We start from the raw sequence: 57,671 nt of genomic DNA on the forward strand, positions 1-57,671 counted from the left end.
AGCGCCGCGGGTTGTCCCGATTGAGGTCGACCAGGACGACGCTTTGCCAGGTGCCCAGCTGCGGCTCGCCGGCCGCGACCGGCAGCGTCACCGACGGCGAGACGATCGCCGGCAACACGTGGTCGGCGCCGTGCCCGGCCGAGCCGTGCGCGTGCCGGTAGCGGTCGTCGCGCGGCAACAGCCGTTCCAGCGTCTCCACCAGGTCGTCGTCGGAACCGGCACCGGTCTCGATGATCGCGACCCCGGCCGTCGCATGCGGGACGAACACGTTGCACAGGCCATCCCCACATGAGAAGCAAAACCTGCGCACCGCGTCGGTCAGATCCACGATGCGACGACTGGTGGTGTCGACATCGAACACATCGGTATGCATCCGATCAAGCGTACGGCGCGACCGCGCTGACCAGCCAATCGTCTGTGAGCGCGGCCACACGGCGCGGACACGCCACCACCACGCCGCAAAGCCATTGCCAGGAGGTAAGCGCTAGGAGGAAGGTATTTGGTGGGACCGGTGGCGCTACCGGGGGCGCTGCCCCGAACTAGTTAGGGAGCCATCGTGTACGCACGCTCTTTCACCATCGAGGGGCAACCCTTGTCCGTCGACATCGGAATCGCCCACGTTCGCGATGTCGTGATGTCAGAAATGCAGGAGATCGACGGCTATGTCGGTCTGTCGCTGCTGGTCGATCGGCAGTCAGGCCGCTGTATCGCCACCAGCTCCTGGGAATCCATTGCGGCGATGCGCGCCAGCGCCGAGCGGGTGGCGATCATCCGCGACCACGTCGCGTTGATGTTCGACGGCAGCGCCAGCGTCGAGGAGTGGCACATCGCGTCCCTGCACCGCCGCCACCGCTCGCCCGAGGGTGCGTTCGTGCGCGCCACCTGGCTCAAGGTGGTGCCCGATCAGCTCGAGCGGTCCATGGACTTCTACCGCATGGCGGTGCTTCCGGAGATGGAGAGTCTCGAGGGGTTCACCAGCGCCAGCCTGATGATCGACCATCCCGCCGGCCGGCGCGCGGTGTCGTGCTCGACGTTCGACAGCCAGGAGGCGATGGCCCGAAACAGCGACGAGGCCAGCGAATTGCGCAGCAGGCGGGCGCGTGACCTGGGCGCCGAGATCGTCGACGTCGCCGAGTTCGAGCTGGCGATCGCGCGGCTGCGGGTGCCCGAGCTGGTCTGAACTAGCCGCGTCTGCGGCGGATGATCGCGCGCAGTCGCTCGAGCCGTGTGGTGATCTCGCGCTCGACACCGCGCCCGGTCGGCCGATAGTAGTCGACGTCCGTCAGCTCGTCCGGCGGATATTGTTGCGCGACAACACCATCCGGGTGGTCGTGGGCGTACTTGTAGCCCTGCGCGTTGCCCAGGGCGGCCGCTCCCGAGTAGTGGCCGTCGCGCAGATGCGCCGGCACCAGACCCGCCTTGCCCGCCTTGATGTCGTTCATCGCCGCGGCCAGTGCGGTGGTCACCGCGTTCGACTTCGGCGCGGTGGCCAGGTGAATCGTGGCGTGCGCCAACGTCAATTGCGCCTCGGGCATGCCGATCAGCGCCACCGTCTGCGCCGCGGCGACCGCGATCTGCAGCGCCGTCGGGTCGGCCATGCCGATGTCCTCGCTGGCCAGGATCATCAGCCGGCGGGCGATGAATCGCGGATCCTCCCCCGCGATGAGCATGCGGGCCAGATAGTGCAGCGCCGCGTCGACGTCGGAGCCGCGCATCGATTTGATGAACGCGCTGATGACGTCGTAGTGCTGATCGCCGTCGCGGTCGTAGCGCACGGCGGCCTTGTCCAGCGACTGCTCGACGGCCGCCACGGTCAGCTCGCCGCCGGCCGCAACGGTTTCGGCGGCGACCTCGAGCGCGGTCAGCGCACGGCGGGCATCGCCGGCGGCCAATTGCACCAGCAGGTCGACGGCCTCGGACTGCACGCCGATCTGACCGCCCAGGCCCCGCGGATCGTCGATCGCGCGCCGCACCACGGTGCGGATGTCGTCGGCCGTCAGCGGGCGCAGCTGCAGGATCAGCGACCGCGAGAGCAGCGGCGCCACCACCGAGAACGAGGGATTCTCGGTCGTCGCCGCCACCAGCAACACCACCCGGTTCTCCACGGCGGACAGCAACGCGTCCTGCTGGGTTTTGGAGAACCGGTGCACCTCGTCGATGAACAGCACCGTCTGCTCGCCGGAGAGCAGCGCCCGGCGCGCGTTGTCGATGACCGCCCGGACGTCTTTCACCCCTGCCGACAACGCCGACAGGGCCTCGAACCGGCGGCCGGTCGCCTGCGAGACCAGCGCGGCCAACGTCGTCTTGCCGCTGCCCGGCGGGCCGTACAGGATGGCCGAGGCCACCCCCGAGCCCTCGACCAGTCGGCGCAGCGGCGATCCGGGCGCCAGCAAGTGGTCCTGACCGACGACTTCGTCGAGCGACGCCGGGCGCATCCGCACCGCCAGCGGTGCGCCGGCCGAAACGCCCAGGGCGTCATTGGCCGTCCGCGATTCGCCGGGCAGGTCGAACAGACCGTCGGACACGGCTTCAGGCATACCACGCAGATCGGACAGGTACGCCCACCGGCGCCTGCGATGCCGTGCAGACCCCGAAACAGGTCCGAAACAAGCAAAGGTCAACCCTCGCTCCCCCGGCGCATATTTGCTAAGTTCCGGGTTGCCAAGTTCCGCGCGGGTGTCCCGCAAGCTATTCCGACAGCAAAGTAGGACGGCAAGTGAGCCAGCCCCCCGAACATCCAGGTGAACCGGCCGAGCCCTTCGACGGCGACCAGAACCCTCCGGGCTACTCGCCACCGCCCCGTCACGGCGCGCCGGGTGATGCCACACCGCCTCCGGGCTACGGAACACCGCCGCCCCCGCCACCCGGCTACGGCCCCCCGCCCGGACCTCCCCCCGGCAGCGCACCGCCACCCGGATATGGCGCGCCGCCTCCCGGCTACGCAGCGGCACCGCCACCCGGATATGGCGCGCCGCCTCCCGGCTACGCAGCGCCGCCGCCTCCCGGCTACGCAGCGCCGCCGCCCCCGGGCTACGGCGCGCCGCCGGCGGGTTACCCGCCGCCGGCCGGTTTCGGCCCCTACGCTCAGCCGGCCGCCCCGAAGTTCGACGCCACCGAGGCACTGAAGTGGTCGTGGGGCAAGTTCCAGCAGAACGCCGCGACACTGGTCGTTCCGGTCTTGGCCTACGTCGTGGTGATCACCGTCTTCGCCCTGATCGCCGCGCTTTTGCCGATGGCCTTCGGTGAGAGCACCAGCACCACGTACACCAACAGCTACGGCGAGACCACCAGTGGCGTCGACATCGCGTACGGCCCGGCGTCGATCGCGGTCATGATCGTCGGCTACATCCTGGTCTTCGTCGCCGCGATATTCATGCACGCCGGGTTGACGACCGGCGCCCTGGACATCGCCGACGGCAAGCCGGTGAGCATCGGAACGTTCTTCAAGCCCCGCAATCTCGGCCCGGTGTTCGTCGTCGCGCTGCTGATTGCGGCCGGCGTCGTGGTCGGATCGATCCTGTGCATCATCCCGGGCCTCATCTTCGCGTTCGTCACGTTGTTCGCCATCCCGTTCGTCGTCGACCGGTCGCTGTCACCGGTGGAGGCCATCAAGGCCAGCATCGCGATGACGCGGGCCAACATCGGCCCCGCGCTGCTGTCGTGGCTCGTGCAGTACGCGGTGGTGCTGGTCGGCGAATTGTTGTGCGGGGTGGGCATGATCGTCGCCATCCCGGTCGCGGCGCTGATCCAGATCTACACCTACCGCAAGCTTTCCGGCGGCCAGGTCGTTCCGCTGCAGCAGCCCGGTTACCAGCCGGGACCGCCCGCCGGGCCCCCGCCCGGGCAGCAGTTCGCCTAGCCGAGCCGATCGCCCGGCGCGAGAAATTCGGCGTGGTTCAATCCTCGCCACCCGACCATGCGTTTGTTAAGTTCCGGATTGCCAAGTTCGGCGCGTGCACGTTAGGACGGCAAAATGAGCCAGCCCCCGCAACATCCAGGTGAACCGGCCGAACCCTTCGGAGGCACCCCGAATCCGCCGGGGTATCCGCCGCCGCCCCCCGGTTACGGCGCGCCGCCCCCGCCGCCCCCGGGCTACGGCCCACCTCCGGGGAGCGCACCGCCACCCGGTTACGGGGCACCCCCTCCCGGCTACGGCCCGCCCCCCGGCTATGGCGCCCCACCCCCGGGCTATCCACCGCAGCCGGGTTTCAGCGGCCCGCCCAAACCGCAATTCAGCGTGGGCGACGCGTTCAGCTGGGCGTGGAACACCTTCACCAGGAACGCCGCCGCGCTGATCGTTCCCACGCTGGTCTACGGCCTGCTGTTCGCCGCGTCGTCCACCCTGAACTTCGTCGGCCAGAACATGACCGCGAACGTGACGCCCTACGACTCCTCCGACTACGACTTCGCCTTCTCGTCGAATCTCAGTCCCACCGGGATGGCGATCGTGGGCCTCGGCTATGTCGTCTCCTTGATCGTGACCGCATTCGCCCAAGCCGGGTTCCTGTCCGGATGCCTGGATCTCGCGGACGGCCGGCCGGTGAGCATCGGGTCCTTCTTCAAGCCACGCAACCTCGGCATGGCGTTTCTCGCCGCGATTCTGGTCAGCTTCGTCACCTCGGTCGGCTATGCCGCGTGCTTCGTTCCCGGCGTAGTCGTGGGGATCTTCACCCAGTTCGTCATCCTGTTCGTGGTCGACCGCTCGGAGAACGCCCTCAAGGGGTTCGCGTCGAGTTTCTCGCTGGTGGGCTCGAATTTCGCCAGCGCCCTGCTGGTCTGGCTGGTCACCATGGCGACGATCGTGGTCGGCGCGCTGGCCTGCGGCGTCGGCCTGCTGGTGGCGGCCCCCGTCGTGGCGCTGATCCTGACCTACGCCTACCGCAAGCTTTCGGGTGGTGAGGTCGCGGCGCCGCAACAGGCCGATTACCAGCCGGGACCGCCGGCCGGCCCGGCCCCGGGACCCCTTCCCACGTAACCAGTCCGGCTCCGCCGACCCGCGGCGCGCTGCGGCGCTGCGGCCCTTGTGATGAGATCAGCGGTTATGAGCATCAAAGTTGCGCTGGAGCATCGCACCAGCTACACCTTTGACCGGGGGGTCCAGGTTTTCCCGCACGTCGTGCGGTTGCGTCCGGCACCTCACTCGCGCACACCCATCGAGGCCTACTCGCTGCGCATCGAGCCCGCCGACCACTTCATCAACTGGCAGCAGGACGCGGTCGGCAATTTCCTTGCCCGGCTTGTGTTTCCGAACCCCATGCAGCAGCTGACCATCACCGTCGGCCTCATCGCCGACCTCAAGGTGATCAACCCGTTCGACTTCTTCATCGAGGACTGGGCCGAAACATGGCCCCCCGCTTCGGGGTTGATCTACCCCAAGGCGCTCGCCGAGGATCTCAAGCCCTATCTGCGGCCGGTCGACGAAGGCGCCGAGGGTTCGGGTCCCGGTGAGCTCGCACGGGCATGGGTGGAGAACTTCTCGGTGCCCGACGGCACCCGCACCATCGACTTCCTGGTCGCGCTCAACCACGCCGTCAATGCCGACGTGGCGTACAGCCTGCGCATGGAACCAGGGGTCCAGACACCGGATTTCACGTTGCGCACCGGCGTCGGATCGTGCCGGGATTCGGCCTGGCTGCTGGTATCGATCCTGCGCCAGCTCGGGCTGGCCGCCCGGTTCGTCTCCGGCTACCTGGTGCAGCTGGCCTCAGACGTCGAAGCGCTGGACGGCCCGTCCGGGCCGGCGGCGGATTTCACCGACCTGCACGCGTGGACCGAGGTGTACATCCCCGGCGCGGGCTGGATCGGGCTCGACCCCACGTCGGGGCTGTTCGCCGGGGAAGGCCACATCCCGCTGGCGGCCACGCCGCACCCCTCGGGCGCGGCACCGATCAGCGGCAGCACCGGCCCGTGTGAGACCACCCTGGAGTTCTCCAATACCGTCACCCGCATCCACGAGGATCCACGCGTGACGCTGCCCTACACCGACGCGGCGTGGGAGACCATCTGCGCGGTCGGGGCCGGGGTCGACGAACGGCTCGCCGCCGGTGATGTCCGGCTGACGGTCGGTGGCGAACCCACCTTCGTGTCGGTGGACAACCAGGTCGACGACGAGTGGAGGACCGCCGCCGACGGCCCGCATAAACGACAGCGCGCATCCGAGCTGGCCGCCCGGCTGAAGCGGGTGTGGGCCCCGCAGGGACTGATCCATCGCGGTCAGGGCCGGTGGTATCCGGGAGAGCCGTTGCCGCGCTGGCAAATTGGGCTCTACTGGCGCACCGACGGGCTGCCGCTGTGGACCGACGAATCGCTTTTGGCCGATCCCTGGGCAACAGAGGCGGTGGGGTCGAAAGCGGACAACGAGAACGCCTACAAGGTGCTCGCCGGAGTTGCCGAGAGCCTGGGATTGCCACTGTCCCAGGTGCGGCCCGCCTTCGAGGACCCGTTGGCCCGGCTCGCCGCGAAAGTCCGCCTGCCCAGCGGCGACGCGGTCGAGTCCGGCGACGACCTCACCGACGACGACGCCGCCGCCCGCGCCGCACTGCTTGCTCACCTCGACGAAACCACCACGACCCCAGCGGCATTCGTGCTGCCGCTGCACCGACGCGACGACGACCTCGGCTGGGCCAGCGCGAACTGGCAACTGCGCCGCGGCCGCGTCGTGCTGCTCGAGGGAGATTCACCCGCGGGGCTGCGGCTGCCGCTGGATTCGATCAGCTGGAAGCCGCCGCGGCCGACGTTCGTCGTCGATCCCCAGACCGTCGGCCCCGCGCTGTCGACGGAGTCGACCAGCGCGGAGGCTGTCGACTCCGATACGGCACCGCCCACCGCGATGGTCGCGCAGGCCCGCGACGGGCTGCTGTACCTGTTCCTCCCGCCCACCGAGGCACTCGAGCACTTCGTCGACCTGATCGCCCGCATCGAGGCCGCGGCGGCCACGAACCACAGCCCGGTCGTCATCGAGGGCTACGGCCCACCGCCGGACCCGCGGCTGCAGTCGACGACGATCACCCCCGACCCCGGCGTCATCGAAGTCAACATCGCGCCGACCGCCAGTTTCGACGAACAACGACAGCAGCTCGAAACCCTGTACGAGCAAGCCCGATTGGCCCGGTTGTCCACGGAGTCGTTCGACGTCGACGGCAGCCACGGCGGCACCGGCGGGGGCAACCACATCACGCTCGGCGGTGTCACGCCGGCCGACTCACCCCTGCTGCGCCGCCCGGATCTGCTGGTATCGCTGCTGACCTACTGGCAGCGGCACCCCTCGCTGTCGTATCTGTTCGCGGGCCGCTTCGTCGGCACCACCTCGCAGGCACCCCGGGTCGACGAGGGTCCCACCGAGGCGCTCTACGAGCTCGAGATCGCGTTCGCCGAGATCGCCCGGCTGTCGGCCGGCGGGGCCGCCAAGCCGTGGGTGACCGACCGCGCGCTGCGGCACCTGCTGACCGACATCACCGGCAACACCCATCGCGCCGAGTTCTGCATCGACAAGCTCTACAGCCCCGACAGCCCCCGCGGCCGGCTCGGGCTGCTGGAGCTGCGCGGGTTCGAGATGCCGCCGCACCTGCGGATGGCGATGGTGCAGTCGCTGCTGGTGCGCTCGCTGGTGGCCTGGTTCTGGGAAGAGCCGTTGCGCGCCCCGCTGATCCGCCACGGCACCAACCTGCACGGCCGATACCTGTTGCCGCACTTCCTGATTCATGACATCGCCGACGTCGCCGCGGACCTGCGCGCGCACGGCATCGGGTTCGAGACCAGCTGGCTGGATCCGTTCACCGAGTTCCGCTTCCCGCGCATCGGCACCGCCGTCTTCGACGGCGTCGAGATCGAGCTGCGCGGCGCGATCGAACCGTGGAACACCCTCGGCGAGGAGTCCACCGCCCAGGGCACCGCCCGCTACGTCGACTCGTCGGTCGAACGTCTGCAGATCCGCATCATCGGCGCCGACCGGCACCGCTACGTCGTGACGTGCAACGGCTACCCGGTGCCGCTGCTGGCCACCGACAACCCCGACATCCATGTGGGCGGGGTGCGGTACAAGGCGTGGCAGCCGCCCAGCGCGTTGCATCCGACGATCACCACCGACGTGCCGTTGCAGTTCGAGCTCGTCGATCTCACCTCGGGAACATCCCGCGGCGGCTGCACCTATCACGTCTCGCATCCGGGTGGCATGGCCTACGACGAGCCACCCGTCAACGCCGTTGCGGCCGAATCGCGCCGCGCCCGACGGTTCGAGGCGATCGGCTTCACCCCGGGCAAGCTGGACCTCTCCGACATCCGGGAGAAGCAGGCCAGGATATTCACCGATATCGGCGCGCCGGGCATTCTCGACCTGCGGCGCGTGCGTACCGTGCAGCAGTAATGGCGTCTTCGGAGAACTAGCATCACGATGGCACTCGACCCCTTGGCGGTTATCGGTACGCACGGCGACCACTACGACGCCGACCGGCTGCTGGCCGGCTATCGGACCGCGCGCACCCAGGAAGCGCTGTTCGAGCTGCGCCCCGCCGGCGCGCACGGGGCCGGCTACGACGAATTCCTGGACGAAAACGGCCGGGTGCGGCCGGCGTGGACCGAGCTGGCCGACACGGTCGCCGAGCGTGGCCGGACGGGGCTGAATCAGCTGCGCTCGGTGGTGCACAGCCTGATCGACAACGATGGGATCACCTACACCGAGGTCGATCCCAGCAGCGGCCATGCCCTCGAGCCGCGCCCGTGGAGCCTGGACATCCTGCCGATCGTTATATCCGCGGCCGATTGGGAGGTGCTGGAGGCCGGGCTGCTGCAGCGCTCGCGCCTGCTCGATGCCGTGCTCGCCGACCTGTACGGGCCACGCACCTTACTCACCGACGGCATGCTGCCACCGGAGCTGGTGTTCGCCCATCCCGGTTACGTGCGTGCGGCCAGCGGGATCGAGATTCCGGGCCACCACCAGCTGTTCATGCACGCCTGCGATCTGAGCCGGCTGCCGAGCGGCGCCTTCGAGGTCAACGCGGACTGGACCCAAGCGCCCTCGGGCGCCGGTTATGCGCTGGCCGATCGACGCGTTGTCGCGCACGCGATTCCCGATCTCTACGAGCGGATCGCGCCGCGGCCCAACACACCGTTCGCGCAGGCGCTGCGGCTGGCGCTGATCGATTCCGCACCCGACGACGCCCAAGACCCGGTGGTGGTGGTGCTCAGCCCGGGTATCTACTCGGAGACCGCGTTCGACCAGGCGTACCTCGCGACGCTGCTGGGCTTTCCGCTGGTCGAAAGCGCCGACTTGGTGGTCCGCGACGGCAAACTCTGGATGCGCTCGCTGGGCACCCTGAAACGGGTCGACGTCGTGCTGCGCCGCGTCGACGCGCTCTACACCGACCCGCTGGATCTCAAGGCCGATTCCCGGCTCGGGGTGGTCGGTTTGGTGGAGGCACAACGCCGCGGCACCGTGACCGTCGTCAACACCCTGGGCAGCGGGATCCTGGAAAGCCCTGGGCTGCTGCGCTTTCTGCCTGAGCTGGCCGAACGACTGCTCGGCGAAGCCCCGCTGCTGAACACCACACCGGTGTACTGGGGCGGTAACGCCAAGGAATGCTCGCACCTGCTGGCCAACCTTTCGTCGCTGTTGATCAAATCCACGGTCGGTGGGGAAACCCTTGTGGGACCGACACTTTCGTCGACTCAGCTGGCCGACGTGGCCGCACGGATCGAGCGCATGCCGTGGCAGTGGGCCGGTCAGGAGCTGCCCCAGTTCTCCTCCGCGCCGACCGACCATGCCGGTGTGTTGTCGTCGGCCGGTGTCGGCATGCGGTTGTTCTCGGTTGCCCAACGCAGCGGCTATGCCCCGATGATCGGTGGTGTCGGCTACGTCTTGGCGCCGGGGCCCGCTGCCTACACGCTGAATACCGTTGCAGCAAAGGATATTTGGGTACGCCCGACGGAACGCGCACGCGCGGAGACGATTACGCTGCCGACCGAGGTGCAGCCGGTGAAGACCGCCGCGGGCACCTGGGGGGTCAGCTCGCCTCGTGTGCTGTCCGACCTGTTCTGGATCGGCCGCTACGGCGAACGCGCCGAGAGCACCGCGCGGCTGCTGATGGCCGCCCGCGACCGCTTCCACGTCTACCGCCACCACCAGGAAACCGAGGAGAGCGCGGTGGTGCCGGTGCTCATGGGCGCCCTGGGCCGCATCACCGGCAGCGACACGGGCGCCGACAACGACCACGCCGAGATGATCGCGATCGTCCCGTCGACGCTGTGGGCGCTGACCTTCGACCCGGACCGGGCGGGCTCACTCGTCCAGTCGGTGGAGGGGCTGGCCCTGGCGGCCAGGGCGGTGCGCGACCAGATGTCCAACGACACCTGGGTGGTGCTGGCCACCCTGGAGCGCGGACTCGCGCACCGGGCCGAACCGCCGCAATCGCTGGGCGAGGCCGACACCGTGCTCGCATCGGCACACGGGCGCACCCTGGCCGGGATGCTGACCCTGTCGGGGGTGGCGAGCGAGTCGATGGTGCGCGACGTGGGCTGGTCGATGATGGACATCGGCAAACGGATCGAACGCGGCCTGTGGCTGACCGCGCTGCTGGGAGCCACACTCACCACGGCCCGCACCGCCGACGCCGAACAGACCGTCATCGAGTCGACGCTGGTGGCCTGTGAATCGTCGGTCATCTACCGGCGCCGCACCGTCGGCCAGGTCAGTGTCGCCGCGGTGACCGAGCTGATGCTGTTCGATGCGAACAACCCACGCTCGTTGCTCTATCAGCTGGAGCGGTTGCGGGCCAACCTCAAAGACCTGCCGAGCGCGTCGGGCTCGTCGCGTCCGGAGCGGATGGTGGAGGAGATCAGCACGCTGCTGCGCCGGTCGAGTCCCGCCGAGCTGGAAGCGGTGGACGGTGATGGGCACCGCGAAGAGCTGGCGGACCTGCTCGCCACGATCCACACGGAGCTGCGCGAACTGGCCGGGGTCATCACCAAGACGCAGCTGACGCTGCCCGGCGGCATGCAGCCGCTGTGGGGCCCCGACCAACGACGGGAGATGCCGGCCTAGCCCGCGACGGCGGCCGGCCCCTGCGCGGCCGTCACCACTTCGTCGATGACGTTGTGGATGAACTGCATCTTGTCCATCACCGCGGGAGGCAGCACGAACGGGTAAAGGTCGTCGTGACCCATCGACCGGTTCACCATGTTCAGCGACCACGACAACGGCAGCCACATCTCCATGATGTTGGGAAAAGCGCTGGGGCCCAACGGCGGCCGGTCGAAGGTCGCGGTTGCCGGTGCAAGACCGCACCATGCCGAGGTGTCCAGGGTGTCGCGGATGTGCAGGTAATGAGCGAAGGTCTCGGCCCAATCCTCGGCCGGGTGCATGGTCGCGTAGGACGACACGAAGTTCTCCTGCCAGCCCTCCGGCGCGCCCTCGTTGTAGTGGCGGTCCAGCGCCTCTTGATAGTCGGCGTCGGCATCGCCGAACAGCTCGTTGAAGCGAGCCAGGTAATGGTTGTTCGGGGTGATCAGGCGATAGTAGTAGTAGTGCCCGATCTCGTGGCGGAAGTGCCCGAGCAGGGTTCGGTAAGGCTCGTCCATTTCGACGCGCAGTTGCTCGCGGTGGACGTCGTCGCCCTCGGCCAAATCCATTGTGATGACCCCGTTTTCGTGACCGGTCAGCACCTGCTCGTGAGCGCTGGACAGCAACCGGAAGGCCAGTCCGTAATCGGGGTCCTGCTGGCGTCCGACGATCGGCAGCTTCAGCTCGTGCAGCTCGACGATCAGCCGCCGCTTGGCGGCCTCGGCCTGGGCGAACTCCGACAGGCCGACGGTGTCGGCGTCGTTGGGCCGTTCGGTCGTCAGCGCACACGACGTGCAGCGCAGCCGCGGGTTGTTGACGGGGACAAGCCAATTGCATTCGGCGACTTGAAGATTGGCGCACAGCTGGTACTCGTCGGCGCTCACGAAGCCGACGTGATCGCTGGCGCCGTCCTGGGAGATCACCAGCAGGGCCATCTGGTCGAGCGAAAACCCCAGCGCGCTACCGCAATTCAGGCAAGTGGAGTTCTCGAAAGCCAGCCGCTGGCCGCAGTTGGGACAATTGAAATCACGCATACAGTTCGTCGCCTTCGAAGGGCACCACGTCGACGGCAACGTCGATCACGCTGCGCTCCGAGTCCGTGTAGATGATCCCGCGCAGCGGCGGCACGTCCGCGTAGTCGCGGCCCCGCCCCACGATGATGTAGCGCTGGTCGACCATTTGGTCGTTGGTGGGATCCAGCCCCAGCCATTCGAACTGGCCGGGCTGCTGCGGGGTCCACACCGCGGCCCAGGCGTGGGTGGCGTCGATGCCGATCATCCGTTCCTTTCCGGGCGGCGGGTCGGTGGCCAGATAGCCGGACACGTAGCTGGCCGCCAAACCGTTGGCTCGCAGGCAGGCGATCGCCAGCCTCGCAAAGTCCTGACATACCCCTTCTCGGGCCGCCAGAACCTCATTGACCCCGGTGGAAATCGTTGTCGACCCCGATCGGTAGGTGAAGTCACGGAAGATCCGCGACGTGAGGTCGCGCAGCACCTCGATCAGCGGGCGTCCGGACTCGAAGCTGGGCGCCGCGTAGTCGCGGACTTCGTCGGTGATCTCCGGCGGATTCAGGTCCAGGGCGTACTCAGTCGCCAGCGCTCCCCTGCGCCCGGTCGGCCGGGCGGCCTCCCAGGGTTCGATCGCCGGTCCGCTGCTGTAGCGCTCGGGGGGTGCCGGATAGACGTCGACGATGGAGTCGCTGGTGACCGTCAGGGTGTGGTGCGGCTCCGTGACGTGGAAGTAGGAGCTGATGTTGCCGTAGCCGTCGACGCTGGTGGAGCTGTCGGCCGGGGCGGGGTCGATGGTCAGCCGGTGCGCGACGCAGAGCTGGCGCTGCGAGTCGCGCGGGGTGAGAAAACCACGCCCATACGAGCTGGTCACGACGTCCGAGTAGCGATACTCGGTGCGGTGGGTGATGCGATGGCGGCGGGTGTCCGGGACTTCTGCTGCAGAAGACAACGCGTTCCCTCCCGAGAGCTGCGGATACGTGGTGGGCGACCGATAGCCGATACGGCACCCAAGCGCACCATAGCGGGAGCACAATCGATACGTGGCCACCTGGGACGACGTCGCCCGGATCGTGGGTGAGCTGCCACTCACCTCCGAGCAGTCGCCGCATGACTGGAGGGTCGGCAAGAAGTTGCTGGCGTGGGAGCGGCCGCTGCGCGCTTCGGACCGCGAGGCGCTGTCGGCGAACGGGACGCCGCCGCCCGAGGGCGACATCCTCGGTGTCTGGGTGTCCGACGAGGGCGTCAAGTTCGCCCTGGTCGCCGACGAGCCGGCGATCTACTTCACCACCCCGCATTTCGACGGCTATCCCGCGGTGCTGGTCAAGCTGGCCGAGATCGACGTGCGGGGTCTCGAGGAGCTGATCACCGAGGCCTGGCTGACGCGGGCGCCCAAGAAGCTGGTCCAGGAGTTCCTGACCGGCTCGATCTGAGTCCCTACGACCGACCCAGGTCGATCACCCGCTGCAGATCGTCGACGCATGCCGCGGCGACGTCGGACAACACCACCTCGGACCTTTCCCGGGCGTCCGACAGCAGCGTCGACGCGTGCCGGCGGGCGGCTTCGACGTGGACGGTCGCGGTCGCCGGATCGGACTCGGCGAGTGCCATCGCCTTCGCGAGTTCGTCCAGCAGCGCCTCCGCGGGTTGCGGAAGCCGATGCCCGCCGCCGTCCGGAGCGGGAAGGGCGGCGGGCGCCACGACGCGGGCCAGCTGCAGCACGTTGCCGGCGAGCAGGGCCAGTTGCACGGCCTGGTCCTCGCTGGCCTGCACGGCGTCGCGAAGTCCCCAGCGCCGCGGCGCAACTCGCACCACCTGACGCGCCGTGGTCCGCGCCTGGATCAGCCCACTGAGCTGCTGGTGCACCGTGTCGACGGCCGGCCACGGCCAGTCCTGTGCGGGAGCGCCGCGGCCACGGGCGAGTTGACCGGTGCGATCCAGCACCGAGTGCAGGGTGCGCAGCACCTCGATGCGCGCGCTGCGCAGCACGGCGAGCGGGTTGGCCGGGAGCAGCACGATGGCGACGACGATCGCCAGACCCCCACCGATCAGTGCGTCGAAGATGCGTTCCCAACCGACTCCGCTGCGATAGAGGGCGAGCACCAGAATCGACGACACGACGGTCTGGTTGGCGAACATCATCCCCTGGCCGATATAGCCCTGGCCGATGAAGACCGCGGCCAACAACGCGACCAGCGCCGCGATTGTGATGGACACCGAACCGGGGCCGAACAGCGCCTGCACCAGGGCTCCCGTCCCGATGCCCAGGGTCACCCCGATGATCATCTGGATGGCGCGTTGCGCGCGCAGCACGTTGCTGGTCGACAAGGACACCGCCGCGGCGATCGGGGCGAAGAACGGCTGCGGGTGCTCCAGCACGTCGTGCGCGATGAACCACGCCAGACCCGCCGCGACCGAGGTCTGCACGAGGTAGAACCACACGCCGTGGACGCGCTTCAAACCCCCGACGACGGCTCCACCCGCGAACGGCCGCGTCAGCAGAGATGTGCTCATCCCGCTTGCTTACCGCAGCCCCGGCGCGCGCGGCAATGTGAGAAAGCGTCAGCCGCGCTGCAGTTCGAACAGCGGAATGACCCGGCTTGTCTTCGACTGGTATTCGGCGAAGCCCGGCGCCACGGCAACCACCTTGTCGAACAGCTGCTCGCGCTCGGCGAGCGGCAGTTCGTGCGCCGTCACGCCGTACGCTTGCACTCCCTCGGGGGCGCCGACCTCGATGTGCGCCTGCGGGTTGGCCCGCAGGTTGTGCACCCAGGCCGGATCCTTGGGCGCACCGGCGAACGAGCCGATGATGATCAGCTTGCCGTCGATGGTGAAGTACGCCAGCGGCGATACCCGCTGCTGCCCGGACTTGGCGCCCGTCGTGGTGAGCAGCAACAGGTCGGCGCCTTCGAACTGGCCGCCGACCTTGCCGCCATTGGCGCGGAATTCGTCGGCGATCGCGGTGTTGAACGACTTGACTGTTTCGGTGTCAGGGAACTGTTCGGTCATGCCTGGTCAACCTGTTTGGGTTTGGCATCTATTCCGGATTCCTTGCGCTGTTGGGCCGTGATCGGCGCGGGCGCATCGGTCAGTGGGTCGACGCCGCCGCCGGTCTTCGGGAAGGCGATCACCTCGCGGATGGAGTCCACCCCGGACAGCAGCGCGTTGATCCGGTCCCAGCCGAACGCGATGCCGCCGTGCGGCGGTGCGCCAAAGGTGAACGCCTCCAACAGGAATCCGAACTTCTCCTCGGCCTCGGCCTGGTCCAGGCCCATCACCGCGAACACCTTTTCCTGGACGTCGCGACGGTGGATACGGATCGAGCCCCCACCGATCTCGTTGCCGTTGCAGACGATGTCGTACGCGTCGGCCAGGACGTTGCCCGTGTCGGTCTCGATGGCGTCCTCCTGGCCCGCTTTGGGCGAGGTGAACGCGTGGTGCACCGCGGTCCAGGCGCCGGAACCGACGGCGACGTCACCGGCGGCGGTTGCGTCCTCGGCGGGCTCGAACAGCGGCGGGTCGACCACCCAGACGAACGCCCAGGCGCCGGCGTCGATCAGGTTGAGCCGGTTGGCGATTTCGCCGCGGGCCGCACCCAGCAGCGCGCGCGACGCCTTCGCCGGTCCGGCCGAGAAGAAGATGCAGTCGCCGGGGCCGGCCCCGACGTGGCCGGCCAGGCCGTCGCGTTCGGCGTCGGTCAGGTTCTTGGCCACCGGTCCGGAGAGCTCACCGTCGTCGCCGACCAGCACGTAGGCCAGGCCGCGGTGCCCGCGCTGTTTTGCCCACTCCTGCCAGCCGTCCAGGGTGCGGCGCGGCTGCGACGCCCCGCCGGGCATCACGACCGCACCGACATACGGCGCCTGAAAGACACGGAATGTGGTGTCGGAGAAGAACTCCGTGCATTCGACGAGCTCCAGGCCGAAGCGCATGTCCGGCTTGTCGGAGCCGAACCGTCGCATGGCATCGGCATAGCTGATCCGCGGGATCGGCGTCGGGATCTGGTAGCCGATCAGCGACCACAGCGCGCTCAGGATCTCCTCGGAAATCGCGATGATGTCCTCGACGGCGACGAAGCTCATCTCCATGTCGAGCTGGGTGAATTCCGGCTGCCGGTCGGCGCGGAAATCCTCGTCGCGGTAGCAGCGGGCGATCTGGTAGTAGCGCTCCATGCCGGCCACCATCAGCAACTGCTTGAACAGCTGCGGGCTTTGCGGCAGCGCGTAGAACGACCCGGGGTGCAGCCGGGCCGGCACCAGGAAGTCGCGCGCACCCTCCGGTGTCGAGCGCGTGATCGTCGGCGTCTCGATCTCGACGAAGTCGTGACGCGCCAGCACCGAACGGGCGGCGGCATTCACCTTGGAGCGCAACCGAATTGCCGCGGCCGGGCCGTCGCGACGCAGGTCGAGATAGCGGTACTTCAGCCGCAGCTCCTCCCCCGCCGGCTCGTCGAGTTGGAAAGGCAGCGGCGCACTTTCGCCGAGCACGGTCAGCGACGTGACGTTGAGTTCGACATCGCCGGTGGGAATCTCGGCGTTGGCGTTGCCTTCCGGGCGGATCTCGACCACGCCGGAGACCGCGACGCAGAATTCGGCACGCAACCGGTGCGCCTGCTCCAGCACGTCTGCCGCGCGGAAGACGACCTGCGCGATGCCGGACGCGTCCCGCAGGTCGATGAAGATGACGCCACCGTGATCGCGGCGGCGAGCCACCCACCCGACCAGCGTGACCTGTTGGCCGGCGTCGTGATCCCGTAGCGAACCAGCGGCGTGGCTGCGCAGCACGAATACTCCTCTTGACGTTGGACGACTGACCAGTCTAAGGGGCGGTGTAGCTTCGCTTTTATCGCCACAAACATCGCGCTCGTGGGTCCCGGTGCTGTCGGCACGACGGTCGCCGCGCTGTTGTACAAGGCCGGGCATTCGGTGCTGGTCTGCGGGCGCAGCGCCCGCGACAGCGTCGAACTGCGTCCCGACGGCCAGGACCCGATCGTGGTGCCCGGGCCGGTGCTCACCGATCCCGCCCTGATCTCCGACCCCGTCGACGTCGTGATCCTGGCGGTCAAGGCCACCCAGAACGACGCCGCGGCGGGCTGGCTGTCGCGCCTGTGCGACGAGCACACCATCGTCACCGTGCTGCAGAACGGCGTCGAGCAGGTCGAACAGGTCCAGCCGCTGTGCCCGTCGTCGGCCGTGGTCCCGGGAATCGTCTGGTATTCCGCCGAGACCCAGCCCGAGGGTTGGGTACGGCTGCGCACCGAAGCCGCCCTGGTGCTGCCCGGCGGGCCCTCGGCCGAGAGGGTTGCCGAGCTGTTGCGCGGTGCCGGCTGCCAGGTGGACTGCGACCCGGACCTCCTCACCGCGGGCTGGCGCAAGCTGCTCACCAATGCACTGGCCGGCTTCATGGCGCTGTCCGGGCGCCGCTCCGGGATGTTTCGCCGCGACGACGTCGCCGCGTTGTCGCGCCAGTACGTGGCCGAATGCCTGGCGGTCGCGCGGGCCGAGGGTGCCCGGCTGCCGGACAGCGTGGTCGACGAGCTGACCGACCTGTTCCGTCAGGCGCCGGAAGACATGGGCACCTCGATACTGGCCGACCGGGAGCAGCACCGGCCGATGGAATGGGACATCCGCAACGGGGTGATCATCCGCAAGGCACGCGCGCACAACCTGGCGACGCCGATCAGCGATGTGCTGGTACCGCTGCTCGCCGCCGCCAGCGACGGGCCCGGCTAAATTCAAGCCATGCATGCCTGCGAGCGCGTCGACCTCGACTTCATCGATAACGCGCCATTCGTATTCCGCAACAGCGTCGACCTGACCGTCACACCCGAGCAGCTGTTCGAAGTGCTGGCCGACGCCGCGGCGTGGCCGCGCTGGGCGTCGGTGATCACCATGGTGACCTGGACCAGTCCGGAGCCGCGCGGGGTCGGCACCACCCGTATCGTCGAGATGCGCGGCGACATCGTCGGCGACGAAGAGTTCATCGCCTGGGAACCGTTCACCCACATGGCATTCCGGTTCAACCAGTGCTCCACCAAAGCAGTGGCCGCCTTCGCCGAGGACTACCGCGTCGAGGCCATCCCCGGCGGCTGCCGGCTGACCTGGACCCTGGCCCAAAAACCCGCCGGGCCCGCGCGATTGGCGATGGTCTTCACCGGGCCGCTGTTGAACCTGGGGCTGCGCCGATTTCTCCGCAACCTGCGCCGCTACACCGACAGCCGATTTGCCGCTACGCAACAACGTTAGGTGTGTGCAAAGCTAAATCATGACCTTCAACGAGGGTATGCAGATCGACACCAGCACCGCGGAGTCATCCGGTGGTGGCGGCATGGGGATGGCCCTCGGGGGCGGCGGCGTCGGGCTGCTGATCCTGGTCGCGGCCCTGTTCTTCGGCATCGATCCGGGCAAGGTGATGCCCCCGCCGAGCGCGAACACCGGCGGCTACTCGGCTCCCGGGTTCGACTTGAGCCAGTGCAAGACCGGGGCCGACGCCAACAAGTACGTGCAGTGCCGCGTGGTCGCCACCGGCAACTCCGTGGACGCGGTCTGGCACCAGCTGATGCCGAACTACACCCGCCCGCATGTGCGTCTGTTCACCAGTTCGGTGAACACCGGCTGCGGACCGGCCACCACCGCGGTCGGGCCGTTCTACTGCCCGGTGGACCAGACCGCGTACTTCGACACCGACTTCTTCAAGGAGCTGGTCGACAAATTCGGTTCCAGCGGTGGGCCTTTCGCGCAGGAGTACGTGGTCGCCCACGAATACGGTCACCACGTCCAGCAATTGCAGGGCGTCCTGGGCCGCTCCCAGCAGGGCGCGCAGGGCGCCGGCGGGAACGGGGTTCGCACCGAGTTGCAGGCCGACTGCTACGCCGGCATCTGGGCGCACTACGCGTCGACGGTCAAGCAGGAGAGCACCGGCGTGCCGTACCTAGAGCCCTTGAGCGACAAGGATATTCAGGATGCTCTGTCGGCCGCCGCGTCGGTCGGCGATGACCGGATCCAAAAGGAGTCGACCGGGCGCGTCAACCCCGAGTCGTGGACACACGGATCGGCCGCGCAACGCCAGAAGTGGTTCACCATCGGTTATCAGACCGGCGACCCGCATCAGTGCGACACGTTCGCCTCGACGGATCTCGGCTAAACCCCGGCCAGTAGACCCTTCAGCTCGGCGCGGCCCTGCTCGTCGAGTGGCAGCAGCGGTGCTCGCGGGTCCCCGATCGGGAAACCGAGCAAGTCCAGACCGGCCTTCACTGTGGTGGGCAGACCGCCCGCCACGATGAACTCCAGCAGCGGCTTGAGGTCGTCGTAAAGCTTCTGGGCCTTCTCGAGGTCTCCCGCGCGCACCGCGTCGTACAGGTCGATGCACGGCTGCGGCCGCAGATTCGGTGCGGCCGTGCACCATCCGGAGGCGCCCGCCTTCAGCGCGTCGAGCACCAGCGGATTGCTGCCGTTGTAGAACGGCAGTCGGCCGCCGGACAATTCGGTGATGCGCTGCATGCGCGTCAGGTCACCGGTGGATTCCTTGACCATGGCGACGTTGTCGATGTTCTCGAACATCGAGACCAGCAGCTCGGGGCTCATGTCCACGCCGCTGGTGGCCGGGTTGTTGTAGGCCATGATCGGGATTGAGATGGCGTCGCCGATGCTGCGGTAGTGCTGGAACACCTCGCGCTCGGCGAGCTTCCAGTACGACACCGGCAGGACCATCACGGCGTCGGCACCGGCCTGTTGTGCGTACTTCGCACGCCGAATCGTCTTGGCAGTGGTCACATCTGACACGCCCACCACGACGGGCACCCGGCCGGCGACGGCGCCGATCGTGGTGTCCACCACCGCGTCGAACTCCGGCTCTTCGAGATAAGCCAACTCGCCGGTGCTGCCCAGCGGCGCGATCCCGTGCACCCCGGCGGACACCAGCCGGTCGACCAGCGCGGCCAGCCGGGCGGTGTCGATGCCGTCGTTGAAGGGGGTCACCGGGTAGGCGATGATGCCGTGGATCTTGGCGGACACAGGGCTCCTCAGCTCGTCAGGACATCGGGATGGCGGGCCAGCGCGCGGCGCGCGTAGTAGGCGAAGTTGGCCTGGCTGCGTTTGGGTGTCAGCGTCCAGTCGTGGGCCTCGCGGGCCAGCGGCTCGGGCAGCGGCTTGATCCGGCCGGCGGCCATGGCCGCCAGTTGCAGCTTCGCCGCCCGCTCGATCAGGATCCCAAGCGAGCAGGCCTCCTCGACGCTGGAGCCGGCGATCACCTGCCCGTGATGCGCGAGCAGCACCGCCTTCTTGTCGCCGAGCGCGGCGGCGATGATCTCGCCCTCCTCGTTGCCGACCGGCACCCCCGGCCACTCGGGCAGGAACGCGCAGTCGCCGTAGAGCGGCGTGGTGTCCATGTGGGAGATGACCAGCGGGACCTCCAGCATCGACAACGCCGCCACGTGAAAGGCGTGGGTGTGCACGATACATTGCACATCGGGCCGGGCGCGATAGATCCAGCTGTGAAAACGGTTGGCGGGGTTGGCCATTCCGTCCCCGTCGAGCACGTTGAGGTCCTCGTCGACCAGCAGCAGGTTGGCGTCGGTGATCTCGTCGAACCCGAGGCCCAGCCGTTGGGTGTAGTAGGTGCCGGCGGCTTCGGCGCGGGCGGTGATCTGTCCGGCCAGCCCGGAATCGTGACCCGCGTCGAACAGGGCCCGGCAGGTCAGCGCCAGCTTCTGGCGCGTGGTCAGCTGCGAATCGGCGATGTTGGCGGCCAGCTGCTGCTCGGCGCGACGCATCAGTTCGGGCTTCGAGTCGCCGAACGTGGTTGCCATGACACTAAGGTAACAACTAGGAAACTCTGTGTCATGAGGCGAGAGGCCACGAGATGACCGCACTGCTGCGCGCGGTGCGCCGCCAACGCGGCCTGACCCTCGAGCAACTGGCCGCGCAGACCGGGCTGACCAAGAGCTACCTGTCCAAGATCGAGCGCGGGCAGAGCACGCCGTCCATCGCGGTGGCCCTGAAGGTCGCGCGGGCGCTCGAGGTCGATGTCGGGCGGCTGTTCTCCGACGAGGCGGCCGCGGAAAAGATCACCGTCGACCGCGCCGCCGGGGCCGACGGCCGGCGCTACCGGGTGCTGGCGTCGGCGCTGCTCGGAAAATCCATGTCGCCGTTCGTCGTTCGGCCGACCGCGCGCGACGCCGGCGATACGCATGCCGAACACACCGGTCAGGAATTCGTCTTCGTCCACGCGGGACGAATCGAACTCGACTACGGCGACCAGACCATCGAGCTCGGCACCGGCGACAGCGCGTATTTCGACGCGTCGGTCAGCCACAAGATCCGCGCACTCGGCGGCGAGCCCGCCGAGGTCGTCGTCGTCGCGCAGACCGAACCGCGATGACCGAGCTGTTGTTCTCCTACGGCACCCTGCAACTGCCGGAGGTTCAGCGCGCGACCTTCGGGCGCGAGGTTCCCGGGCACTGCGACGCGATCGTCGGATACGACCTGGACTATGTGACGATCACCGACCCGCACGTGATCACGACCAGCGGCAGCGACCGCCATCCGATTTTGCGGCCCGCCGCGGGTGCCGGCGCGCACGTCGACGGGATGGTGTTCGAGATCAGCGCGACCGAGTTGGCCGCCGCCGACGAGTACGAGGTGCACGACTATCGCCGCATCGCGGTGCCGCTGCGCTCGGGCGTGACCGCGTGGGTGTACGTCTTCGCGGGCTGACTACCCGACCCGGCAGGTGACAGTGGTGGTGGCGTCGGCGTGGGCGACCACCTGGCCGTCCACCGCGATCTCGCAGTGGAACTGTGCCGGGCCGTTGCCGGAATCCGGCCAGTGCAGCATGCCGCTGGCGCTGATGGTCGCGTACTGGTTCGGGTTTGCCAGGGTCACGGTGTAGGTGACCGGCGTTCCCCCGCTGAGCGGTGCCTGCACGCTGGTCATGAACTTCGACGGGTCCGCGCTGTAGGCGGACTGGCTGGGCGGATCCGAACTCACGTAGTTGACGGTGGCGGTCAGATTGTTGGGACTGGTCACGGTGTAGGTCACCTGATGGCCATCCGCATGCGCTGTCGCCGGCCCGAGAATGACTCCCCCGACCAGTGCAAACGTTGCCGACGCGACCGCGCTGGCCCCTTTTCGCAGGTTCGTCATCACGTTCGTCATATCGAAAACGCTACCGGATTCGTTACTCATGGCACTTCCGGTCGAAATGCCTAGTATGCATCTGTGCCCACAGCATTCGTGTTGTCTGGCGGCGCCAGCCTCGGTGCGGTCCATGTGGGGATGCTGCTTGGCCTGGCCGACGTCGCCGAGCGGCCCGACCTGATCGTCGGCACCTCGGTCGGTGCGGTCAACGGCGGGTGGATCGCGTCGCGACCCGACCTCCCCGGAATTCACGGACTGGCCGACCTCTGGATGTCGTTGACGCGAAAAGCCGTATTCCCCGCCCACCCGGTCGCCGGGGCGCTGGGCATGCTCGGACGACGCCCGCACCTGGTGCCCAACACCGGTTTACGGCACATACTGGCCGAACGATTGGAGTTCACCCGGCTCGAAGATGCACCGATTCCCCTGCACGTGGTGGCCACGGACGTGATCTCGGGCACCGACGTTCTGCTGTCGTCCGGAAACGCCGCCGACGCGATCGCCGCCAGCGCCGCCATCCCGGGCATATTCCCACCGGTGCGAATCAACGGGCGCGATCTGATGGACGGCGGCGTCGTGAACAACACTCCGATCTCCCATGCGATCGCACTCGGCGCGGACCGGGTCTGGGTACTACCGACCGGCTACTCGTGCGATCTGCCAGCGGCGCCGAAAACTGCGGTGAATATGGCGTTGCACGCCATGACGCTGGCCGTCAACCAGCGTCTGGCCGTCGACATCGAGCGCTTCGAGTCGGCGGTCGATCTACGCGTCATCCGGCCGCTGTGCCCGGTCGCCATCTCAGGAGCGGACTTCTCTCATTCCGCAGCGCTCATCGAGCAATCGCACGCGGCCACCCGCGAGTGGCTGGCGACGCACCCGCCGTCCACCGGACAGGCCGCATTGCTCGAGCCGCACCGCCACTAGGCGCGGCGTTCACCGCTTGATATGCCTACGGTCGCCCGGCTCGGGTATGAAACATGTATGACCGACGACGCCGACCCGGCCGTTGCAGATGGCGTGCCGGGCATTAGCCGCCGCCGGTTGTTGACGACCAGCGCGACCTCGGCGGTCGTCGGGATGGGTGTCGGCGCGGGCGTCGGGGTGGGCGCGTTTGATCCGTCGGTTGGACGCAAACCGCCGATCTACGTCGTCGAGAATGCACCGTGGTCGGCGTTTCGCGACCGCGAAAACCCATACGGTTTCCTGGCTTTCGACGTCGATCCGGGCCAGCCGGGCGGCAACACCTCGATCAAGGCCACGCACTACGCGCTGCGCGGACCGCTCGGCGCGGTTGCCGTCATCGAGCAGTTCACCCTGACCAAACCCCGCGGGGACAAGCCCGCTTAAAACAGCGTTGGCTGGACGGGTTGCGGCTCGACGGCTTGGGGCGCTTGCGAGAACGGCCGCTGGTCGCCGGTCAACCGGTGTTTGGCGATCAGCGGCGCGGCGCGCGTCCGCAGCATCTCGCGATAGTCCGGCGGCAAATACGCTCCGCGCCGGTATAACTCGCGGTAGCGGCCGACGAGCTCGGGATGCGAACGGGCCAGCCAGGACATGAACCAGCCGCGGGTCGAACGACGCAGATGCAGGCCGAAGACGGTCACGCTGGTGGCTCCGGCGGTCGCGATCTGGCCCAGCAGTCCGTCGAGGTGCTCTTTCGAGTCGGTGAGGTGTGGCAGCACCGGCGCGACCATCACATGGCAGTCGAGGCCGGCATCCCGGATCGCGGCGATCAGACCCAGCCGCGCCTGCGGCGTCGGCGTGCCCGGTTCGACGTCGCGGTGCAACTCCGGATCGCCGACCGCCAGCGACACCGCGACTGACACCGGAACCTGTTGGGATGCAACGTAAATCAGCGGCAGATCGCGGCGCAGCAGGGTGCCTTTGGTCAGGATGGACAGCGGGGTGCCGGATTCGGCGAGGGCGCCGATGATGCCCGGCATCAGGGCGTACCGACCCTCGGCGCGCTGATAGGGGTCGGTGTTGGTACCCAGCGCGACGGCTTCGCCACGCCACGACGGCCGGCGCAACTCGCGGCGCAATACCTCCGCGACATTGGTCTTGACCACGATCTGGGTGTCGAAGTCGGTGCCGGGGTCGAAGTCCAGATACTCGTGCGTGGGCCGGGCGAAACAGTAGCGGCAGGCGTGCGAACAGCCGCGGTAGCCGTTGACGGTGTAGCGAAACGGCAGCGCGGCGGCCTCCGGAATCTTGTTGAGCGCCGATTTGCAGAGCACCTCGTGAAACGTGATGCCCTCGAATTGCGGTGCGCGCACGCTGCGGATCAGGCCGATCCGCTGTAGACCTGGTAATGCCCCGTCGTCGACCGGTTCCCCGTTGACAGCGACGGCCTGATTCGCCCACCGCATCCCGCTATTCGAACAATTGTTCGATGGGTTGTCAAGCGGGCCCCTACACTTGGCCGAGATGGAAAGTGGCGGAGGGGTAATTGTCGAATCCTGGGTATGACGGCGAACTGCGGTCCGAGCAGGCCTACGTGACGGAGCTCTATGAGCGGCTCGACGGCGAACGGGCACGGGCGAAGGACAAATTCCGTGCGGCATTGCTGGGCGACGGCGAGAACCTTTCGGACCGGGATGCCGAGGTGCGCGCGGTGGCCAGGGAGGTCAGGCGGCTGGACGTGGCGGACTACGGGCTGTGCTTCGGGCGGCTGGACGCGCTGTCCGGCGAACGCTCCTACATCGGCCGCATCGGCCTGTTCGATGCCGACAACGAGTACCACCCGCTGCTGCTGGACTGGCGGGCACCGGCCGCGCGCGCCTTTTACGTCGCCACCGCCGCCAGCCCCGAGAACATGCACCGGCGCCGCCAGTTCCACACCCGCGGCCGGCGCGTGGTCGACTTCACCGACGAGCTGTTCGGCCGACCCGGTGCTGACGCGCAAGGCGACGCGGCCTTGCTGGCGGCGGTCAACGCGCCGCGCGGCGAGGGAATGCGCGACATCGTGGCGACCATTCAGGCCCAGCAGGACGAAATCATCCGGCTCGATCACCCGGGCGTCCTGGTGATCGAGGGCGGCCCCGGAACGGGGAAGACGGTCGTCGCACTGCACCGCGTCGCCTACTTGCTCTACACCCAGCGCGAGCGCATCGAACGCCACGGAGTCCTTGTGGTGGGCCCTAATTCGGCGTTCCTTCGCCACGTCGATCGCGTATTGCCGTCGCTGGGAGAGTCCAGCGTGGTGTTCATGACGCCGGGCGACCTGGTGCCCGGGATGAACGTCACCGCCGAGGACAGCCCGGAATGTGCGGCGTTCAAGGGCTCGCTGAAAATCCTCGACGTGCTGGCCGCCGCGATCGCGGATCGGCAACGGCTGCCGGAACGCCCGCTGGAGATCGAACTCGCGGACGTCACGATGCGTATCGACGCCGAGATCGCCGGGTGGGCACGAGACGAGGCCCGCGGCAGCGGACAGCCGCACAACCAGGCCCGCGCGGTGTTCGTCGACATCCTCACCTGGGCGCTGACCGAGCGGGCCATCGCCCGGATCGGCCGGGGCTGGCTGACCCGCGAGGACCGCAACGCATGGGAACAGCTGCGCACCGATCTGCTCGCCGAGCTCGCGGACAACGAACAGTTCGCCGCCGCGCTCGACCGGCTCTGGCCGACCCTGACACCGCAGGACCTGTTGACTTCGCTGTACCTGTCCCCCGAGCGGCTGCATGCCGTGGGTGCTCCCCAGTCGCTGTTGCGCGTACAGGGCGATCCCTGGACGGTGTCAGACGTGCCGCTGCTCGACGAACTGGTCGATCTGCTGGGCCGTGACAAGGCGGCCGAGTCCGCCGCGGCCAGCGCCGAGCGGGAGCGCAACTACGAAGCCGAGTATGCCGCCGGGGTGCTGGACCTGCTCGAGATGCGCAGCGAGGACTCGATGGACGACGAGGAGCAGTTGCGCGCCCAGCACATGATCTACGCCGAGGATCTGGCCGAGCGATTCCTCGAGCGCGATACCCGCGAACTCGCCGAACGTGCTGCGGCGGACCGGGATTGGACCTACCGGCACGTTGTCGTCGACGAGGCTCAGGAGCTGTCCGAAATGGACTGGCGGGTGCTGATGCGGCGCTGCCCCGGCCGGTCCTTCACCGTGGTCGGCGATCTCGCCCAGCGGCGCTCGGCGGCCGGGGCGACATCGTGGGAAGCGATGCTGAAGCCCTACGTGGCGAGCCGATGGGATTACCGGCCGCTGTCGGTCAACTACCGCACCCCGGAGGAGATCATGACGGTCGCCGCCGCGCTCCTCGAGGAGTTCGCGCCCGGGGTCCAGCCCCCGGAGTCGGTTCGCTCGTGCGGCGTGCGGCCCTGGTCCAGAAAGGTCACCGACGACGAATTGGCCGGTGCGATAGATGAATTCGTCAGCGAGGAGGCCGACCGCGAAGGCACCAGCATCGTGATCGGTCCACCCAGTGTGCCGGGCACGGTGCCCGCCTCGCAGACCAAGGGCCTGGAGTTCGACGCCGTGCTGGTCGTCGACCCGCAGCGCATCCTCGCCGACGGCCCACGCGGCGCGGCCGAGCTCTATGTCGCCCTTACCCGCGCCACCCAACGACTCGGGGTGCTACACCGAGACCCGTTGCCGCAGGCGCTGTCCGGCTTGGTCGAGTACGAGACAGGCGCTGGGGCCCGGACTTAGACTTCTGCGGTGTTCTCCGAGACGCGGTATGCGATGAACGGCGACCTGCGCGTCGCCTACCGCGCATCACCCGAGGGCGACCGCGACATTGTTTTCGTACCGAACTGGTTCACCAACTGCGAAGTCTTTCCGGAGCTGCCCGGTGTGCAGGGGTGGATGGAGGCCATGACGTCGCTCGGGCGATTGATCCTCTTCGATCAGCCGGGCACCGGAGCGTCGGATCCCGTCGAGCCGGGCGCACTGCCGACCCTGGAGCAATGGGCCGACAGCATCACCGCGGTGCTCGACGCTCTCGAGATCCCCGAAGCGGCTCTGGTCACGTATGCCGGTGCACTCTCGACGGCCGCACTGTTCGCGGCGACGCACCCGTCTCGCACCAGCGCGCTCGTCGTGGTCGAGAGCACGACGGACGCGGCACTGCGCACAAACGCGATGGACGAAATCGGCAACGCGGCCCCGGCCTTGTGGGGAACGGGTGAGATCGAACGTCTGCTCAACCCGGATATGCCGTGGAATGAGGAGATCCGCGCCGCGTGGGCCCGGCACGAGCGCCTGGCAGCGAGCCCGCGGACGGTTGAGCTGGTGTTCCCGCTCATCGCCGAGGTCAACGTACTGGCGATTCTCCCGGCCGTCCGCGTGCCCACCCTCGTCCTCCACCGCCGCGACGATCCGCTCCTTCCGCTGGCGAAAGGCAAGGAAGTCGCCGATCTCATCGAGGGTGCGAAATTCGTTGAGCTGCCGGGGCGTAACTTCTATCACGTCGTCGAACCGTGGCGAGATTCCTTTCAGGAGATCGCCGAGTTCCTCACCGGCGAGCAGCCCGACGTCGCCGACGACCGTGTTCTGGCGACGGTGCTGTTCACCGACATCGTGGACTCGACGCGCCGCGCCGCGGAATTGGGCGACCGGGACTGGCGAGCGCTGCTCGACGGGCACGACGCCATCGTGCGTGCTCAGCTCAATCGCTTCCGGGGCCGCGAAGTGAAGACCTCGGGCGACGGCTTCCTGGCGATGTTCGACGGCCCGCAGCGAGCGATCCGCTGCGCCATGGCGATTCGCGACGCCGTGCATACGCTCGGCATCGAGGTGCGTGCCGGGCTGCACACCGGCGAGTGCGAGGTCCGCGGCGACGATATCGGCGGGATCGGCGTGCACATCGGGGCGCGGGTGAGCGCCCTGGCGGGGGCGAATGACGTGCTTGTGTCCAGCACGCTGCGCGACCTGGTGATCGGCTCCGGACTCGAGTTCGAGGCGCGCGGCACTCACCAGCTCAAGGGCGTACCTGATGAGTGGCGCCTGTTCGCCGTCGCCTCCGCGTAAACTGTTGCTGGGCAATCAGAATGGCGGTGGTTCGGGATCGCAAGTCCGCGAGGGTTTTCGGTGGGCCGTGCGCGCTTCGTGATTCTGCCGGCGCTCGGTGGCAATGCGCGCGGCCCGATTTTGCGCGCGCGTGCGGCGCCGTCGGGGCATCATCGCGGTCCGGTCACCGCAGTAGTCCTGTGGCAGGTCGGCTTCGGGCGCCGCCAGAGCGCCCGTCGCCAGGCACAGGCTCGGAAACAGCAGCGCGCTGCCCGGTGTGGTGACATGGGTTTGCCCGCCCGGCGACGTCAAGATCAGCGTCCCGTCGGGCAACTGCTTGTCACGCCATCCCCAGAAGGTTTTGACCAGATGATGAGTCCGGCAGTAGCACTTCAGGTTTGACGCATGCGTCGGGCCGCCGTCGGCGTACGGGATCGTATGGTCGAGGTCACACTCCACCGCCGGGCGGTCGCAGCCCGGCCAGCGGCACGTCAGGTCCCGGCACCGCACAAAGTCCTGCAGCGCCCGGGAAGGCACATATCCGCGCTCGGGCGGGGCGTCGGCGGGATGCACAAGCGGCACCAATCTGGCCGACTTCGCCAGTTCCGCAATAAGTTCCGGTGCGATCAGGCCGTCCGCACCGAGCTGGGACGCCGGCGCCGAGCCGCGACCGTCGATGCTGGCCTGCTCGGCGATCACGTGAATGACGACGGGCGATGCGGCCGGACGCCCGCCCGCCGCGCAGTCGGATCGGCCACACCGGCAGCCCAGCCGATCGGCGGCCACTGCCAGCGCCCCCAGCGCATCGGCCCGACGCTGTTCACGGCCTCGCGGGTCGTGTTCACACACCGTGGCAGCCAACGCATTCAACCGCTTTTCGAGTGCCCGCGCGTCGGGCGTCAACAGGGAACCGTAGATCTCGGAAGTGCCATCTCCAAGATCGCCGATCCAGATCTCGCGGCCGACCTGCCGTTTGGTGCGCCGCCGTACGCCGTCCGCATCCGCTCTCACGACGACCCTGTCGACCTGCCCGGCCAGGCGCCCCTGGGTCATCGATGGCCAACGCGGCACGTTGACCGCCAGCTCCGCGTCGACCCTGGCCAGTATCTCGTCGTCCGTCAACAGGTCGGTGCGATAGACGATGGTCTGAAACGTCCGATAGTCGATATCGCCGGCCCGGAAAACTTCCGCGACCTTCGGCAGCCGTTCCCGCATCGCGCGGGCGTACCGAAGGCGGCTGGCCGCCAGGCCCTGACTGATCCGCAGTGCCGCGGCCACCTCGGCGGTCACCGCCTCCACGGTGTCGACCGCCCACGCTTCGGTGTCCGAACAACCAGAGAGCCGGTAGGCGAACAATTCCCCGATCGCCACCAACTGGGTGGCCGCCGCCCGGTTCTCGAAGCGTGCGGACGAGCAGATGCGATCCACCAACGCCGCGGAATCGGATGTGGTGCAGGGATAGCGTCGCTCGAAAAGCTCGTCGATCGCTTCACTTCCACTCGAACGCATGTTCGAATCATATCACGCCCCGGCGACACGATATGCGCGCGTACTCCCCAGTGGACGGGTTGACCTTGGCCGAGCGCAGGGCAGTCAGAAAATCACGTGACACAAGTGATTTGGCGCCGCGGCGGGCTTAGGCCTCTTCAGCCAGGGACTCTTCGGCATGCGGAGAAACGGCCCGGCGACCGGTCATCAGGCCCATCAAGCCGTCCTGGTAGGTGAGCCCGGGCGGTTTGCCCTTGGGCGCGGCCGGCAGCTCATCGGGCTTGGGAGCCGACTTCGGCCAGGCCGGCGGTACTGATAACGATCCCAGCGCGGGCGACGCGCCCAGTGCCGCGCACTTCACCACAACGCTGGAGAAGTCGCGGAACGACTTCACGGTCGGAGGGTTTGTCTTGCTCTGCGTTTCGGCACCGTCCACCGACGTCTCCTCACCCGGCAACCAACGGACAGGCGACGGTGCCTGCCCCGCGCAATCTTGCACGACCGTACAATAAGTGCGGGCCGCAGTGGGCGGGTTTGCTGAACATTTGTTGACGGACTTGCTAATTTCCGCCGGCTCGGGCAAAACCGGCGGCGACTATCGGCTGAAACGCGAAAGCACGTCGGCGACAACCGAATCAAGGGGCACCGACACCTGCTCCCCCGTCGCCAGATCCTTGACGCCGATCGTGCCGGACTCGAGATCGCGATCCCCGGCCACCAGCGCGACGCGGGCACCGGAGCGGTCGGCCGCGCGCATCGCACCCTTGAGCCCCCGGTCGCCGTAAGCGAGATCCACCCGCAGGCCGGCGGCACGCAGTTCACCGCCCAGCACCGCCAGCCGCAGTTTGGCCGCGTCACTCAACGGCACCCCGAAGACGTCGCAGCGCGTGGTCTCCCCCACGCTGCGGCCCTCGGCCCGCAATGCCAGCAGCGTGCGGTCCACACCGAGCCCAAAACCGATGCCCGACAGGTCTTGTCCGCCGAGCTCGCGCATCAGCCCGTCGTAGCGCCCACCGCCGCCGATCCCCGATTGGGCACCCAGCCCATCGTGCACGAACTCGAACGTGGTCTTGGTGTAGTAGTCCAGCCCACGCACCATCCGCGGGTTGATCACGTAGGGCACACCCAGCGCATCGAGGTGGGCCAGCACCGTGTCGAAGTGCTGCTTGGCCCCGTCGGACAGGTGGTCGAGCAGCACCGGTGCGCCGGCCGTCATGGCCTTCACCTCGGGCCGTTTGTCGTCGAGGACGCGCAGTGGGTTGATCTCGGCACGCTGGCGCGTCTCCTCGTCGAGATCGAGCCCAAACAGATACTCCTGCAACAGTTCCCGGTACTGCGGTCGGCAACTCTCGTCGCCCAGCGAGGTGATTTCCAGTCGGAAGCCGTCCAGGCCCAGCGACCGGAATCCGGCGTCGGCGATCGCGATCACTTCGGCGTCCAGCGCCGGGTCGTCGACGCCGATCGCCTCCACGCCCACCTGCTGCAGCTGGCGATACCGGCCGGCCTGAGGGCGCTCGTAGCGAAAAAACGGTCCGGCATAACAGAGTTTGACCGGCAGCGCGCCGCGGTCCAGGCCGTGCTCGATCACCGCGCGCACCACCCCGGCGGTGCCCTCCGGCCGCAGCGTCACCGAGCGGTCACCGCGGTCGGCGAACGTGTACATCTCCTTGGAGACCACATCGGTGGATTCGCCGACGCCGCGGGCGAACAGCGCGGTGTCCTCGAAGATGGGCAGCTCGATATCGCCGTATCCGGCCCGGCGCGCGGCACCGAGCAGGCCCGAGCGCACGGCGACGAACTGCGCCGAGTCGGGCGGAAAGTAATCCGGCACTCCCTTGGGTGCGCTGAATTCCGTCATCCGGTCAGGCCCTCGAGGAACGGGTTGAATCGTCGCTCGGCGCCGATCGTGGTGGAGTTGCCGTGGCCGGGCAGCACCACCGTGTCGTCGTCGAGCACCAAGAGCTTGTCGATGATCGACGTCAGCAAATCGCGGCCGCTGCCGCCGAACAGGTCGGTGCGGCCCACCGAGCGCTCGAACAGCGTGTCGCCGGTGAACACCACGTCCTTGTCCCCTACCACCCGGAAGACCACCGATCCGCGGGTGTGTCCGGGGGTGTGATCGACGTTGACGCTGACATTGCCCAGGTCGATCTTGTCGCCGTCGCGGTCCAGCTCGACCACCTGCTTGGGCTCACGGAAGAACGCACCCGTCATCACCTGCGCCAGCCGCGGACCCATGCCGAAGATCGGGTCTTTGAGCATGAAGCGATCCTCGGGATGGATGTAGGTCGGGCAGCCGTAGGTGTCGGAGACCTTCTGCGCGGACCACATGTGGTCGATGTGCCCATGGGTGAGCAGCACCGCGGCCGGGGTCAGCCGATTCTCGTCAAGGATGCGCCGCAGCGGAGCCATCGCACGCTGCCCCGGATCGACGATAACGGCGTCCGCTCCGGGTCGATCGGCCAGCACATAGCAGTTGCACTGCAACATGCCGGCGGAAAATCCGGTGATCAACACGCTCACCAGTTTCCCACGGGGGCCACTTGACACCGCTGACCGCGGTCACATTAGCCTGAGCCTGCTACCACGCCCCCGCTTACAACCATGGAGGCATACCGGCCGTGCCGACCAACGAACAGCGACGCGCCAACGCCAAGCGCAAACTCGAACGGCAGCTCGAACGCCGCGCGAAGCAAGCTCGCATCCGCCGGATATTGCTCATCGCCGGGGGCGCGGTTGCCGCCATCGCGGTGATCGCGGCGGTGGTGATCACCGTGATCAACACGAACAACAAGCACAAGGACAACACCGCGGCGCCGACGACCAGCAACTCGCCGGCGGCGTCGGGCACGACGACTCCGCAAAGCGGGCAGGTTCCGCCGGTTCCGCCGTTGCCGGCGTTCAAGCCGTCCGACAGCGTCGGCGCGAACTGCCAGTACCCGCCGTCGCAGGACCCGGCCGCCAAACCGGTCAAGCCGCCGCGCACCGGCAAGGTGCCGACCGACCCGGCGCAGGTGAGCGCCAGCATGGCGACCAGCCAGGGCAACATCGGCCTGATGCTGGCGAACAACGAATCGCCTTGCACGGTCAACAGTTTCGCGAGCCTGATCGGACAGAAGTACTTCGACAACACCAAGTGCCACCGGCTGACCACTTCGGACACGCTGGGCGTGCTGCAGTGCGGCGATCCCAAGGGCGACGGCACCGGCGGGCCGGGCTACCAATTCGCCAACGAGTATCCGACCGACCAGTACCCGCCGAACGACCCCAAGCTGCGGGAGCCGGTGCTCTACCCGCGCGGCACCCTCGCGATGGCCAACGCCGGCCCCGGCACCAACGGCAGCCAGTTCTTCATGGTCTACAAGGACTCCCAGCTGCCGCCCCAGTACACCGTTTTCGGCACGATTCAGCCCGACGGCCTGGCCGTTCTGGACAAGATCGCCAAGGGCGGCATCAATGGCGGCGGTGAAGACGGAGCCCCGACCAGCGAAGTCACGATCAAATCCATCCTGCTCGACTAGAACGCGGGGTGGCCCAACACGCGTCGCCGAGGATTCGTGCGAACTTGGTCGCCACCTTTAAGGTCATTGCGTGGTGACGGAGTCATTCGGACATTACGAGTTGCGTGAGCTGCTGGGCCGCGGTGGCATGGGGCAGGTCTTTCGTGCGTATGACACCAGCACGGACCGCGTGGTCGCGCTGAAGGTGTTGCCGGCGCATCTGGCCGACGACGAGGAGTTTCAGCAGCGCTTTCGCCGTGAGGCGCGGATCGCGGCGAGCCTGAGCGATCCGCACATGGTGCCGATCCACAGCTACGGCGAGATCGACGGCCGGCTGTATGTCGATATGCGCCTGATCGAGGGTCGCGACCTGCTCGCCTACATCGCCGAGAACGGCGGCCGGCTCAGCCCGGAGCGAGCCGTGGCGGTGGTCGAACAGGTTGCCGCGGCACTGGATACGGCCCATGAGGTCGGGTTGATCCACCGCGACATCAAACCGTCCAACATCTTGGTGTCGGCCCGCGATTTCGTCTATCTGATCGACTTCGGGCTGGCCCGCACCGCCGCCGACACCGCGCTGACCCACACCGGGCACACGATGGGCACGATGGCCTACATGGCCCCGGAACGCTTCCGGGGCATGACCGATCACCGCGCCGACGTGTACGCGCTGGCCTGCGTGCTCTACGAATGCCTGACCGGACACCTGCCCTATCCCGGCGACACGTTCGAAGAGCAGCTCAACGCGCATCTGAACACCCCGCCGCCGCGAGCCTCGTTCAGAGCGCCCGGCGTCCCACCCGCCCTCGACGACGTAGTCGCCCGCGGTATGGCCAAGGACCTCAACTACCGCTACCAAACGGCCATCGAGTTCGCCGAAGCCGCCAAGGCCGCCCTGGCCGGCCACCACACCACCGCAACGCCCACCCCGACACCACCGCAGTACCCACCCACAGCGGCCACCCCAGCACCACCGCCAGCCGGGCCCGCGGCCCATACCCCGCAACAACCCCCACCGCAAAAATCGAACAACAAGCTGATCATCGGCATCGTCGCCGCCTCGATCTTCACGCTTGCCATGGTCACGATCCTGGTCATCGCCCTGGTGACCAACGGCGACTCCCCGTCGAACAACGCGACGTCCAGCACCGCGCCGCATCCCAGAACCCCCAAGCAGGGGCCCGCCTTCGGCGCACCGGGAGCACCGACGACCTCGGCAAATCCCGACGGGAACGCCGTGCCGCCGCTGCCGGTGTTTGCTCCACCGGCCGACCTGGGCGCCAACTGCCAATATCAGCCCGTGGGCAGCGACTCCGTGGACGCATCCCCCAAGCCGGTCAACCTGCCTCCGTCCGGCAGGGTATCGACTACGCCCGCGAAGATCCCTGCGACTATCACCACCAACTTCGGCAATATCGGCATCCAGCTCGACAACGACAAGAGCCCATGCACGGTGAACAGCTTCACCAGCCTGATCCGCCAACAATTCTTCAACAACACCACATGCCCCCGGCTATCCGTCGGCTCCGACGGCGGAATGCTGGTGTGCGGCGGCCCCGACAAGGATGGCAACGGTGGTCCGGGTTACGAATTCGCCGACGAATATCCCACCAACCAATATCCGCCGGGCGATCCCGCGCTCAGGGCGACCGTTGTATACCCGCGCGGGACCGTGATCATGGCCAGCAACGAACCCAACACCAACGGTAGTCAATTCGTCATGTTCTTCCGGGATGCCGAATCGCCGCCGACGTACACGGTGTTCGGCACAATCGACGAGGCCGGCCTCGCGGTCCTCGACAAGATCGCAGCGGCCGGTGTCGCCGGCAACCGCCCGAGCGGCCTTCCAACATCCCCGGTGGGGATTGGCACGGTGCGGCTCGGCTGAGCCGGATTACGACGCCTTAGGCGGCAGATGTCACCCGGTAGACGTCGTAGACGCCTTCGACATTGCGCACGACGTTCAGCAGGTGGCCGAGGTGCTTGGGGTCGCCCATCTCAAAAGTGAAGCGGCTGATCGCAACTCGGTCCCCCGAGGTGGTGACCGACGCCGACAGGATGTTCACCTTCTCGTCGGCAAGCACCCGCGTGACGTCCGAGAGCAACCGGTGCCGGTCGAGCGCCTCGACCTGAATCGCCACCAGAAACACCGACGACGGCGACGGCGCCCAGAGCACCTCGATGATGCGCTCGGCCTGCTGCTGCAGTGACGCGGCGTTGGTGCAGTCGGTGCGGTGCACGCTGACGCCGCCGCCGCGGGTGACGAAGCCCATGATCGCGTCCCCCGGCACGGGCGTGCAGCACTTCGCCAGCTTGGTCAGTACGCCGGGAGCGCCGGGGACCGACACACCGACGTCGTCGGTGCTGCGCGGGCGGCGCAACATCGTTGTCGGCGTGGACCTTTCGGAGAGATCGTCTTCGGCCTGGTCGATGCCGCCCAGCTCGGCCAGCAGCCGTTGCACGACGTGGCGCGCCGACACATGTCCCTCACCGATCGCGGTGTACATCGCGGACACGTCGGTGTAGTGCAGTTCGCGGGCCACCGCCGCCATGGCCTCACCATTGACCAAGCGCTGCAACGGAAGTCCGCCGCGGCGGACCTCGCGGGCCATCGCCTCTTTGCCGGCCTCCAGCGCCTCCTCGCGGCGCTCCTTGGCGAACCACTGCCGGATCTTCGCCTTGGCCCGCGGCGACACCACGAATTGCTGCCAGTCCCGCGACGGTCCGGCGTTGGGCGCCTTGGAGGTGAAAACCTCTACAACTTCCCCGTTGTCGAGCTTGCGTTCCAGCGCCACCAGTCGACCGTTGACCCGGGCGCCGATGCAACGGTGGCCGACCTCGGTGTGCACCGCGTAGGCGAAGTCCACCGGCGTCGAACCGGTCGGCAGCGTGACGACATCACCCTTGGGGGTGAACACGAAGATCTCTTGCACCGCAAGGTCGTAACGCAACGACTCCAGGAACTCGCCCGGGTCGGCGGCCTCACGTTGCCAGTCGAGCAGCTGCCGCATCCAGGCCATGTCGTCGATCTCGGCGGCGGCGTGCGGATGCAGAACTCCGTTGCGGCCCTTGGCTTCCTTGTAGCGCCAGTGCGCGGCGATGCCGTATTCGGCGGTGCGGTGCATGTCGCGGGTGCGGATCTGCACTTCCAGCGGCTTGCCCTCCGGCCCGACGACCGTGGTGTGCAGCGACTGGTAGACACCGTATCTGGGCTGGGCGATGTAGTCCTTGAAGCGCCCCGCCATCGGCTGCCAGAGCGAGTGCACCACACCCACGGCGGCATAGCAGTCCCGGATCTCGTCGCACAGGATGCGGATGCCGACCAGGTCGTGGATGTCGTCGAAGTCGCGACCCTTGACGATCATCTTCTGGTAGATCGACCAGTAGTGCTTGGGTCGGCCCTCTACTGTCGCTTTGATTTTCGACGCGCCGAGCGTGGCGACGATTTCGGCGCGGACCTTGGCCAGATAGGTGTCCCGGGACGGTGCACGCCCGGCGACCAGGCGAACGATCTCCTCGTACTTCTTGGGGTGCAGGATCGCGAACGACAGGTCTTCCAGCTCCCACTTCACGCTGGCCATACCCAGCCGATGTGCAAGCGGCGCAATGACTTCCAACGTCTCGCGGGCTTTGCGGGCCTGCTTTTCCGGCGGCAGGAAGCGCATGGTCCGCATGTTGTGCAGCCGGTCGGCGACCTTGATCACCAGCACCCGCGGGTCGCGCGCCATCGCGGTGATCATCTTGCGGATCGTCTCGCCTTCGGCGGCGTTGCCCAGCTCGACGCGGTCCAGCTTCGTCACCCCGTCGACGAGATGGCCCACCTCGTCACCGAATTCCTCGCTCAAGGCCTCCAGCGTGTACCCGGTGTCCTCGACGGTGTCGTGCAGCAACGCGGCCACCAAAGTGGTGGTGTCCATGCCCAATTCGGCGAGAATGTTCGCGACGGCCAGCGGATGGGTGATGTAGGGATCACCGGAACGCCGCAATTGACTGGCATGACGCTGGTCGGCGACCTCGAACGCCCGGTTGAGCATCGAGAAGTTCGCCTTGGGATAGATTTCCCGGTGCACCGCCACCAACGGCTCGAGCACGGGGTTGAACGCGCTGCGCTGGGCGGTCATCCGCCGGGCCAGCCGGGCCCGGACCCGACGGGACGCGCTGCTGGTCGTCTTCAGGGTTTCGGTCGGTGGCTCCGGCGTGCCCGCCACGTCGGTCGGCGGCGAGGCCGGCGACTCGATAGGCGGCACCACAGCTTGCGCCGTGCTTTGCTCATCCGCCACGTTGGTCACCTCCGACCTCGAGGATATCCCCTTAAACGCGGCTCAAGCTGTCGACCGCCAAAGGCGCGACGGCCTCCCGACCGCCCAGCGCGGTGATCTCCACCAGCACGGCCGCGCCGGTCACGTTGGCCCCGGCGCGCTCGAGCAAGCGGTTGGCCGCGCCCAGCGTGCCGCCGGTGGCCAGCACGTCGTCGATGATCATGATGCTGGTGCCGCGCAAGTCCAGCCCATTGGCGGGAATCTCGATCGCGGCGGGACCGTACTCCCGGTCGTATTTCTCGTGCAGCACCGGCGGCGGCAGTTTGCCCTCCTTGCGGATGGACAGCACGCCGGTGCCGAGCCGGGCGGCGACGGCAGCGGCCACCAGAGAACCCCGTGACTCGATGCCGGCCACCAGATCGACGTCGGAGGAGATGTCGGCCAGCGCGTCGATCACCGCATTCATCGCCGTCCGGTCGGCGAACAGCGGCGTGAGGTCCTTGAACCGGACTCCCCGCTTCGGAAAGTTGGCAACGTCGCGGGTCAGCGACGCGATGAGGTCGGCCAAGGCCGCGTCCTCGCGAATATCCGTCACTGCATCAAAGCCCATCGGTCCATGTTCCAGCCCGCGCCCCAGCGGGTCGGATTCGCGCTGACTGCGTACATCTTTTTCGACATCAGCAACGTGCGCTGCTGCCGATACAGGGGCAACGTCGGCATGTCTCCCCACAGTACCGGCGCTGCCTCGGCAAGCAGCCGAACTCGCTCGGCCGGGTCGCCGGAAACCGCGAGCGCCCCGATTATGCCGTCGACCTGCGGATTCGCGTAGTCGGACAGGTTATTGCCGTTGCCGCTGTGCAGGTCGTAGGCGTCCATCGACGACGATCCGGTGGACCCGCTGCCGCTGGCTCCACCCGTGCTGGCCAGCAGTACATCGATCTTTCCGTCCCGCAGCGCCTGCGGCCCGGAGGTGTCCAGTGTGACGTTGGAGACAGTGATGCCGGCCGCCGCGCACGACCTGGTGATGGTCCCGACGGTGACCGCGAGTCGGGCGTTGGGGCTCTGGTAGCCGATCCGCACCGCCAGCGGCGCACCGCCCAGCGCGGCGCGGGAGGCGACCGGGTCCGCCTTGTTGAACGGGCCGGCCTCGGCGGCACCGTCGGCCTGCGCGACGGCGTCCTCGGCGACCGGAGACAGTCGCGAATTGGCGATCGGGACCCCGGCGTCGTGCGCGATCACGTCGCGGGGCGTGCACAGCGCGAACGCGCGACGGGCGTTGGTCTGCGCCAGCGGCCCCTGCGGGGCGAAGATCAGCTGCTCGACGCCCGCGGCCGCCGCGTCGGTGCGCTCGTAGTTGTCCGGCGTGGCCAGCGTTCCCGACGACCCGGCCGCGACATCCACGACGTCGACGCTGCGGTTGTTGACCCGGTCCTGGATGTCGGGGGCCTGCGGCGACACCGTGATCCGCTTGGTGATCGCCTTGGGACCCCACCACCGGTCGTTGGCGACAAGCACCACGGCGCCGTCGTCGAGGACGGATTCGATTTTGTAGGGCCCCGACGACGGGAAACGCTTTTGGATCTCGTCGTGTTTGAGCCCGGGCTTGAGATCCCACGTGGTGTTCCACAGCTGCGCGATCTGCGCGACCGACGCCGCGTTGTTGCTCAGCAGCGTCGCGGTCACGTCGATATTCAGCTGATCGGCGATGACATGCGACGGCATCATCGTGGTCGCGGCGAACAGCTGGGTGTAGTCGACGACGCCGCGGTCCGGGATGAACGAGACCCGCGCCTTCTTCTGCCCCGGTATGCATTCGATGTTGGCGATGTCGACGTAGCCGGCCTGGGTGGCGGCGTCGAAGCCGGGAAAGCGCCCCGACTGGGCGGCCCAGGCGAGCACCAGGTCGTCGCAGGTCAGCGGCTTACCGTCGGAGTAGACCGCGTTGTCGGCAATCTGGTAGTCGAGGACCAGTGGCGAACCGGCCACCACGGAGACGGAACCGAAGTCGTGGTCGGCGACGACCTGTCCGTCGGGGCCGTGATAGCCGAACCCGGTCAGCGTCCGGGCGAACGCCTGCGCCGCGGCCGACGCGAACCCGACCGTGGTGTTGGCGTTGTAGCTGCTCAGCCGACCGTCGACGACGTAGTCGATCTGCGAGGCGGCGCTACCCGAGCATCCCGTCAGAGTGGCCACGGCGACGAGCGGCGCGGCCAGGGCAACGGTCGCTGCCCGCCTGAGCATCGCGGCTACCGCCGGCCGGCGTTTCGCTTGCCGCTCGGGCGTCGGGTACCGGTGGGCCGCACGGGCCGGGCACCCGGCGCCGGCTTGCTCGGTGCGGACCCGGCCGACGCCGCCGCGGCCTTCTTGGTCTCCCGCGTGGTCTCGCTGTCGGAGGCCTCGTCGCCGGAGACGTCCGCCTGCTCGGGCGTGCCGGGCTTGCGTCGTTTGAGGACGCGGCGGGTGTGGGTTCGCACCAGCTCGGTGCGCTCACGCAGCGTGACCAGCAGCGGGGTGGCGAAGAAGATCGACGAATACGTGCCGACCAGGATGCCGACCAGCTGCACCAGCGCCAGGTCCTTCAGCGTGCCGACGCCCAGCAGCCAGACCGCGACCACCATCAGCGCCAGCACCGGCAGGACCGATATCAGGCTGGTGTTGATCGAGCGCATGAAGGTCTGGTTGATGGCCAGGTTGGCTTCCTCGGCGAAGGTGCGCCGGTTTCTGTGTTGGAAGTCTTTGGTGTTCTCTTCGACCTTGTCGAAGACGATGACGGTGTCGTACAGGGAGAACCCGAGGATGGTCAGCAGGCCGATCACCGTGGCCGGGCTCACCTCGAAGCCCACCAGCGAATACACCCCCGCGGTGACGGTCAGGTCGAACACCATCGTCGTCAGCGCGGAGATCGACATGTAGCGCTCGTAGCGCACCATGATGTAGATGCTGACCAGCACCAGGAACACACCCAGCGCCATCAGCGCCTTGTTGGTGATCTGGTCGCCCCACGTCTCGGAGACCGCCGAGTCGCTGATCGCCGCCTTGTTGGGCTTGCCGTCGGTGCCCTTGGGTCCGAACGCATCGAACAACGCGTTGCGCAGCTTGGTCGTCTCGTCGTTGGACAGCGTTTCCGAGCTGATCTGCACCGTCGCCGAAGCGCCGTTGCCGACGATGACCACCGATTCGGCGTCGCGGCCCAGCGTCTTGCGGAACACGTCCTGCACCTGCGAGGTCGCGACGTTGCCGCGCGGGAACGAGACCGTGGTGCCGCCCTTGAAGTCGATCCCAAAAGTAAAGCCGCGCAAGATGATGGACAGGATCGCGATGGCGACGATCGCCCCGCTGATGCCGTACCACAACCGGCGCCGCCCGACCACCTCGAACGCACCCGTTCCGGTGTAGAGCCGGGAGAGAAAGCTGTGATGCGGCGGCTGCTCGGCGGAGTCGGACGTCGGCTCCACCGCCTTTTCGCCGGCTTCGGTGAGTTCGACCGCTGCCGTGTCGGAGTCGGCCTTGTCTTTCGAGGTCATCGCGTTACCCCCGTCCCGTCTTCACGTCTGAAGCTCGGCGTTCCCGGGCGACCTGCTGGACGGCGCCCAGGCCGTTGTACGCGGGCTTGGCCAGTGTCGGGGATTTGGAGGCCAGGTACACCAGCGGCCAGGTCACCAGGAACACCACCACGATGTCGAGGACCGTGGTCAGGCCCAGGGTGAACGCGAATCCCCGCACCTGACCGATCGCCAGGCCGTACAGGACCGCGGCGGCCAGGAAGGTGACGGCGTTACCCGACACGATCGTCTTGCGGGCCCGTACCCAGCCGCGCGGCACCGCCGATCGGAACGAACGGCCTTCGCGGATTTCGTCCTTGATGCGCTCGAAGAACACCACGAACGAGTCCGCGGTGGTGCCGATGCCGATGATCAGACCGGCGATACCCGCCAGATCCAGGGTGTAGTTGATCTGCCGGCCCAGGATCACCAAGATCGCGAAAATCATTGCACCGGAGGCGATCAGGGACAGCGCCGTCAGCAATCCCAGCACCCGGTAATACAGCAGCGAGTAGAGCAGCACCAGGATCAAGCCGATTCCGCCCGCGATCAGCCCCGCGCGCAGCGAGGTCAAACCCAGTGTGGCAGAGACGGTTTGGGCCTCCGACGATTCGAACGACAGCGGCAGCGAGCCGTACTTCAGAACGTTGGCCAGCTGTTTGGCGGTGGCGGCGGTGAACGGCGGGTCGCCGCCGGAGATCTGGGTCCGCCCGCCGGGGATCGCCTCTTGGATCATCGGCGCGCTGACCACCTGGGAGTCCAGCGTGAACGCGGTCTGGGTACCGATGTGGGCGGCGGTGAAGTCCGCCCAGGTGTTCGCCGCGGCGGGCTTGAACTGAACGTCGACGACGTAGCCGATGCCGCGCTGGTTCATCGTCGAGCTGGCGTCCTGGATCTGGTCGCCGCTGATGATCGACGGCCCCAGCAGGTAGACGTACTTGTGGTCGGTCGAGCAGGTGATCAGGGGCAGGGCCGGGTCGTCGTTACCGGCCAGAATGTCCTCTTTGTCGCAGTGGGCGGCCACCCACTGCTGGGCGACCATCTGAATGTAGGGGTTGTTGCTCTGCCGAAAATCCTTCATCACCTTGATGCGGTCGGCGAGGTCTTTGCGCGGATCGGGCGGCCCGGGCACGTCAGGCGGCGGCGCGTCCGCGGCCGGTCCGCCGGGTGCCGATGCTCCGGGTGCCGGTGCATTGCCGGGCGGCGGCGCATTGCTCGCCGGAGCCGGGCTCGGTTTCGGGCTGGGCGTCGGCGGCGGGTCCTGCGGGTACGGACGCGGTTGCGGCGCCGGCCGCCCGGACTGGCCGGCGGGCGGTGGGGCCGGCCGGCCGGCCGGTGGTGGCGCGGGCTGGCCCGCGGGCGGTGGCGCAGGCTGGCCGGGCGCCGGCTGGCCTTCGGGGGCCGGGTGACCGCCGGGCGGGGTGCCGGCCGGCGGTTTGGCTTCGGCGGCCTGGGCCGGCGACGAGTTCAGCACCGGGCGGATGTAGAGCCGGGCGGTCTGCCCCAGGTTGCGGGCCTCGTTGCCGTCGTTGCCCGGCACGGTGATCACCAGGTTGTCGCCGTCGACCACGACCTCCGAGCCGGAGACGCCCAGGCCGTTGACGCGCGCGCTGATGATCTGCTGCGCCTGGGCCAGGGCGTCCCGGCTCGGGCGCGAGCCGTCGGGGGTCCGCGCGGTCAGCGTGACCCGGGTGCCGCCCTGCAGGTCGATGCCGAGCTTCGGGGCGGCGTGCTTGTCGCCGGTGAGAAACACCAGCAGATAGACGCCGATCAGCAAGACGAAGAAAACCGACAGGTAGCGGGCGGGGTGCACCGGCGCCGAAGACGATGCCACTTTCCTTATATCTCCTTGGTGATCGGTTTCTTTCCCCGACAGAGCCTACGTGTCCGCTTCGCGGAAACCGCTCATCGGACCGGGTCGGTCACTGATCTTTGGTCACGCGGCTCTCGTCGGCCGGGCCCGGGACGTCGTCGGATTCTTCCAAGTCGTCGTCTTCGTCGTCGAAGTCGTCCTCGGGCAGGATTTTGTCGCGGATGGCCAGCTTCATCCAGGTGGTCACCACGCCGTCGGCGATCTCGAGGTCGACGGTGTCGTCGGTGAGGGCGACGACGGTGGCCTCCATGCCGGACGTCGTGTGCACGCGATCCCCCGGCTGCAACGACTCGTGCAGGTCGATGGTGGCCTGCATCGCCTTCTTCTGGCGACGCGACGCCAGGTACATGAACCCGCCCATGATGAGCAGGAACGGCAGGAACAAAACCAAACTTTCCATCGAACGTGCCTGTCTTTCGTATCGGTGTCACTGGGTTTTCGAGGGTCCAGTGTGCCCGTCCAGTCTGGCAGGCCGCGGGCCGCAACCAACCGGCACCTGCGCGGACCGCCCGCGGCGGGCGCCACAGCCGAGTCGTCGGCAGGCGCCAAGACCCCTGGAACAGCTAGGCTTTCAGCGCGGCGCGATGCACGTGTCGCCGGGAGGAGGACATCGTGGCCAGCCTCGAACAGACCCGCCAGCTGGTTACCGAAATCCCCGGTCCCCGGTCGCTGGAACTCAACAGGCGCCGCACCTCGGCGGTGTCCCACGGCGTCGGCATCACGCTGCCCGTGTTCGTCGCGCGCGCGGGCGGCGGCATCGTCGAGGACGTCGACGGAAACCGGCTTATCGACCTGGGCTCCGGCATCGCCGTCACCACGATCGGCAACTCCTCGCCGCGGGTGATCGACGCGGTGCGCGAACAGGTCGCCGAGTTCACCCACACCTGCTTCATGGTCACGCCGTACGAGTCCTACGTCGCGGTCGCCGAGGAGCTGAACCGGATCACCCCCGGCTCGGGCGAGAAGCGGTCGGTGCTGTTCAACTCCGGGGCCGAGGCCGTCGAGAACGCCATCAAGATCGCGCGCTCCTACACCGGCAAACCCGCCGTCGTGGCCTTCGACCACGCCTATCACGGCCGCACCAACATGACGATGGCGCTGACCGCCAAGTCCATGCCGTACAAGAGCGGCTTCGGCCCGTTCGCACCGGAGATCTACCGGGCGCCGATGTCCTACCCGTACCGCGACGGCCTGCTCGACAAGGAACTGGCCACCGACGGCGAGCTCGCCGCCAAGCGCGCCATCAGCGTCTTCGACAAGCAGGTCGGCGCCGCCAACCTGGCCGCCGTCATCATCGAACCGATCCAGGGCGAGGGCGGGTTCATCGTCCCGGCCGAGGGCTTCCTGCCCGCGCTGCTGGACTGGTGCCGCAAGAACAATGTGGTGTTCATCGCCGACGAGGTGCAAAGCGGCTTTGCGCGCACCGGCGCGATGTTCGCCTGCGAGCACGAGGGCGCAGGCGGTCTGGAGCCCGACCTGATCTGCACCGCCAAGGGCATCGCCGGCGGGCTGCCACTGTCGGCGGTGACGGGCCGCGCCGAGATCATGGACGCCCCGCACGTGAGCGGCCTGGGCGGCACCTTCGGCGGCAACCCCGTCGCCTGCGCGGCGGCCCTGGCCAGCATCGAGACCATCGAGAACGACGGCCTGATCGAGCGGGCCCAGCAGATCGAGCGGCTGATCACCGATGTGCTGCTGCGCACCCAGGCCGGCGACGACCGGATCGGCGACGTGCGCGGCCGCGGTGCCATGATCGCCGTCGAGCTGGTCAAGTCCGGCACCAGCGACCCCGACGCCGAGCTGACGAACAAGCTGGCCACCGCGGCCGGCGCCGCCGGAGTCATCGTGCTGACCTGCGGCATGTTCGGCAACGTTATCCGGCTGCTGCCCCCGCTGACCATCAGCGACGAGCTACTCACTGAGGGCCTCGAGGTCCTGCGGCTGCTACTGGCCGACCTGTAGAGCCCGTCCTGCTCACCATCTGCTGATCGCGGGAACGTCGTCGCTTTGCCTCATCTTCATCATCATGTTGGTACTCACCCGCGCCTTTATCGCGGCATCGGTCATTGTCGGTACGGTCGCCGTCTCGCTGGGCGCATCCTTCGGGCTGTCGGTGCTGTTCTGGCAATACATGATGAGCTTCCCGCTGTACGGGCTCGTGGTGGTGACGTCCGTCATCGTTTTGCTGGCCGTGGGGTCCGATTACAACCTGCTGCTGGTTTCCCGATTCAAAGAGGAGATCGACGCCGGGTTGAATGCCGGCATCATTCGTTCGATGGGCGGCACCGGCAAAGTCGTGACGAATGCGGGCCTGGTGTTCGCGTTCACGATGGCGTCGATGATGGTCAGCGATCTCCGCGCGATCGGCCAGATCGGCACCACCATCGGTATCGGCCTGCTGTTCGACACGCTGTTGGTTCGCGCCTTGATGACGCCGTCCATCGCGGCGCTGCTGGGACGACGCTGGTTCTGGTGGCCGCTGCGAGTACGCAGCCGACCCGTCAGCGCGCTGCTTCGACCGTTCGGCACCCGATCGTCGGTCCGTACGCAGGTGGGCGATCTCACAGCGAAGCCTCAGGCGAGAACCATTGAGGAATACCTTTAGCTTCGCTAACGTTCTAAGTGTCAGCGCAACGTCGCGTCAACAGCCTGAACTTCTCAGCAATGCAAGGAACTGTCATGTCGACTACCACTCGCGAAGAGCGGCTCGAACGCCGCATTGAGAATCTGACCGCTACCGACCCACAGTTCGCCGCCGCCAAGCCGGATCCGGCGGTCGTCGAGGCCCTCGATCACGCTGGACTGCGACTTCCGCAGATCGTCCAGACCGTGCTCGAGGGTTACGGTGACCGCCCGGCCCTGGGACAGCGCGCCGTCGAATTCGTCGCGGACCCCAAGACCGGGCGCACCGTGCTGGGTCTGCTCCCCCGCTTCGACACCATCACCTACGGTGAACTGCGCGAACGCGTCGATGCGGTGGCCCGGGCCCTGACCGGCGACGGCCTGCTGCCGGGCGACCGGGTGGCGGCACTGGGCTTCAACAGCGTCGACTTCACCACCATCGACATCGCCCTCGGAGTGGTCGGCGCGGTGGGGGTGCCGCTGCAAACCAGCGCCGCGGTCGCGCAGCTCACGCCGATCGTGACCGAGACCGAGCCCGCCATGTTCGCGGCCAGCGTGAACCAGCTGTCCGACGCCGTCGAGCTGATCCTGAGCACCGAGCACCGGCCCACCAAGCTCGTGGTGTTCGACTATCACCCCGAGGTCGACGACGAGCGCGAGGCCGTGGAAAGCGCTCGCACGCGGCTGACCGACGCCGCAGTGCCCGTCGAGCCCCTGGCCGATCTGGCGCGCCGCGGTGCGGCACTGCCCGCCACACCGGCGGCGGACGTCGACGACGACGCGCTGGCACTGTTGATCTACACCTCCGGCAGCACCGGAGCCCCCAAGGGCGCGATGTATCCCCGGCGCAACGTCGGCAAGATGTGGTGCCGGTCGAGCCGCAACTGGTTCGGCGAGACCGTCGCGTCGATCACGCTGAACTTCATGCCGATGAGCCACGTCATGGGACGCGGCATCCTCTATGGCACGCTCGGCAATGGCGGCACGGCCTACTTCGCCGCCCGCAGCGACTTGTCCACCCTGCTGGAAGACCTCGAGCTGGTGCGGCCCACCGAGATGAACTTCGTGCCGCGCATCTGGGAGACGTTGTACAGCGAATACCAGCGCCGCGTCGACCGCGGCGGCAGCCAGGCCGAGGTGATGAACGAGATCGCGCAGCAGCTGCTGGGCGGGCGGTTCATCTTCGCGATGACGGGCTCGGCGCCCACCTCTGCGGACCTGAAGGCGTGGGTGGAAGACCTGCTCGACATGCACCTGCTGGACGGCTACGGCTCCACCGAGGCCGGCATGGTGCTGTTCGACGGTGAGGTGCAGCGTCCGCCGGTGATCGACTACAAGCTGGTCGACGTGCCGGACCTGGGCTACTTCGCGACCGACCGGCCGTACCCGCGCGGCGAGCTGCTGCTCAAGACGGAGAACATGTTCCCGGGCTACTACAAGCGCCCGGAAACCACCGCCGGGGTGTTCGACCCGGACGGCTACTACCGCACCGGCGACGTCGTGGCCGAGATCGCGCCCAACAAGGTGGTGTACGTCGACCGCCGCAACAACGTGCTCAAGCTGGCGCAGGGCGAGTTCGTCACCGTGGCCAAGCTGGAGGCGGTGTTCGGCAACAGCCCGCTGGTGCGGCAGATCTACGTCTACGGCAACAGCGCGCACCCCTACCTGTTGGCCGTGATCGTGCCGAGCGAGGAGGCACTGTCAAGGTTCGGAGCCGACGAGCTCAAGGGACGGATCGCCGACTCGCTGCAGGTCGTTGCCAAGGAGGCCGGTCTTCAGTCCTACGAGGTGCCGCGTGACTTCCTCATCGAGACAACGCCTTTCACGCTGGAGAACGGTCTGCTGACCGGCATCCGCAAACTGGCGTGGCCAAAGTTGAAGCAGCACTACGGCGAACGGCTCGAACAGCTTTACGCCGACCTGGCCGAAGGCCAGGCCAACGAGCTGAGCGAACTGCGCCGCGGCGCCACCACCGCGCCGGTGCTGGAATCGGTGAGCCGGGCCGCCGCCGCCCTGCTGGGCGCGGCCAGCACCGAGCTGACACCCGACGCCCACTTCACCGATCTGGGTGGAGACTCGTTGTCGGCGTTGACATTCGGCAACCTGCTGCACGAGATCTTCGAGATCGACGTGCCGGTGGGCGTGATCGTCAGCCCGGCCAACGACCTGGCCGCCATCGCCGCCTACATCGAGGCCGAACGCCAGGGCACCAAGCGGCCCAGCTTCGCCTCGGTGCACGGTCGCGACGCGGTCGAGGTGCACGCCAGCGACCTCACGCTGGACAAGTTCCTCGACGCCGAGACCTTGGCCGGCGCACCCAACCTGCCGGCCCCGGCGGCCGAGGTCCGCACCGTGCTGCTGACCGGCGCCACCGGTTTCCTCGGCCGCTACCTGGCCCTGGAATGGCTGGAGCGCATGGACCTGGTCGACGGCAAGGTGATCGCACTGGTCCGCGCCAAGTCCGACTCGGACGCGCGCGCCCGGCTCGACAACACCTTCGACAGCGGCGATCCCAGGCTGCTGGCGCACTACCAGCGGCTGGCCGCCGATCACCTCGAGGTCATCGCCGGCGACAAGGGCGAGGCCAACCTCGGCCTGGACCAGCAGACCTGGCAGCGGCTGGCGGACACCGTCGACCTGATCGTCGACCCCGCCGCACTGGTCAACCACGTGCTGCCCTACAGCGAGCTGTTCGGCCCCAACGCCCTGGGCACCGCCGAGCTGATCCGCATCGCGCTGACCGGTAAGAAGAAGCCGTACACCTACGTGTCCACGATCGGGGTGGGCGACCAGATCAAGCCGGGCGCGTTCGTCGAAGAAGCCGACGTCCGCGAGATCAGCGCCACCCGGGCGATCAACGACAGCTACGCCAACGGCTACGGCAACAGCAAGTGGGCCGGCGAGGTGCTGCTGCGGGAGGCCAACGACCTGTGTGGCCTGCCGGTGGCGGTGTTCCGCTGCGACATGATCCTGGCCGACACCAGCTACGCCGGTCAGCTCAACGTGCCGGACATGTTCACCCGCATGATGCTGAGCCTGGTGGCCACCGGCATCGCGCCGGCCTCGTTCTACGAGCTCGACGCCGACGGCAACCGGCAGCGGTCGCACTACGACGGGCTGCCCGTCGAGTTCATCGCCGAAGCAGTCTCGACGCTGGGGGCGCAGAACGTGGAGAGCTTCCAGACCTACCACGTGATGAACCCCTACGACGACGGCATCGGAATGGACGAGTTCGTCGATTGGCTGATCGCGGACGGCAACTCGATTCAGCGGATCGCCGAGTATGGCGACTGGCTGCGGAGGTTCGAGACCGCCCTGCGCGGGCTACCGGAAAAGCAGCGCAATGCCTCGCTGTTGCCACTGCTGCACAACTACCAGAAGCCGGAGCACCCGATGCGAGGGTCGATGGCGCCGACCGATCGGTTCCGTGCGGCGGTCCAAGACGCGAAAGTCGGTCCTGACAAAGACATTCCGCACATCTCGGCACCGATCATCAACAAGTACATCAGCGACCTGCACCTGCTGGGCCTGCTGTAAGACAGCGCAAAACCGATCGCCGGCCTGTTGGCTACGGGCCGGCGATCGGTCCATGCGCGATGCCCTAGCTCTGGGGATGCGGCCAGCGCAGGTATGACGCGCCCGGCGCGGCGCCCCCACCTCGCTTGCGCCAACCGCCGGCCTTCGGGTCGTCGGACGAATCCACCCGCGGGGTGGTCAGGGCGTCCGGCTCCACCTCACGGTGCGGCTCTTCCAGACCCGACATACGGTGCGGCTCTTCCAGACCCGACATGTAGACGGGCTCGCTGGCGGCCGGTGTCGCCGAGCGCACCCGCGCGAGGGCTTCGATATCGCTGGCCAGTCGCACCGCCAGGCGCGCCAGCGCGATGCCGCCGACGAAGACGATGAACGCACCGAGACCGGAGAAGTACGAGATCTCGAGTGCGGCGCGCTTGCGGTCGGTCGCGGCGATCGGATCTCCGGCAGACCCGATCCCCAGCATCGGGGCGACCTCACCACCGATCACGAACCAGACGCCGGCGAGCACCGCCAGCCAGCCGCCCACAATCGCGGTGACCCTATTTCCGGAAAAGATCAGCAGCAGACCACCGAGTGCGGTGACACCGCCCGGCAACACCTCGAGCCAGCCGCGGGCCGGGGTCCATGCCCACTCTTTGTCGGGCGTGTAGGCGAAATTGAAATGCGGACCGACGAACGGTATCAACGCACCCCAAGCACCCAGAACGATCAGGATCAACCCGCATACCGCACCGCGGGAGCGTGGCATCCACAACCTGCCCGGATGGCCGTCTTGTGCGTAGTTCATTTACATCCCCCTATTGATGCCGGACTACTTCAGCACGGCGTGGATACCCTTGCCGTTCGCGGTTGTAACCTCCGGCAGTCCCTCGATGCCGTAGCCAGTGCGACGTGTGATGCTTGTGTTATGTAGCGAGGCCGATCACCAGCAGCACGATCGAGATCAACGGGAATATGCCCTGCGTCACGGCCGCCCGGGCCTTGTCCGGTGCCGACACCACGAGGACGACCGCGGCCGCGGCCATGGATCCGACGCCGGCGAAGACCAGCGCGGCGCCCACCGCCTGATGTCTCATCGCGAACTCGGCGATCCCTATGCCGGCGACGATCCCCAGGAAAAGGTTGTAAAAGCCCTGGTTGAAGGCGAGCAGCTTGGTGGTCTCCGCCTCCTCCGGTGTCGTGCCGAAGGCGGCGCGGGTACGCGGTGAGGTCCAGGTCAACGACTCCATCGTGAAGATGTAGACGTGCAGCAGCGCCGCAAGCGCGGCGAACGCCAATCCGGCGGTGATCATGGCGCCTCCTATTCAAACAGTCCGGGTTGGGCCAGGCCGGTGGCCCCGGCCGGCGGTGTCATACCCAGATGAGTCCAGGCCTGCGCGGTGGCCACCCGGCCGCGCGGCGTCCGCGCGACCATGCCGGCACGCACCAGGAACGGCTCACACACCTCCTCGACGGTGGTCGCCTCCTCCCCGACCGCCACCGCGAGCGTCGAAACCCCGACCGGTCCGCCGCCGAAGCTTCGGGTCAGCGCCGACAACACCGCACGGTCCAGCCGGTCCAGCCCGAGCTCGTCGACGTCGTAGACCTCCAGCGCGGACTTGGCGACGTCGCGGGTGATCACCCCGTCGGCCCGCACCTCGGCGAAGTCCCGGACCCGGCGCAGCAGGCGGTTGGCGATCCGGGGCGTGCCGCGGGAACGCCGGGCGATCTCCGCGCCGGCCTCGGCGCCCAGCTCGATGCCGAGGATCCCGGCCGACCGCGCCAGCACCCGCTCCAGATCGGCCGGCTCATAGAAATCCATGTGCGCGGTGAAACCGAAGCGGTCACGCAGCGGCCCGGTCAGCGCGCCGGACCGGGTGGTCGCACCGACCAGGGTGAACGGCGCCACCTCGAGCGGAATCGACGTTGCCCCAGGGCCTTTGCCCACCACGACGTCGACCCGGAAGTCCTCCATGGCGAGGTAGAGCATCTCCTCGGCCGGCCGGGCGATGCGGTGGATCTCGTCGATGAACAACACGTCGTGCTCGACCAGGTTCGACAGCATCGCGGCCAGGTCGCCGGCGCGCTCGAGCGCGGGCCCCGAGGTGACCCGCAGCGAGGACCCGAGTTCGGCGGCGATGATCATCGCCAGCGACGTCTTACCCAACCCCGGCGGCCCGGACAGCAGGATGTGATCCGGCGTGCCACCACGGTTTTTGGCGCCCTCGAGGACCAGCTGCAACTGTTCGCGGACCCGCGACTGGCCGATGAACTCCCGCAGCGACCGGGGCCGCAGGCTGACGTCGATGTCGCCCTCTCCGACGGTCAGCGCCGGGGACAGGTCGCGATCGGCATGGTCCTCGGAATAGTCGTCGCTCATTTGGACTTGCCCAGCAACGAGAGCGCGGCCCGCAACGCGTCGGAAGTCGTTGCCTGCTCGCCCTTTTCGCGGCTGGCCGCCAGCACGTTGTCGGTGGCGTCCTCGGCCTGCTTGGCCGCGAAGCCCAGGCCGACCAGCGCCTCGATCACCGGGCCCCGCACCGCGTGGCCATTGAGACCCGCGCCCGCCGGCGCCGCCGCGGGCGCGCCGGCCGCATAGATCTTGTCGCGCAACTCGAGAACCATGCGCTCGGCGCCGCGCTTTCCGATGCCGGGCACCCGGGTCAGCGCGGTGACGTCGCCGTCGGCCAGCGCCTGGCGCAGCGCCGCGGCGTCGTGCACGGCCAGCGTCGCCATCGCCAGCCGCGGCCCGACACCCGACACCGACAGCAGCGTCAGGAACAGGTCGCGGGTCTCGCCGTCGACAAAGCCGTACAGGGTCTGTGAATCCTCGCGCACGATCATCGCGGTGATCAGGCGGGCTTCGCTGCCGTGGCGCAGCGTCGCCAGCGTCGACGGCGTCGCGTTCACCCGGTAGCCGACGCCGCCGGCTTCGATCACCACGTGATCGAGCGCCACCTGCAGCACCTCACCGCGCACCGAGGCGATCATCGGCCCGCTCCCGCCTTGGCGGCCTTGGCCTTCGCCGCCAGCTTGGCGCGATAGGTCTGGCGCTGTTGCGCGGCCATCGCCTCGGCCGTCGCCATCCGGGCAAGCATCGGCGCCCTCCAGCAATGGCAGATGGCCAGTGCCAGCGCATCGGCCGCGTCGGCCGGCGTCGGTTTGGCTTGCAGCTCAAGGATTCTGGTGACCATCGCGGTGACCTGAGCCTTGTCGGCGGTGCCGTTGCCGGTGACCGCGGCCTTGACCTCGCTGGGGGTATGGAAGTGCACGTCGATGTCGCGTTTGGCCGCCGCCAGCGCGATCACGCCACCGGCCTGCGCGGTGCCCATCACGGTCGACACATTGTGCTGGGCGAACACCCGCTCGATCGCGATCACGTCGGGATGATGCGTATCCAGCCAATGCTCGACGGCGTCGCTGATGGTCAGCAGTCGTTTGGGCAGCGCGGCATCCGACGGGGTACGGACCACGTCGACATCCAGCGCGACGATATTGCGGCCGCGCCCGGTTTCGACCACGGACAGCCCGCACCGGGTCAGTCCGGGGTCGACGCCCATCACGCGCATAGCATGCTCCAACCTAGTACCGAACAGCTGTTCGATAGCGTAGCGGTCGGCCCCGACGCCACCGGACAGGACACGCGGACCCGGCAAAAGCTGTTAACTTAAGCCGACATTCGCTCCACCGCCGCGGCGACGGGAGGCCCTGGGTGGGAACAGTGCTGGTAGTGCTGGCCGCGGTGCTGTTCATCGCGTCCATCGTGGTGCTCGTCATCGCGTCGCGGCGGCCCAAGGCTCGGGCTGCGCCGCGCGGGCGCCGCGACCCCCTGTCGTTCGACGCGATGCCGCAATTCGGGCCCCGCCAGCTGGGTCCGGGCGCCATCGTCAGCTATGGCGGCATCGACTACGTGGTCCGCGGGTCGCTGACGTTCCGCGAGGGACCGTTCGTGTGGTGGGAGCACCTGCTGGAGGGCGGCGACCTGCCGACGTGGTTCGCGGTCGAAGAGGACGACGGGCGCCTCGAGCTCGTCATGTGGGTCACCCGCAAGGACATCACGTTGCAACCCGGTGACCAGTATCTGGTCGACGGGATGGCGTTTCACGAGACGGAACGCGGCCGGGCCTCGTACACGACCGAGGGCACGACGGGCCTGCCGGCCGGCGGCGAGATGGAGTTCGTCGACTGCGCCAACGCCGACCAGAGCGTGCTGCTCTCCTTCGAGCGCTGGGCGCCCGGCACGCCCTGGGAGATCTCGACGGGCAAGCCGGTGTCGCCGGGCGAGCTCACCGTCTACCCGGCGCCCGCGCCGGGTACCGCGTAGGTCCGCGCGGTGCCGCTCTATCAGCTCGCCGTAGCTCCGGCCGACGTGTCCGGGAGCAGGCTGCGGCTCGCACTCAACGCGCCCGCACCGCCGCTGCTGGCCAGCCATTCGCTGCGGCATCCCGATGGCGGCGCGCTGCGGCTCGGGGTGCTCGGCGCCTCCCACCTCGTCACGATCGAGCACGCCGCCAGCACCTTCTCCGAGCAGGTGTCCTGCACCGCCGACAGCGAGACCGGCAAGCTGCCCGAGCACGCCGAGGCCTCCGGGTACTCGCTGGAATCGGCCACCGCCATGCACGACGAAGCGACGTTTCGCCGGCTGGCGCGCGAGCTGCGCGAGCGGTGCCGAGCCGAAACCTGTTGGCTCGGCGGAACATTCCCCGGCGATGACGCCGCACTGACCGTGCTGGCCGCCGAACCCGACGGCCCGGGCTGGCGCTGGCAGACGTGGCACCTGTACCCGCACAACCCTCTTGGTTCCGGCGGTGAAGTGGTCCAGACCGCGAGCCGGTGGCGACCGTGAGCCGCAAACACCTGTTCTGGCTGGCCGGTGGGCTCGCCCTGGCGTCGGTGGTGTCGCTGATCATCGGAATCATATTGCTGCAGAAGGATATTGGGAAGTACATCGCGAGCAACTATCGAGAGTACGCTCGCGACGTCAACGGGACGCGCTACCTGTGCAGCGGATCGCCCGATCAGGTGGCCGACACGCTCGCGGACTATCAGGAACCCGAGGCCCGCGCCGACAACGACAACAACGACTACCTGCGCTACAGCGACAACATCGTGACCGTCGGCCCGGATGGCAACCACCCGTGCAGCATTCGCGTCGAAAGCCTCGGCGCCGGATACAGCCACGGCTCCTATGTCTTCCTCGGCCCCGGGTTCAGTCCCGGATCCCCGTCGAGCGGTTCCGGCGGCAGTCCCGGCGGCCCGGGTGGAACCAAATAGCAAAGGAGACAACCGTGTACCTCGCCTTCGATATCGGAAACGTGGATCTCGACCCCGTGCTGAAGGGCGTCGTCGCGACGCTGTTGTACTTCGTCGTCGGGATGGCCGTCCTGCTCGTCGGCTTCTACATGGTCGACGTGCTGACCCCGGGCAAGCTGCGCCAGCTGGTGTTCGTAGATCGCCGCCCCAACGCCGTCGTGGTCGCCAGTGCGATGTACATCTCGCTGACCACCGTGATCGTCAGCGCCATCGTGAACAGCTACAGTCAATTGGCTCAGGGACTCGTCGGCGTCGCGGTGTACGGGTTGATGGGCGTGATCCTGTTGGGAATCGCGCTGCTGACCCTGCATCTGGTGATCCCGGGCAGTTTCCACGAGCACATCGACGAGCCCGAGCTGCATCCCGGCTCGTTCGCGGTGGCGCTGATGCTGTTGGCGGTCGGAGGAGTAACGGCCGCCGCGGTCTCATGACCGCCACGCAGGAAGCCGCGCGACCGGCGGCGCCGTCGATACGCTGGCGGGCGCTGTTGCTCGCCGCCGTGGCGGCCTGCGCGGCCTGCGGCATCATCTACGAATTGGCGCTGCTGACGCTGTCGGCCAGCCTGAACGGCGGCGGCATCGTCGCCACCTCGCTGATCGTCGCGGGCTACATCGCGGCGCTGGGCGTGGGCGCACTGCTGGTCAAACCGCTGCTGCGGCATGCGGGCATCGTCTTCGTCGCGGTCGAGGCGCTGCTGGGCATCATCGGTGGGCTGTCGGCCGCGGCGCTGTACGCGGTGTTCGCGTTCCTGGACGGCGCGATCGGGTCGACGTGGGTGCTGGCGCTGAGCACCGCGCTGATCGGCGGCCTGGTCGGCGCCGAGGTGCCGCTGCTGATGACGCTGCTGCAGCGTGGGCGCACCGCCGGCGCCACCGATTCCGGCCGCACGCTGGCCAATCTCAATGCGGCCGACTATCTGGGGGCGCTGGTCGGCGGGCTGGTCTGGCCATTCGCGCTGCTGCCGCATCTCGGGATGATCCGCGGCGCGGCGGCCACCGGCGTCATCAACCTCGTCGCGGCGGCCATCGTGGCGATGTTCCTGCTGCGGCGGGTGATCTCCACCGCGCAGCTGGCCACGGCGCTGTGCGCCCTGACCGCCGCCCTCGGGCTGCTGATCGTGCTGCTGGTGCACGCGCACGACATCGAAACGACAAGCCGCCAAAGGCTTTACGCCGACCCGATCGTCGCCTACCGGCACACCGCCTACCAGGAGATCGTGGTCACCCGCCGCGGCAACGACACCCGGCTGTATCTGGACGGCGGTTTGCAGTTCTCCACCCGCGACGAATACCGCTACACCGAGAGCCTCGTCTATCCCACACTCGGCAGGGGCGCACACTCGGTGCTGGTGCTGGGTGGCGGCGACGGGCTGGCCGCACGAGAGCTGTTGCGCCAGCACGGAATCGACAAGATCGTGCAGGTGGAGCTCGATCCCGCGGTGATCGAGATCGCCCGCACCACCCTGCGTGAGGCCAATGCCGGTGCGCTGGACAATCCGCGGGTTTGCGTCGTGATCGACGACGCGATGCGCTGGCTTCGGGCCGCCCACCCGGAGCTGCGACCGCGCGATGGCTTCGACGCGGTCATCGTCGACCTGCCCGACCCGGACACCCCGGTGCTGGGCCGGCTGTATTCAACCGAGTTCTATGCCCTTGTCGCGCATGCACTTTCACCCAACGGGCTGGTCGTGGTCCAGGCCGGCAGCCCGTTTTCCACACCGACCGCCTTCTGGCGCACGGTGTCTTCCATGCGTTCGGCGGGGTATGCGGTCACGCCCTACCACGTGCATGTGCCGACGTTCGGTGACTGGGGTTTCGCGTTGGCGCGCCCCGGTGACGCGGCGCCGATTCCCACCATGCCCGCCGACGCGCCGTCGCTGCGCTACCTCAATCCGCAAGTGCTCCAAGCCGCCACGGTGTTCTCCGACGACATCGCGCCGCGCCCGCTCGAACCGTCAACGCTGGACAACCCGCGCATCGTCGAGGACATGCGCCACGGCTACGACTAGTCCTCGTCGAGAGCGGCCAGCACCTCGTCCGACAGGTCGACGTTGGTCCAGACGTTCTGCACGTCGTCGCTCTCTTCGAGCGCATCGACCAGCTTGAACACCCTACGGGCGCCGTCGACGTCGACGGGCACGCTCACGGACGGCTGGAAGCTGGCCTCGGCCGAGTCGTAGTCGATGCCGGCCTCCTGCAGCGCGGTGCGCACCGCGACCAGATCGGTCGGCTCGGAGATCACCTCGAAGCTCTCGCCGAGATCGTTGACGTCCTCGGCGCCGGCGTCGAGCACGGCGGTCAGCACGTCGTCCTCGCTCAGGCCGTTCTTCTCCAGCGTGACCACACCCTTGCGGGTGAACAGGTAGGACACCGACCCGGGATCGGCCATGTTGCCGCCGTTGCGGGTAACCGCCACCCGGACCTCCCCGGCCGCGCGGTTGCGGTTGTCGGTCAGGCACTCGATCAGCACCGCGACGCCGTTGGGGCCGTAGCCCTCGTACATGATCGTCTGGTAATCGGCGCCACCGGCTTCCTCACCGGCACCGCGCTTGCGGGCGCGCTCGATGTTGTCGTTGGGCACCGAGGTCTTCTTCGCCTTCTGAATGGCGTCATACAGCGTCGGATTGCCCGCCGGGTCACCACCGCCGGTTCGGGCGGCGACCTCGATGTTCTTGATCAGCCGGGCGAACTCCTTGCCGCGGCGCGCGTCCTTGACGGCCTTTTGGTGCTTCGTGGTCGCCCACTTGGAATGGCCGCTCATTGTCTGCCTACCTCGCTGTTCCTCTTGTTTCTTGGCCAGACGAGTCTACGTGGACGTTCGGGCCGGGTTGCCCGGCCACTCCCCATCCGGATCAGAATCCCCGCACGTCACAAGAACGCAGGGCGGTGCCGCTTCGGAGAAGCGATATCGCTTCGCATCACCGCATCCGCTGTCTCGAGTGCGCGTTGACGGCTTCGAGTGTGCGGTGAGGGCGGGAATTCCGGGAAATTACCGCCCAGGACGCGCATTCAACTGCTTCAACGCCGCGGACGAGACCACGCGCTAGCTGCGGCCAGTAACGATGTCGACGAACAGCTGATGGATGCGCCGGTCCCCCGTCATCTCCGGGTGAAACGCCGTCGCCAGCTTCGGCCCCTGCCGAACCGCGACCACGTGTCCCGCCGCCCTGGCCAGCACCTGCACGCCGTCGCCGACTCGCTCGACCCACGGCGCCCGGATGAACACCGCCCGCACCGGGCTCTGTAATCCCGCGAACTCGACGTCGCCCTCGAACGAATCGACCTGACGTCCAAAAGCGTTGCGCCGCACAGTCATATCGATCGCACCCAACGGGAGCGCCTGGCGGCCGTTGGCGCCGGCATCGAGGATCTCGCTGGCCAGCATGATCATTCCGGCGCATGCGCCGTAGGCA

Annotated in this window: 51 protein-coding genes and 2 pseudogenes (2 of these 53 cut by a window edge); 25 read left to right on the forward strand and 28 right to left on the reverse strand. The window is 67.9% G+C overall.

The window, feature by feature from the left end; all coding sequences use genetic code 11:
• Positions 1-361, reverse strand: the 5' portion of a protein-coding gene (locus tag G6N55_RS06120) for a secondary thiamine-phosphate synthase enzyme YjbQ (protein WP_179968171.1). The gene continues 29 nt to the left of window position 1, outside the view; the window shows 361 of its 390 coding nt (coding positions 1-361); it begins with the start codon at positions 359-361; its stop codon lies beyond the left edge, outside the window.
• A gap of 195 nt (positions 362-556) precedes the next feature.
• Between G6N55_RS06120 and G6N55_RS06125 the strand changes: the two genes are divergently transcribed.
• On the forward strand, positions 557-1,180 hold the full coding sequence (locus tag G6N55_RS06125) for a hypothetical protein (protein WP_085221943.1): 624 nt from the start codon (positions 557-559) through the stop codon (positions 1,178-1,180).
• 1 nt (position 1,181) lies between these two features.
• On the opposite strand, the gene G6N55_RS06130 is transcribed toward G6N55_RS06125, so the two are convergent.
• The gene (locus G6N55_RS06130; RefSeq protein ID WP_085221942.1) at positions 1,182-2,537 is read right to left on the reverse strand and encodes a replication-associated recombination protein A; all 1,356 of its coding nucleotides are present in this window, start codon (positions 2,535-2,537) and stop codon (positions 1,182-1,184) included.
• 179 nt (positions 2,538-2,716) lie between these two features.
• Here G6N55_RS06130 and G6N55_RS06135 point away from each other — a divergent pair, with 179 nt between their 5' ends.
• The 4 genes from G6N55_RS06135 to G6N55_RS06150 all read left to right on the forward strand — a co-directional run bounded on the left by G6N55_RS06135 (position 2,717) and on the right by G6N55_RS06150 (position 11,035).
• Positions 2,717-3,859, forward strand: a complete 1,143-nt coding sequence (locus G6N55_RS06135; RefSeq protein WP_163667187.1) for a DUF2189 domain-containing protein — start codon at positions 2,717-2,719, stop codon at positions 3,857-3,859.
• A gap of 114 nt (positions 3,860-3,973) precedes the next feature.
• Entirely contained in the window at positions 3,974-4,975 is a 1,002-nt protein-coding gene (locus tag G6N55_RS06140) for a hypothetical protein (RefSeq protein ID WP_163667190.1), read from the forward strand.
• A 66-nt stretch (positions 4,976-5,041) separates the two neighbouring features.
• Positions 5,042-8,362, forward strand: coding sequence for a transglutaminase family protein (locus tag G6N55_RS06145; protein ID WP_085226984.1), 3,321 nt, complete (start codon positions 5,042-5,044; stop codon positions 8,360-8,362).
• A gap of 27 nt (positions 8,363-8,389) precedes the next feature.
• The gene (locus tag G6N55_RS06150; protein WP_085226983.1) at positions 8,390-11,035 is read left to right on the forward strand and encodes a circularly permuted type 2 ATP-grasp protein; all 2,646 of its coding nucleotides are present in this window, start codon (positions 8,390-8,392) and stop codon (positions 11,033-11,035) included.
• Here G6N55_RS06150 and G6N55_RS06155 read toward each other — a convergent pair.
• On the reverse strand, positions 11,032-12,087 hold the full coding sequence (locus G6N55_RS06155) for a zinc-binding metallopeptidase family protein (RefSeq protein ID WP_085226981.1): 1,056 nt from the start codon (positions 12,085-12,087) through the stop codon (positions 11,032-11,034). The two genes, G6N55_RS06150 and G6N55_RS06155, sit on opposite strands and share 4 nt — an antisense overlap.
• Positions 12,080-13,012, reverse strand: coding sequence for a transglutaminase family protein (locus G6N55_RS06160; RefSeq protein WP_085227164.1), 933 nt, complete (start codon positions 13,010-13,012; stop codon positions 12,080-12,082). Before G6N55_RS06160 ends, G6N55_RS06155 begins: the two co-directional genes overlap by 8 nt.
• Before the next feature lie 91 nt (positions 13,013-13,103).
• On the opposite strand from G6N55_RS06160, the gene G6N55_RS06165 reads away from it, so the two are divergent.
• A complete protein-coding gene (locus tag G6N55_RS06165; RefSeq protein ID WP_085226979.1) occupies positions 13,104-13,493 on the forward strand; it encodes an MmcQ/YjbR family DNA-binding protein in 390 nt (129 codons plus the stop codon).
• 4 nt (positions 13,494-13,497) lie between these two features.
• Here G6N55_RS06165 and G6N55_RS06170 read toward each other — a convergent pair whose 3' ends face one another.
• The 3 genes from G6N55_RS06170 to aspS are packed head-to-tail and all read right to left on the reverse strand — an operon-like array spanning position 13,498 to position 16,841.
• Positions 13,498-14,574, reverse strand: coding sequence for an FUSC family protein (locus tag G6N55_RS06170; protein WP_085226977.1), 1,077 nt, complete (start codon positions 14,572-14,574; stop codon positions 13,498-13,500).
• Positions 14,575-14,622: 48 nt separating this feature from the next.
• The gene (locus tag G6N55_RS06175; protein ID WP_085226975.1) at positions 14,623-15,069 is read right to left on the reverse strand and encodes a nitroreductase family deazaflavin-dependent oxidoreductase; all 447 of its coding nucleotides are present in this window, start codon (positions 15,067-15,069) and stop codon (positions 14,623-14,625) included.
• Positions 15,066-16,841: an aspartate--tRNA ligase gene (gene aspS, locus G6N55_RS06180; protein WP_085226973.1), complete on the reverse strand. Its 1,776-nt coding sequence runs from the start codon at positions 16,839-16,841 to the stop codon at positions 15,066-15,068. Before aspS ends, G6N55_RS06175 begins: the two co-directional genes overlap by 4 nt.
• A gap of 81 nt (positions 16,842-16,922) precedes the next feature.
• Here aspS and G6N55_RS06185 point away from each other — a divergent pair, with 81 nt between their 5' ends.
• From G6N55_RS06185 to ypfJ, 3 genes are read left to right on the forward strand one after another with little or no spacing between them, the layout of a single operon-like run.
• Positions 16,923-17,789 carry an oxidoreductase gene (locus tag G6N55_RS06185; RefSeq protein ID WP_085226971.1) on the forward strand — a complete coding sequence of 289 codons (867 nt, stop codon included), beginning with the start codon at positions 16,923-16,925 and terminating at the stop codon, positions 17,787-17,789.
• 9 nt (positions 17,790-17,798) lie between these two features.
• Positions 17,799-18,302, forward strand: coding sequence for an SRPBCC family protein (locus G6N55_RS06190; protein WP_085226968.1), 504 nt, complete (start codon positions 17,799-17,801; stop codon positions 18,300-18,302).
• A 19-nt stretch (positions 18,303-18,321) separates the two neighbouring features.
• A complete protein-coding gene (gene ypfJ, locus G6N55_RS06195) occupies positions 18,322-19,200 on the forward strand; it encodes a KPN_02809 family neutral zinc metallopeptidase (RefSeq protein ID WP_085226966.1) in 879 nt (292 codons plus the stop codon).
• Here the strand turns inward: ypfJ and G6N55_RS06200 are convergent.
• Both G6N55_RS06200 and G6N55_RS06205 read right to left on the reverse strand, forming a co-directional pair.
• Positions 19,197-20,069, reverse strand: a complete 873-nt coding sequence (locus G6N55_RS06200) for a dihydrodipicolinate synthase family protein (protein ID WP_179968123.1) — start codon at positions 20,067-20,069, stop codon at positions 19,197-19,199. The two genes, ypfJ and G6N55_RS06200, sit on opposite strands and share 4 nt — an antisense overlap.
• 8 nt (positions 20,070-20,077) lie before the next feature.
• Entirely contained in the window at positions 20,078-20,863 is a 786-nt protein-coding gene (locus G6N55_RS06205) for an aldolase (protein ID WP_085226964.1), read from the reverse strand.
• 53 nt (positions 20,864-20,916) lie between these two features.
• Here G6N55_RS06205 and G6N55_RS06210 point away from each other — a divergent pair, with 53 nt between their 5' ends.
• A complete protein-coding gene (locus tag G6N55_RS06210; protein WP_085226962.1) occupies positions 20,917-21,435 on the forward strand; it encodes a helix-turn-helix domain-containing protein in 519 nt (172 codons plus the stop codon).
• Entirely contained in the window at positions 21,432-21,770 is a 339-nt protein-coding gene (locus G6N55_RS06215; RefSeq protein ID WP_085226960.1) for a gamma-glutamylcyclotransferase family protein, read from the forward strand. The genes G6N55_RS06210 and G6N55_RS06215 overlap by 4 nt, the downstream gene beginning before the upstream one ends.
• Here the strand turns inward: G6N55_RS06215 and G6N55_RS06220 are convergent, their stop codons facing one another.
• Positions 21,771-22,199: a hypothetical protein gene (locus G6N55_RS06220; RefSeq protein WP_085227160.1), complete on the reverse strand. Its 429-nt coding sequence runs from the start codon at positions 22,197-22,199 to the stop codon at positions 21,771-21,773.
• 75 nt (positions 22,200-22,274) lie between these two features.
• Between G6N55_RS06220 and G6N55_RS06225 the strand changes: the two genes are divergently transcribed.
• Both G6N55_RS06225 and G6N55_RS06230 read left to right on the forward strand, forming a co-directional pair.
• Positions 22,275-23,120 (forward strand): patatin-like phospholipase family protein, encoded by an 846-nt coding sequence (locus tag G6N55_RS06225; RefSeq protein WP_085226958.1) that lies wholly within the window; start codon positions 22,275-22,277, stop codon positions 23,118-23,120.
• A gap of 174 nt (positions 23,121-23,294) precedes the next feature.
• Positions 23,295-23,543, forward strand: a pseudogene (locus G6N55_RS06230) (hypothetical protein); the annotation flags it as partial.
• Here the strand turns inward: G6N55_RS06230 and G6N55_RS06235 are convergent.
• On the reverse strand, positions 23,540-24,565 hold the full coding sequence (locus G6N55_RS06235; RefSeq protein WP_085226956.1) for an Rv2578c family radical SAM protein: 1,026 nt from the start codon (positions 24,563-24,565) through the stop codon (positions 23,540-23,542). The pseudogene G6N55_RS06230 and the gene G6N55_RS06235 sit on opposite strands and share 4 nt — an antisense overlap.
• Positions 24,566-24,645: 80 nt before the next feature.
• Between G6N55_RS06235 and helR the strand changes: the two genes are divergently transcribed.
• Complete coding sequence (gene helR, locus G6N55_RS06240; protein ID WP_179968124.1) at positions 24,646-26,847, forward strand: RNA polymerase recycling motor ATPase HelR; 2,202 nt, start codon at positions 24,646-24,648, stop codon at positions 26,845-26,847.
• Positions 26,848-26,856: 9 nt separating this feature from the next.
• The gene (locus G6N55_RS06245) at positions 26,857-28,167 is read left to right on the forward strand and encodes an adenylate/guanylate cyclase domain-containing protein (protein WP_085226955.1); all 1,311 of its coding nucleotides are present in this window, start codon (positions 26,857-26,859) and stop codon (positions 28,165-28,167) included.
• A gap of 15 nt (positions 28,168-28,182) precedes the next feature.
• On the opposite strand, the gene G6N55_RS06250 is transcribed toward G6N55_RS06245, so the two are convergent.
• The 4 genes from G6N55_RS06250 to G6N55_RS06265 form a co-directional block, all read right to left on the reverse strand.
• Positions 28,183-29,655 (reverse strand): HNH endonuclease signature motif containing protein, encoded by a 1,473-nt coding sequence (locus G6N55_RS06250; protein ID WP_085226953.1) that lies wholly within the window; start codon positions 29,653-29,655, stop codon positions 28,183-28,185.
• Between the two features lie 127 nt (positions 29,656-29,782).
• A complete protein-coding gene (locus G6N55_RS06255) occupies positions 29,783-30,070 on the reverse strand; it encodes a PPE family protein, SVP subgroup (RefSeq protein WP_085226951.1) in 288 nt (95 codons plus the stop codon).
• A gap of 159 nt (positions 30,071-30,229) precedes the next feature.
• The gene (gene hisS, locus G6N55_RS06260; RefSeq protein WP_085226949.1) at positions 30,230-31,492 is read right to left on the reverse strand and encodes a histidine--tRNA ligase; all 1,263 of its coding nucleotides are present in this window, start codon (positions 31,490-31,492) and stop codon (positions 30,230-30,232) included.
• On the reverse strand, positions 31,489-32,151 hold the full coding sequence (locus G6N55_RS06265; protein ID WP_085227156.1) for an MBL fold metallo-hydrolase: 663 nt from the start codon (positions 32,149-32,151) through the stop codon (positions 31,489-31,491). Before G6N55_RS06265 ends, hisS begins: the two co-directional genes overlap by 4 nt.
• A gap of 104 nt (positions 32,152-32,255) precedes the next feature.
• Here G6N55_RS06265 and G6N55_RS06270 point away from each other — a divergent pair, with 104 nt between their 5' ends.
• Together G6N55_RS06270 and G6N55_RS06275 are read left to right on the forward strand one after the other, a co-directional pair.
• Complete coding sequence (locus tag G6N55_RS06270) at positions 32,256-33,155, forward strand: peptidylprolyl isomerase (RefSeq protein ID WP_085226947.1); 900 nt, start codon at positions 32,256-32,258, stop codon at positions 33,153-33,155.
• 127 nt (positions 33,156-33,282) lie between these two features.
• Positions 33,283-35,022: a protein kinase domain-containing protein gene (locus G6N55_RS06275; RefSeq protein ID WP_085227154.1), complete on the forward strand. Its 1,740-nt coding sequence runs from the start codon at positions 33,283-33,285 to the stop codon at positions 35,020-35,022.
• A gap of 16 nt (positions 35,023-35,038) precedes the next feature.
• Here the strand turns inward: G6N55_RS06275 and G6N55_RS06280 are convergent, their stop codons facing one another.
• The 6 genes from G6N55_RS06280 to yajC all read right to left on the reverse strand — a co-directional run bounded on the left by G6N55_RS06280 (position 35,039) and on the right by yajC (position 43,208).
• Positions 35,039-37,414: a RelA/SpoT family protein gene (locus G6N55_RS06280; protein WP_085227152.1), complete on the reverse strand. Its 2,376-nt coding sequence runs from the start codon at positions 37,412-37,414 to the stop codon at positions 35,039-35,041.
• Between the two features lie 31 nt (positions 37,415-37,445).
• Positions 37,446-38,003, reverse strand: coding sequence for an adenine phosphoribosyltransferase (locus G6N55_RS06285; protein WP_085226945.1), 558 nt, complete (start codon positions 38,001-38,003; stop codon positions 37,446-37,448).
• Entirely contained in the window at positions 37,985-39,634 is a 1,650-nt protein-coding gene (locus G6N55_RS06290) for an ABC transporter substrate-binding protein (protein ID WP_085226943.1), read from the reverse strand. Before G6N55_RS06290 ends, G6N55_RS06285 begins: the two co-directional genes overlap by 19 nt.
• A gap of 5 nt (positions 39,635-39,639) precedes the next feature.
• The gene (gene secF / locus G6N55_RS06295) at positions 39,640-40,917 is read right to left on the reverse strand and encodes a protein translocase subunit SecF (protein WP_085226941.1); all 1,278 of its coding nucleotides are present in this window, start codon (positions 40,915-40,917) and stop codon (positions 39,640-39,642) included.
• 4 nt (positions 40,918-40,921) lie between these two features.
• Positions 40,922-42,769, reverse strand: a complete 1,848-nt coding sequence (secD, locus tag G6N55_RS06300; RefSeq protein ID WP_085226939.1) for a protein translocase subunit SecD — start codon at positions 42,767-42,769, stop codon at positions 40,922-40,924.
• Between the two features lie 88 nt (positions 42,770-42,857).
• On the reverse strand, positions 42,858-43,208 hold the full coding sequence (gene yajC / locus G6N55_RS06305) for a preprotein translocase subunit YajC (protein WP_085226937.1): 351 nt from the start codon (positions 43,206-43,208) through the stop codon (positions 42,858-42,860).
• Positions 43,209-43,420: 212 nt separating this feature from the next.
• Here yajC and gabT point away from each other — a divergent pair, with 212 nt between their 5' ends.
• The 3 genes and pseudogenes from gabT (at position 43,421) to car (ending at position 48,967) form a co-directional block, all read left to right on the forward strand.
• Positions 43,421-44,770, forward strand: coding sequence for a 4-aminobutyrate--2-oxoglutarate transaminase (gene gabT / locus G6N55_RS06310; protein ID WP_085226935.1), 1,350 nt, complete (start codon positions 43,421-43,423; stop codon positions 44,768-44,770).
• A gap of 13 nt (positions 44,771-44,783) precedes the next feature.
• Positions 44,784-45,413: pseudogene (locus tag G6N55_RS06315) on the forward strand (MMPL family transporter); the annotation flags it as partial.
• A gap of 74 nt (positions 45,414-45,487) precedes the next feature.
• The gene (car, locus tag G6N55_RS06320) at positions 45,488-48,967 is read left to right on the forward strand and encodes a carboxylic acid reductase (protein ID WP_085226931.1); all 3,480 of its coding nucleotides are present in this window, start codon (positions 45,488-45,490) and stop codon (positions 48,965-48,967) included.
• Between the two features lie 64 nt (positions 48,968-49,031).
• Here the strand turns inward: car and G6N55_RS06325 are convergent, their stop codons facing one another.
• The 5 genes from G6N55_RS06325 to ruvC form a co-directional block, all read right to left on the reverse strand.
• The gene (locus G6N55_RS06325) at positions 49,032-49,754 is read right to left on the reverse strand and encodes a hypothetical protein (RefSeq protein WP_085226929.1); all 723 of its coding nucleotides are present in this window, start codon (positions 49,752-49,754) and stop codon (positions 49,032-49,034) included.
• Positions 49,755-49,872: 118 nt separating this feature from the next.
• Entirely contained in the window at positions 49,873-50,259 is a 387-nt protein-coding gene (locus G6N55_RS06330) for a DUF1304 domain-containing protein (protein WP_085226928.1), read from the reverse strand.
• A gap of 8 nt (positions 50,260-50,267) precedes the next feature.
• Entirely contained in the window at positions 50,268-51,326 is a 1,059-nt protein-coding gene (ruvB, locus tag G6N55_RS06335; protein ID WP_085226926.1) for a Holliday junction branch migration DNA helicase RuvB, read from the reverse strand.
• Positions 51,323-51,937, reverse strand: a complete 615-nt coding sequence (gene ruvA, locus G6N55_RS06340; RefSeq protein WP_085226924.1) for a Holliday junction branch migration protein RuvA — start codon at positions 51,935-51,937, stop codon at positions 51,323-51,325. Before ruvA ends, ruvB begins: the two co-directional genes overlap by 4 nt.
• Entirely contained in the window at positions 51,934-52,515 is a 582-nt protein-coding gene (gene ruvC / locus G6N55_RS06345) for a crossover junction endodeoxyribonuclease RuvC (protein WP_085226922.1), read from the reverse strand. The genes ruvA and ruvC overlap by 4 nt, the downstream gene beginning before the upstream one ends.
• A gap of 143 nt (positions 52,516-52,658) precedes the next feature.
• On the opposite strand from ruvC, the gene G6N55_RS06350 reads away from it, so the two are divergent.
• From G6N55_RS06350 to G6N55_RS06370, 5 genes are read left to right on the forward strand one after another with little or no spacing between them, the layout of a single operon-like run.
• Positions 52,659-53,270 (forward strand): DUF4178 domain-containing protein, encoded by a 612-nt coding sequence (locus G6N55_RS06350; protein ID WP_085226920.1) that lies wholly within the window; start codon positions 52,659-52,661, stop codon positions 53,268-53,270.
• Positions 53,271-53,279: 9 nt separating this feature from the next.
• Positions 53,280-53,792 (forward strand): DUF2617 family protein, encoded by a 513-nt coding sequence (locus tag G6N55_RS06355; protein ID WP_085226918.1) that lies wholly within the window; start codon positions 53,280-53,282, stop codon positions 53,790-53,792.
• Positions 53,789-54,220, forward strand: coding sequence for a DUF4247 domain-containing protein (locus G6N55_RS06360; protein WP_085227150.1), 432 nt, complete (start codon positions 53,789-53,791; stop codon positions 54,218-54,220). The genes G6N55_RS06355 and G6N55_RS06360 overlap by 4 nt, the downstream gene beginning before the upstream one ends.
• Positions 54,221-54,234: 14 nt before the next feature.
• Entirely contained in the window at positions 54,235-54,690 is a 456-nt protein-coding gene (locus tag G6N55_RS06365) for a DUF350 domain-containing protein (protein WP_085226916.1), read from the forward strand.
• Positions 54,687-56,267 carry a polyamine aminopropyltransferase gene (locus G6N55_RS06370; RefSeq protein ID WP_085226913.1) on the forward strand — a complete coding sequence of 527 codons (1,581 nt, stop codon included), beginning with the start codon at positions 54,687-54,689 and terminating at the stop codon, positions 56,265-56,267. Before G6N55_RS06365 ends, G6N55_RS06370 begins: the two co-directional genes overlap by 4 nt.
• Here G6N55_RS06370 and G6N55_RS06375 read toward each other — a convergent pair.
• Together G6N55_RS06375 and pdxT are read right to left on the reverse strand one after the other, a co-directional pair.
• Positions 56,264-57,019 carry a YebC/PmpR family DNA-binding transcriptional regulator gene (locus G6N55_RS06375; protein WP_085226912.1) on the reverse strand — a complete coding sequence of 252 codons (756 nt, stop codon included), beginning with the start codon at positions 57,017-57,019 and terminating at the stop codon, positions 56,264-56,266. The two genes, G6N55_RS06370 and G6N55_RS06375, sit on opposite strands and share 4 nt — an antisense overlap.
• Positions 57,020-57,301: 282 nt before the next feature.
• Positions 57,302-57,671 carry the 3' portion of a pyridoxal 5'-phosphate synthase glutaminase subunit PdxT gene (gene pdxT / locus G6N55_RS06380; RefSeq protein ID WP_085226910.1) on the reverse strand. It continues 227 nt past the right edge of the window, so only the last 370 of its 597 coding nucleotides appear in the window; its start codon lies beyond the right edge, outside the window — the gene reads right to left on this strand; the stop codon is at positions 57,302-57,304.

The sequence above is a fragment of the Mycobacterium florentinum genome (assembly GCF_010730355.1).
GTDB lineage: Bacteria > Actinomycetota > Actinomycetes > Mycobacteriales > Mycobacteriaceae > Mycobacterium > Mycobacterium florentinum.

Bases quoted from the DNA above. Each gene is read 5' to 3' on its own strand.
- G6N55_RS06205 (WP_085226964.1), bottom strand. From the start codon at position 20,863: ATGGCAACCACGTTCGGCGACTCGAAGCCCGAACTGATGCGTCGCGCC.
- ruvA (WP_085226924.1), bottom strand. From the start codon at position 51,937: ATGATCGCCTCGGTGCGCGGTGAGGTGCTGCAGGTGGCGCTCGATCAC.
- G6N55_RS06290 (WP_085226943.1), bottom strand. From the start codon at position 39,634: ATGCTCAGGCGGGCAGCGACCGTTGCCCTGGCCGCGCCGCTCGTCGCC.
- G6N55_RS06275 (WP_085227154.1), top strand. From the start codon at position 33,283: ATGGGGCAGGTCTTTCGTGCGTATGACACCAGCACGGACCGCGTGGTC.
- G6N55_RS06285 (WP_085226945.1), bottom strand. From the start codon at position 38,003: ATGGGCTTTGATGCAGTGACGGATATTCGCGAGGACGCGGCCTTGGCC.
- G6N55_RS06155 (WP_085226981.1), bottom strand. From the start codon at position 12,087: ATGCGTGATTTCAATTGTCCCAACTGCGGCCAGCGGCTGGCTTTCGAG.
- secF (WP_085226941.1), bottom strand. From the start codon at position 40,917: ATGACCTCGAAAGACAAGGCCGACTCCGACACGGCAGCGGTCGAACTC.
- G6N55_RS06190 (WP_085226968.1), top strand. From the start codon at position 17,799: ATGCATGCCTGCGAGCGCGTCGACCTCGACTTCATCGATAACGCGCCA.
- ruvB (WP_085226926.1), bottom strand. From the start codon at position 51,326: ATGAGCGACGACTATTCCGAGGACCATGCCGATCGCGACCTGTCCCCG.
- G6N55_RS06330 (WP_085226928.1), bottom strand. From the start codon at position 50,259: ATGATCACCGCCGGATTGGCGTTCGCCGCGCTTGCGGCGCTGCTGCAC.
- G6N55_RS06220 (WP_085227160.1), bottom strand. From the start codon at position 22,199: ATGACGAACCTGCGAAAAGGGGCCAGCGCGGTCGCGTCGGCAACGTTT.
- G6N55_RS06210 (WP_085226962.1), top strand. From the start codon at position 20,917: ATGACCGCACTGCTGCGCGCGGTGCGCCGCCAACGCGGCCTGACCCTC.
- yajC (WP_085226937.1), bottom strand. From the start codon at position 43,208: ATGGAAAGTTTGGTTTTGTTCCTGCCGTTCCTGCTCATCATGGGCGGG.
- G6N55_RS06175 (WP_085226975.1), bottom strand. From the start codon at position 15,069: ATGACCGAACAGTTCCCTGACACCGAAACAGTCAAGTCGTTCAACACC.
- car (WP_085226931.1), top strand. From the start codon at position 45,488: ATGTCGACTACCACTCGCGAAGAGCGGCTCGAACGCCGCATTGAGAAT.
- G6N55_RS06150 (WP_085226983.1), top strand. From the start codon at position 8,390: ATGGCACTCGACCCCTTGGCGGTTATCGGTACGCACGGCGACCACTAC.
- G6N55_RS06215 (WP_085226960.1), top strand. From the start codon at position 21,432: ATGACCGAGCTGTTGTTCTCCTACGGCACCCTGCAACTGCCGGAGGTT.
- G6N55_RS06130 (WP_085221942.1), bottom strand. From the start codon at position 2,537: ATGCCTGAAGCCGTGTCCGACGGTCTGTTCGACCTGCCCGGCGAATCG.
- G6N55_RS06235 (WP_085226956.1), bottom strand. From the start codon at position 24,565: ATGCGGTGGGCGAATCAGGCCGTCGCTGTCAACGGGGAACCGGTCGAC.
- hisS (WP_085226949.1), bottom strand. From the start codon at position 31,492: ATGACGGAATTCAGCGCACCCAAGGGAGTGCCGGATTACTTTCCGCCC.
- G6N55_RS06370 (WP_085226913.1), top strand. From the start codon at position 54,687: ATGACCGCCACGCAGGAAGCCGCGCGACCGGCGGCGCCGTCGATACGC.
- G6N55_RS06170 (WP_085226977.1), bottom strand. From the start codon at position 14,574: ATGAGCACATCTCTGCTGACGCGGCCGTTCGCGGGTGGAGCCGTCGTC.
- G6N55_RS06145 (WP_085226984.1), top strand. From the start codon at position 5,042: ATGAGCATCAAAGTTGCGCTGGAGCATCGCACCAGCTACACCTTTGAC.
- ypfJ (WP_085226966.1), top strand. From the start codon at position 18,322: ATGACCTTCAACGAGGGTATGCAGATCGACACCAGCACCGCGGAGTCA.
- ruvC (WP_085226922.1), bottom strand. From the start codon at position 52,515: ATGCGCGTGATGGGCGTCGACCCCGGACTGACCCGGTGCGGGCTGTCC.
- G6N55_RS06140 (WP_163667190.1), top strand. From the start codon at position 3,974: ATGAGCCAGCCCCCGCAACATCCAGGTGAACCGGCCGAACCCTTCGGA.
- G6N55_RS06250 (WP_085226953.1), bottom strand. From the start codon at position 29,655: ATGCGTTCGAGTGGAAGTGAAGCGATCGACGAGCTTTTCGAGCGACGC.
- G6N55_RS06375 (WP_085226912.1), bottom strand. From the start codon at position 57,019: ATGAGCGGCCATTCCAAGTGGGCGACCACGAAGCACCAAAAGGCCGTC.
- G6N55_RS06325 (WP_085226929.1), bottom strand. From the start codon at position 49,754: ATGAACTACGCACAAGACGGCCATCCGGGCAGGTTGTGGATGCCACGC.